General features: G+C 64.1%; 48 protein-coding genes, 2 tRNA genes and 1 pseudogene (2 of these 51 only partly in view). 16 read left to right on the forward strand and 35 right to left on the reverse strand.

The features are described 5' to 3' along the window. On the reverse strand, positions 1-61 hold the beginning of the coding sequence (locus HZZ13_RS05635; protein WP_197958656.1) for a hypothetical protein. 116 nt of this gene lie to the left of the window's left edge; 61 of the gene's 177 nt are visible here — the first part of the coding sequence; it begins with the start codon at positions 59-61; the stop codon falls past the left edge of the window. A 251-nt stretch (positions 62-312) separates the two neighbouring features. Then, a complete protein-coding gene (locus tag HZZ13_RS05640; protein ID WP_197958657.1) occupies positions 313-828 on the reverse strand; it encodes a 4-hydroxyphenylacetate 3-hydroxylase C-terminal domain-containing protein in 516 nt (171 codons plus the stop codon). Between HZZ13_RS05640 and HZZ13_RS05645 the strand changes: the two genes are divergently transcribed. Then, positions 822-1,340, forward strand: coding sequence for a hypothetical protein (locus HZZ13_RS05645; protein ID WP_197958658.1), 519 nt, complete (start codon positions 822-824; stop codon positions 1,338-1,340). The genes HZZ13_RS05640 and HZZ13_RS05645 overlap by 7 nt on opposite strands. 340 nt (positions 1,341-1,680) lie before the next feature. Here the strand turns inward: HZZ13_RS05645 and HZZ13_RS05650 are convergent, their stop codons facing one another. Next, positions 1,681-4,341 carry an AAA family ATPase gene (locus HZZ13_RS05650; RefSeq protein ID WP_197958659.1) on the reverse strand — a complete coding sequence of 887 codons (2,661 nt, stop codon included), beginning with the start codon at positions 4,339-4,341 and terminating at the stop codon, positions 1,681-1,683. A gap of 113 nt (positions 4,342-4,454) precedes the next feature. On the opposite strand from HZZ13_RS05650, the gene HZZ13_RS05655 reads away from it, so the two are divergent. Together HZZ13_RS05655 and HZZ13_RS37150 are read left to right on the forward strand one after the other, a co-directional pair. Further along, the gene (locus HZZ13_RS05655; RefSeq protein ID WP_197958660.1) at positions 4,455-5,201 is read left to right on the forward strand and encodes a DCL family protein; all 747 of its coding nucleotides are present in this window, start codon (positions 4,455-4,457) and stop codon (positions 5,199-5,201) included. 327 nt (positions 5,202-5,528) lie between these two features. Further along, positions 5,529-5,696, forward strand: a pseudogene (locus tag HZZ13_RS37150) (DUF433 domain-containing protein); the annotation flags it as partial. A gap of 29 nt (positions 5,697-5,725) precedes the next feature. Here HZZ13_RS37150 and tnpA read toward each other — a convergent pair. Next, on the reverse strand, positions 5,726-6,238 hold the full coding sequence (tnpA, locus tag HZZ13_RS05660) for an IS66-like element accessory protein TnpA (protein ID WP_197958882.1): 513 nt from the start codon (positions 6,236-6,238) through the stop codon (positions 5,726-5,728). Positions 6,239-6,744: 506 nt separating this feature from the next. Beyond that, positions 6,745-6,984, reverse strand: a complete 240-nt coding sequence (locus HZZ13_RS05665; RefSeq protein WP_197958661.1) for a hypothetical protein — start codon at positions 6,982-6,984, stop codon at positions 6,745-6,747. A gap of 140 nt (positions 6,985-7,124) precedes the next feature. Here HZZ13_RS05665 and HZZ13_RS05670 point away from each other — a divergent pair, with 140 nt between their 5' ends. After that, complete coding sequence (locus tag HZZ13_RS05670) at positions 7,125-7,307, forward strand: helix-turn-helix domain-containing transcriptional regulator (protein WP_197958662.1); 183 nt, start codon at positions 7,125-7,127, stop codon at positions 7,305-7,307. Between the two features lie 365 nt (positions 7,308-7,672). Here the strand turns inward: HZZ13_RS05670 and HZZ13_RS05675 are convergent, their stop codons facing one another. Further along, positions 7,673-9,406 carry a thiamine pyrophosphate-requiring protein gene (locus tag HZZ13_RS05675; protein ID WP_197958663.1) on the reverse strand — a complete coding sequence of 578 codons (1,734 nt, stop codon included), beginning with the start codon at positions 9,404-9,406 and terminating at the stop codon, positions 7,673-7,675. Positions 9,407-9,428: 22 nt separating this feature from the next. After that, positions 9,429-11,156: an alpha/beta hydrolase family protein gene (locus HZZ13_RS05680; RefSeq protein ID WP_197958664.1), complete on the reverse strand. Its 1,728-nt coding sequence runs from the start codon at positions 11,154-11,156 to the stop codon at positions 9,429-9,431. A gap of 170 nt (positions 11,157-11,326) precedes the next feature. Here HZZ13_RS05680 and HZZ13_RS05685 point away from each other — a divergent pair, with 170 nt between their 5' ends. From HZZ13_RS05685 to HZZ13_RS05695, 3 genes are all read left to right on the forward strand, one after another. After that, positions 11,327-12,277 carry a LysR family transcriptional regulator gene (locus HZZ13_RS05685; RefSeq protein WP_197958665.1) on the forward strand — a complete coding sequence of 317 codons (951 nt, stop codon included), beginning with the start codon at positions 11,327-11,329 and terminating at the stop codon, positions 12,275-12,277. Positions 12,278-12,568: 291 nt separating this feature from the next. Further along, positions 12,569-13,516, forward strand: a complete 948-nt coding sequence (locus tag HZZ13_RS05690) for a Bug family tripartite tricarboxylate transporter substrate binding protein (RefSeq protein WP_197958666.1) — start codon at positions 12,569-12,571, stop codon at positions 13,514-13,516. Positions 13,517-13,822: 306 nt separating this feature from the next. After that, complete coding sequence (locus HZZ13_RS05695; protein ID WP_197958667.1) at positions 13,823-17,638, forward strand: Dyp-type peroxidase; 3,816 nt, start codon at positions 13,823-13,825, stop codon at positions 17,636-17,638. Positions 17,639-17,713: 75 nt separating this feature from the next. Here the strand turns inward: HZZ13_RS05695 and HZZ13_RS05700 are convergent, their stop codons facing one another. The 4 genes from HZZ13_RS05700 to HZZ13_RS05715 all read right to left on the reverse strand — a co-directional run bounded on the left by HZZ13_RS05700 (position 17,714) and on the right by HZZ13_RS05715 (position 25,751). Next, on the reverse strand, positions 17,714-20,755 hold the full coding sequence (locus HZZ13_RS05700; protein ID WP_311972606.1) for an ATP-binding protein: 3,042 nt from the start codon (positions 20,753-20,755) through the stop codon (positions 17,714-17,716). Between the two features lie 293 nt (positions 20,756-21,048). Continuing rightward, positions 21,049-21,876 (reverse strand): hypothetical protein, encoded by an 828-nt coding sequence (locus HZZ13_RS05705; RefSeq protein WP_197958669.1) that lies wholly within the window; start codon positions 21,874-21,876, stop codon positions 21,049-21,051. An 88-nt stretch (positions 21,877-21,964) separates the two neighbouring features. Further along, on the reverse strand, positions 21,965-23,257 hold the full coding sequence (gene fsrB / locus HZZ13_RS05710) for a siderophore utilization protein FsrB (protein ID WP_197958670.1): 1,293 nt from the start codon (positions 23,255-23,257) through the stop codon (positions 21,965-21,967). A gap of 178 nt (positions 23,258-23,435) precedes the next feature. After that, entirely contained in the window at positions 23,436-25,751 is a 2,316-nt protein-coding gene (locus HZZ13_RS05715; RefSeq protein WP_197958671.1) for a TonB-dependent siderophore receptor, read from the reverse strand. Positions 25,752-26,176: 425 nt separating this feature from the next. Here HZZ13_RS05715 and nthA point away from each other — a divergent pair, with 425 nt between their 5' ends. The 3 genes from nthA to HZZ13_RS05730 are packed head-to-tail and all read left to right on the forward strand — an operon-like array spanning position 26,177 to position 27,833. Further along, positions 26,177-26,800 (forward strand): nitrile hydratase subunit alpha, encoded by a 624-nt coding sequence (nthA, locus tag HZZ13_RS05720; protein WP_197958672.1) that lies wholly within the window; start codon positions 26,177-26,179, stop codon positions 26,798-26,800. Further along, entirely contained in the window at positions 26,797-27,456 is a 660-nt protein-coding gene (nthB, locus tag HZZ13_RS05725) for a nitrile hydratase subunit beta (RefSeq protein WP_197958673.1), read from the forward strand. The genes nthA and nthB overlap by 4 nt, the downstream gene beginning before the upstream one ends. Beyond that, complete coding sequence (locus tag HZZ13_RS05730; RefSeq protein ID WP_197958674.1) at positions 27,456-27,833, forward strand: nitrile hydratase accessory protein; 378 nt, start codon at positions 27,456-27,458, stop codon at positions 27,831-27,833. The genes nthB and HZZ13_RS05730 overlap by 1 nt, the downstream gene beginning before the upstream one ends. A gap of 185 nt (positions 27,834-28,018) precedes the next feature. On the opposite strand, the gene queC is transcribed toward HZZ13_RS05730, so the two are convergent. Next, entirely contained in the window at positions 28,019-28,732 is a 714-nt protein-coding gene (gene queC / locus HZZ13_RS05735) for a 7-cyano-7-deazaguanine synthase QueC (RefSeq protein ID WP_197958675.1), read from the reverse strand. A gap of 125 nt (positions 28,733-28,857) precedes the next feature. Between queC and mazG the strand changes: the two genes are divergently transcribed. After that, positions 28,858-29,694, forward strand: coding sequence for a nucleoside triphosphate pyrophosphohydrolase (gene mazG, locus HZZ13_RS05740; protein WP_197958676.1), 837 nt, complete (start codon positions 28,858-28,860; stop codon positions 29,692-29,694). A gap of 48 nt (positions 29,695-29,742) precedes the next feature. Here the strand turns inward: mazG and HZZ13_RS05745 are convergent, their stop codons facing one another. From HZZ13_RS05745 to HZZ13_RS05765, 5 genes are all read right to left on the reverse strand, one after another. Beyond that, positions 29,743-29,964, reverse strand: coding sequence for a YodC family protein (locus tag HZZ13_RS05745; RefSeq protein ID WP_197958677.1), 222 nt, complete (start codon positions 29,962-29,964; stop codon positions 29,743-29,745). A gap of 153 nt (positions 29,965-30,117) precedes the next feature. Beyond that, on the reverse strand, positions 30,118-31,497 hold the full coding sequence (gene hflX, locus HZZ13_RS05750) for a GTPase HflX (protein ID WP_197958678.1): 1,380 nt from the start codon (positions 31,495-31,497) through the stop codon (positions 30,118-30,120). Between the two features lie 11 nt (positions 31,498-31,508). After that, a complete protein-coding gene (hfq, locus tag HZZ13_RS05755; protein WP_007591126.1) occupies positions 31,509-31,757 on the reverse strand; it encodes an RNA chaperone Hfq in 249 nt (82 codons plus the stop codon). A 249-nt stretch (positions 31,758-32,006) separates the two neighbouring features. Further along, a complete protein-coding gene (gene ntrX, locus HZZ13_RS05760) occupies positions 32,007-33,377 on the reverse strand; it encodes a nitrogen assimilation response regulator NtrX (protein ID WP_197952561.1) in 1,371 nt (456 codons plus the stop codon). A 17-nt stretch (positions 33,378-33,394) separates the two neighbouring features. Then, positions 33,395-35,761 (reverse strand): sensor histidine kinase, encoded by a 2,367-nt coding sequence (locus HZZ13_RS05765; protein ID WP_197958679.1) that lies wholly within the window; start codon positions 35,759-35,761, stop codon positions 33,395-33,397. A 177-nt stretch (positions 35,762-35,938) separates the two neighbouring features. Here HZZ13_RS05765 and HZZ13_RS05770 point away from each other — a divergent pair, with 177 nt between their 5' ends. After that, positions 35,939-36,085, forward strand: a complete 147-nt coding sequence (locus tag HZZ13_RS05770) for a hypothetical protein (RefSeq protein ID WP_167361662.1) — start codon at positions 35,939-35,941, stop codon at positions 36,083-36,085. 168 nt (positions 36,086-36,253) lie between these two features. On the opposite strand, the gene ntrC is transcribed toward HZZ13_RS05770, so the two are convergent. The 3 genes from ntrC to dusB are packed head-to-tail and all read right to left on the reverse strand — an operon-like array spanning position 36,254 to position 39,879. Beyond that, on the reverse strand, positions 36,254-37,696 hold the full coding sequence (gene ntrC / locus HZZ13_RS05775) for a nitrogen regulation protein NR(I) (protein ID WP_122403283.1): 1,443 nt from the start codon (positions 37,694-37,696) through the stop codon (positions 36,254-36,256). A 9-nt stretch (positions 37,697-37,705) separates the two neighbouring features. Then, a complete protein-coding gene (locus HZZ13_RS05780) occupies positions 37,706-38,881 on the reverse strand; it encodes a two-component system sensor histidine kinase NtrB (RefSeq protein WP_197958680.1) in 1,176 nt (391 codons plus the stop codon). After that, the gene (dusB, locus tag HZZ13_RS05785) at positions 38,878-39,879 is read right to left on the reverse strand and encodes a tRNA dihydrouridine synthase DusB (protein ID WP_197958883.1); all 1,002 of its coding nucleotides are present in this window, start codon (positions 39,877-39,879) and stop codon (positions 38,878-38,880) included. Before dusB ends, HZZ13_RS05780 begins: the two co-directional genes overlap by 4 nt. A gap of 277 nt (positions 39,880-40,156) precedes the next feature. Between dusB and HZZ13_RS05790 the strand changes: the two genes are divergently transcribed. After that, positions 40,157-41,353, forward strand: a complete 1,197-nt coding sequence (locus HZZ13_RS05790; RefSeq protein WP_197958681.1) for a bifunctional 2-C-methyl-D-erythritol 4-phosphate cytidylyltransferase/2-C-methyl-D-erythritol 2,4-cyclodiphosphate synthase — start codon at positions 40,157-40,159, stop codon at positions 41,351-41,353. Between the two features lie 6 nt (positions 41,354-41,359). Further along, the gene (locus HZZ13_RS05795; protein WP_197958884.1) at positions 41,360-41,968 is read left to right on the forward strand and encodes a CinA family protein; all 609 of its coding nucleotides are present in this window, start codon (positions 41,360-41,362) and stop codon (positions 41,966-41,968) included. A 145-nt stretch (positions 41,969-42,113) separates the two neighbouring features. Here the strand turns inward: HZZ13_RS05795 and HZZ13_RS05800 are convergent, their stop codons facing one another. Further along, positions 42,114-42,584 (reverse strand): type II toxin-antitoxin system RatA family toxin, encoded by a 471-nt coding sequence (locus HZZ13_RS05800; RefSeq protein ID WP_197952569.1) that lies wholly within the window; start codon positions 42,582-42,584, stop codon positions 42,114-42,116. A 6-nt stretch (positions 42,585-42,590) separates the two neighbouring features. Beyond that, positions 42,591-43,547: a lipoyl synthase gene (gene lipA / locus HZZ13_RS05805; protein WP_197958682.1), complete on the reverse strand. Its 957-nt coding sequence runs from the start codon at positions 43,545-43,547 to the stop codon at positions 42,591-42,593. A 130-nt stretch (positions 43,548-43,677) separates the two neighbouring features. On the opposite strand from lipA, the gene HZZ13_RS05810 reads away from it, so the two are divergent. Continuing rightward, a complete protein-coding gene (locus HZZ13_RS05810; RefSeq protein ID WP_197958683.1) occupies positions 43,678-44,280 on the forward strand; it encodes a DNA-3-methyladenine glycosylase in 603 nt (200 codons plus the stop codon). 2 nt (positions 44,281-44,282) lie between these two features. On the opposite strand, the gene HZZ13_RS05815 is transcribed toward HZZ13_RS05810, so the two are convergent. The 10 genes from HZZ13_RS05815 to HZZ13_RS05860 form a co-directional block, all read right to left on the reverse strand. Then, a complete protein-coding gene (locus HZZ13_RS05815) occupies positions 44,283-47,159 on the reverse strand; it encodes a valine--tRNA ligase (protein WP_197958684.1) in 2,877 nt (958 codons plus the stop codon). A 142-nt stretch (positions 47,160-47,301) separates the two neighbouring features. Then, entirely contained in the window at positions 47,302-48,060 is a 759-nt protein-coding gene (locus HZZ13_RS05820; RefSeq protein ID WP_197958685.1) for a PopZ family protein, read from the reverse strand. 302 nt (positions 48,061-48,362) lie between these two features. After that, positions 48,363-49,748, reverse strand: a complete 1,386-nt coding sequence (locus HZZ13_RS05825; protein ID WP_197958686.1) for a TolC family outer membrane protein — start codon at positions 49,746-49,748, stop codon at positions 48,363-48,365. A 203-nt stretch (positions 49,749-49,951) separates the two neighbouring features. Beyond that, positions 49,952-50,614, reverse strand: coding sequence for a protein-L-isoaspartate O-methyltransferase family protein (locus HZZ13_RS05830; RefSeq protein ID WP_197958687.1), 663 nt, complete (start codon positions 50,612-50,614; stop codon positions 49,952-49,954). A 119-nt stretch (positions 50,615-50,733) separates the two neighbouring features. Beyond that, the gene (locus HZZ13_RS05835) at positions 50,734-50,913 is read right to left on the reverse strand and encodes a hypothetical protein (protein ID WP_197958688.1); all 180 of its coding nucleotides are present in this window, start codon (positions 50,911-50,913) and stop codon (positions 50,734-50,736) included. A 214-nt stretch (positions 50,914-51,127) separates the two neighbouring features. Continuing rightward, positions 51,128-51,202, reverse strand: a tRNA-Asn gene (locus HZZ13_RS05840). A 104-nt stretch (positions 51,203-51,306) separates the two neighbouring features. Next, a complete protein-coding gene (locus tag HZZ13_RS05845; RefSeq protein ID WP_197958689.1) occupies positions 51,307-53,004 on the reverse strand; it encodes a flotillin family protein in 1,698 nt (565 codons plus the stop codon). A gap of 23 nt (positions 53,005-53,027) precedes the next feature. Further along, positions 53,028-53,687 (reverse strand): OB-fold-containig protein, encoded by a 660-nt coding sequence (locus HZZ13_RS05850; RefSeq protein WP_197958690.1) that lies wholly within the window; start codon positions 53,685-53,687, stop codon positions 53,028-53,030. A gap of 10 nt (positions 53,688-53,697) precedes the next feature. Further along, entirely contained in the window at positions 53,698-54,861 is a 1,164-nt protein-coding gene (locus tag HZZ13_RS05855; RefSeq protein WP_197958691.1) for a PspA/IM30 family protein, read from the reverse strand. A 383-nt stretch (positions 54,862-55,244) separates the two neighbouring features. Beyond that, positions 55,245-55,505, reverse strand: a complete 261-nt coding sequence (locus HZZ13_RS05860; RefSeq protein ID WP_197958692.1) for a hypothetical protein — start codon at positions 55,503-55,505, stop codon at positions 55,245-55,247. A gap of 262 nt (positions 55,506-55,767) precedes the next feature. On the opposite strand from HZZ13_RS05860, the gene HZZ13_RS05865 reads away from it, so the two are divergent. Next, positions 55,768-55,974, forward strand: a complete 207-nt coding sequence (locus HZZ13_RS05865; RefSeq protein WP_197958693.1) for a hypothetical protein — start codon at positions 55,768-55,770, stop codon at positions 55,972-55,974. An 80-nt stretch (positions 55,975-56,054) separates the two neighbouring features. Here HZZ13_RS05865 and HZZ13_RS05870 read toward each other — a convergent pair whose 3' ends face one another. From HZZ13_RS05870 to HZZ13_RS05880, 3 genes are all read right to left on the reverse strand, one after another. Beyond that, complete coding sequence (locus HZZ13_RS05870) at positions 56,055-56,201, reverse strand: hypothetical protein (RefSeq protein WP_197958694.1); 147 nt, start codon at positions 56,199-56,201, stop codon at positions 56,055-56,057. A gap of 180 nt (positions 56,202-56,381) precedes the next feature. Then, a tRNA-Cys gene (locus tag HZZ13_RS05875) sits at positions 56,382-56,455 on the reverse strand. An 84-nt stretch (positions 56,456-56,539) separates the two neighbouring features. Then, a protein-coding gene (locus HZZ13_RS05880; RefSeq protein WP_197958695.1) for a tRNA-uridine aminocarboxypropyltransferase crosses the window boundary here: on the reverse strand, positions 56,540-56,822 show its end. 458 nt of this gene lie beyond the right edge of the window; only the last 283 of its 741 coding nucleotides appear in the window; the start codon falls outside the window, past its right edge; it ends in the stop codon at positions 56,540-56,542.

Here is a 56,822-nt window from a genome sequence, read left to right on the forward strand (position 1 = left end):
TCAGCTCGCACTCCGCAGCGAGGTTTTCAAAACGCTCTAACTTGGCTTGGAAGCCACTCATTGCTTGCCCCACATGTTACTCAAGGGACGGCGACGATATCCGCCCAACTTGGTCAGCTCAAACATATTCAGTGCTGCATGTGCGAAGTCTGGTCCTTCCGTCTATCGGCAGTTGCAGATCGCGACGATTGCGACGCCAGTCGGAAAGGCGCCCATCAAGGAACGAAACAGCGTGGGATTGATGGTCTGCACGTTCATGTCACCACCGCCCCGCAGGAAGCAGGAGCGGGCATTGCCGGTCCGTCGGCAGAGTCACTTCTTCATCATGTGATAGCTGAGCTCGCCAAGGTCGGTGAGATCAGGCGCCTTCCAGCCGTCAAGGTCGTATTCGGCCATGCAGTCGTCGGCAAAGCCCTTAAAGCGGTCGGTATTGCCGGAAGCCTGCGCGCCGAACAGGCAATAGCGGCGGATTTCTTCGGTCGAGCCGCCATAGTTGATCTCGTAGAGCTCGTGACGGCCGCCGAATTCGCTGCCGATACAGTCCCACAATAATTTTAGCAGCTTGACGCGCTCCTCAGCCTTATAGCCATTGGAGCCGCGTAGATAGCGATCGAGACAAGGGCGGAGCTCGCCGTTCTTGAAATCGCTGGAATGGCTGTTGAGATAGATCAGGCCCGATGCGACCGTCTGTTCGATCAGATACTTCACCTTGGTGTAGGCCATGGTGGCGATGATCTGGTAGGCGACACCGCCTTGGCGGGGGCTTACACGATGGACAACGATCTGTTCTAGAATACCATCCCGTTCTTTCGGAGATTCGCATGGCATTCGGGCCCCGTGTTCTGGAGCTGCAGCAAGCTCTCAATTCTTACGGCGAAACGTCTGTTCGCAATTACCGTTTGCTCCATAAGTTCGGCGACGAAGTGGTCTATGGCCTCGCGGCCTATCTGGGCGAGGGCGCACGCGTACACGGTGTGCCGCCGGAGGGCGAGTGGAGACCCGAGGCAGGCGATTACCACGACGCGAAGTTCAGCACCTATCACCGCGGTATAATTGTGATCGAGCCCATCCTGATGGGTGTGGGTCTTCGCATTCCCCATTCCAAAGATTCTGGAGGCTTCTGGATGCGAGTGGTTGTGGAGATGGAGTTGGCTCGGGAAGTGATCGCAGTCCAAATCCACGACGGCAAGGGTGTCGGCGGAATCTCCATCGACTACACCACGCAGGATGTTGAGCGGGTGCAGGAAGCGATCTTCGAATGCGCGCGAGAGGTGCTGACAAACCCGGTACGGTCGGTGAGAGGCGCCAACCGTATAGGCTTCATCGACGAGAATACTTAAGCGTCGGCCTGGCCGAATTGGGTTCACTTAGAAGAGTTTGACGAAGCGGAGCACGGTCGCTGCGCCGCGGTGTAGCCGAATATACGATCGCCAACCTGGATGACGGCTCAATAGGTAAAGCGGACAAAGGTCCGGTAGAAATGAAAACCCCGCCGTCGTCGGCGGGATTTTGTTTGTCTCGGACTAGGTGACCAAAAGGCCTCACCGCCAGTTTTGATCGTATGATAGAGACGGGTCTGCCGCCAGAACCTGCTTCAGGTGAAGTAAATCGGTGCTTCGGATGACGCCGATGGGCGCATGTTTGCGACACGCCGTCTCGTCGCTGATCAGGCCCGAGCGATTATTCTACGCGAGCAACAGGCGGCTCCTCTAGCGCCTGCCGCCTGGCGCGAAGATCATTTTTCCTGCGCTGGAGTTCTGTTCGATACGCATCAATCGCTTCTAGATCTCGCCGCATCTCTGCGAGATCCGGTATCGGAATCTGGCGGCCAGCGGCCATGTCGTGTCCCGACATCTCAGACACTCGCTTCATGTTTGAGAATATCCGCTGATAGTCCCCGTCCTCCACAAGCACCTCCTTCAGGCTCTGCGTCTTTACGCCGGAGGAAAAGCGCTCGACCACACCGTTCAATAGAACCTCCTCGACAAGCCGCTCCCAAGTCTCGCGCAGGTCTGTGTAGAAGTCCTTGGCGATCCTTCGGAACTCGTCAGACTCGCGATTCATTGCGGCGGGGATTGCTCGCAGACGAGTGCGCAGAGCTTCGATACGCTTGACAACTTTCTTGGCTATCCAAGGCTCGTCGTCCTCGGATACGAGTCCGAAGCGCCCGTCTGATTTGCCGATAAGATTGACAATCTTCTTGACTTGCGGGACACGCGCGGCCGCTGCCGATAATATTTCCTGGTAGAAGATCAGGTGATGGGTAAAGACGATAACCTGGCGGCCAGCCGCAGCCTCTTCGACCAATCGCTCGGCAACCTTTCGCAGTCGCTGGTGATCCAGGGAAGTCACCGGATCATCGACAATAATCCCGTGATGGCCCGGAATGCGCGACATCTCGGCCAGGAAGCAAGCGATGCCCAGCGCGCGTTGTTCGCCCTCACTTAAAACCCTATTCTTTACGGCCGGTCTGTGGGCGTCCAACGCCACGTCGAATAGGTTTCGTCCACGTTCAGTCGCCTCGCCAAATCGAAACGGAACGTGACCCAAGTCGAGGCGCTGAATCTCGGCCATGATCCGCTCTCGCAGCTCTGGTGTGACGAGCTCGCCCCGACGGCGCGTTGCGAACTGTGAAATTCTGCGCGTGTCCAGAGCAGTTCGACAGCTTAGCAGGCGTTGGCGCAGCTCAAGGTCGGCCCGCCGGGCCAGAACCGCATCGATCTCTCCAGCCAAGCGCTCGGCATCCCGCAACTCTCCAGCTCGGGCCAACCGAGCTGGGTCCTGAGCCGGCCTTGCTTCAAGGGCCGCCGCCTCGTCCGACAGGCGCGCGATCTCAGCTCGAACCGCGTCGGCGGGAGAGGGGGGCAGTTCGGGGAGGGCGTCCAATTGCAGCGCTTGGCCAGCGGCCAATGTCGCTGTCCGACGCTGATCGGCTCCGGCCATAAACTCGCGAAGAGCGTCGGCTAACCCCGCCTCTCCTCCACCCAATGCCCGATATTCTGCGAGGTTTCTGTCGAGTTCGGCGGTCGTCGAGAGCCGAACTCGTCCCAACTCTTCCATGGTGGCTTCGAGTTCGGCGCTTGCCGCATCGGCGGCAGTGGCCGCGGCGTCCCGGACAAACGCATCAAAGCGCTTCAGCCGTTCGACCGCTTGGTCGTCAAGATCACGCTGGCAAACGGGGCAGGGATCGCCCTGCTGGAAGGCCTCATCGAGACCTCTAACGCCGGATTCAGCTGCGAATTGTCTGGCGATCCGGTACAGCTGTTCCCAAGCGCCTTCTCCTGTCTGTGGGATGGGTTCACCCGCAAACAGCTCTTGCGCGGCCAGACCTGCAGCCGCGGCGGCCTCGGCTGCGCCGGCCATTCGGGCCCTTAGCCGGCCTATAGCATCAGCGTCCAGGGCTCGCGTGATGCCATCGATCTCGGCGGCCAGCGCCTCAAGCACCGCAATGATGCGCCGGCGCGCAGCGGCCTGTGCGACGGGATCTTGCGCGAGTTCGAGGGTCAATTTGGCGAGCTCATCCTGGCGGGCGCCATCCCAGATAGCGGCATCGCGCAGTGCGGCCTCGTCTGGAAGCGCGCCCAGGAGCGTCTCGAGGCTGAGCCGCGCGACCAGGCGCCCCGCAAGTGTTGTTTGCGCGTAGCCCGCTCCGAAGGCTACACGAAGCCGCCTGGCTATCGCGTCCGCTTCAGTCTGCAGCTCCGCAGACAGCGAAGTGCAAAGCTCTCCAAGACGGGTCGCAATCTCAATTTCGCGAGGGAGGTAAGTAATCTCATTCTTCCCATCGATATAGACGCGGGCATTCGCGCTATCGAGCACCATCATCCGCGCCAGCGCTGCCGGCCGGGGTTGGCCATCCACCCAGTCCTCAGCTTGCGGTTCGGCAGCGCCCGGAAGCCGATACCGAACGCGCACCCGGGCGGGAGGGGAAGCCTGATCGGCGAACACATCGCCTTGAAGCGGGTCAATCACACGTGCAAGGCAAAGCTTCTTTGCGATCCGGGAGTAGCCGCTTTTCCCGGCGCCATTGTCGCCGTAGATCAAGGTAATTCCGTCAACCCCGAAACGGAGTTCTTGGCCGGCAGCAAGCCGGTCGACGTGCTCGACCGGACCAATGCCGCACAGGACCGTCGCTCCTTCGGCGTCCGCCTGGGCCGGCAAATGAGCTGCGTCCAAATGCACGCAACCGGTCTCGCACTCAACTGCAATGCCGTGCGCGTGTTTGAGCCTGGCACAGATGGCCGCCCGCTCAGCGTCGCTGAGGCTGTCGTTAATTGCAATCCGCCGCAGTGCGTCACGCTGCCAACTCGGCAGCTCCGTGCTCCAAGCAAGCAGCGTCATATTGCCCCCCGTATCGCCCAGAGACACCTTTTATCGCTGCACGACCGGAAGGTGAACGCTCACAGCCTGGCATCCACAAATTATCCTTGAATTTCAGCGAGACGGAGGAGGTAATGCCGACACGAATTGAAGGAGGCATTGACGAAATGGCGCGCGGTAACCCGGTCGTCTTGGCAACCCGCAGCTTCCCAAGCCAAGGGGCGGCGACGGACTTCTTCAAGGAGATGCTGGCTCGGTATCGCGCCGGGGATCGCATAAGCGATCTCGATGCGCTCGACCTTGCTGCACTCCTCGAGCGTCACGACGAGTTTGCGCAGAAAGTAGGCTCCGGGACGGACCATTTTTCGGTGATGATGGCGGAGCACGGCACACCATGCTTCCGCATCGAACGCAAGGACGGCACGGGCACGGATTTCTCCTACCGCCATTGCATCACCCAGCGTCCCCCGTCACGCAAACAGGAAGTGTCGCAGGCATTTCGCCGCGTCGTGCGCTTTGATCTATTCAAGGCCCGCGACAGCTTCTTTGCCGACCACAAGGACGCGGCCGGCACCGTCGTTTGCGCGGTCACTGGAGAGCCGATTTCGCTCGAACAAGGCCATATGGACCATCGCCCGCCGATGACCTTCGAGGTCATTGTCACAACATTCCTGGTGAGCCGCGGGCTGACGGTGGATGCCGTGCCCATCACGACAGGACAAGATGAGCAGGTGGCACCGGACATCAACGACCCGGCGCTCGGCGAGGATTTCCGCCACTACCACGCACAAGTGGCGGCCCTCGACTTCGTGAAGAGCAGCGCAAATCTCGCTCAGGCCTCGCAGCACAGGCTCCGTCCCACGCGGATCAAGCTAGGGTAGGAGCCCCTGCAGATCGATCGACAAAAGAGCGAGCTTTTGCAGTAAGTTATACTGGGCACTCGAAGTGCGGCGCTGCGCCGCTTGGCAGCGAATCCGAGTTTACATCAGGCTGAAACCGGCTTGTATCCAAAGCCTGGGTCATACCGACAAGCGGCACTAGAGCAAGGACATCTGGCCGAATGTGATAAAGAGGGTGTTGGAGAGGATCGCGGCGTCCGAACGTTCGGACGTCCTGACGAAGTTGAGCGCCTTGTCAGACCTCTGCGGCACGAGAGAATGCCATGCTGATTGCGGAAGCGTGCGGAAAGCCTCTTCGAGGGTAAGGTGGTGGCGACGATCCAGACGGAAGTCATTCGCGATCCGGCGATCATGAGCGGCGAGCCGACGGTCAGCGGCACCCGCATCCTCGCCGAGACGATACTGAGCTATCTGAAGGCCGGCTTCTCGGCCGAGGAGATATTCAGGGACTATCCGAGCCTTCCGGTCGACGGTATCGATGCCGTGAGCCGCTGGGCGGAAGCGACCTACGCGGCCGTTTTCGGCGACGAGGACAGGCTCCTCGTCGGCCGCCTGCAAGAGATCAGCATCACCGATGTCCTCAAATCTGATGATGCGCATCGGCTTTGCCTCGGGCTCTGTCGGGCGAGCGTCCTCGAACATCGAGCGACGCAAGGCGTCGCAGCATCGACCGCGCCCGTGATCCGCATCCGAGCTCCGGTCGCAAAATCGATCTCGATCGATCCGCCGCTGCTGGCGGGCGTGACTGGACAAGGCGTCGGCCCTGACCCCGCGACCACCATTGCCGGTACGAAGCCACATTGGGAGGCATCCTTCGGCTCAGGCCGAAACGACCGTCGCCATCGCAGCAGCAATGAGCGTGAAACGCCATACCGCCGCGCTGTTGCCGCGACTTGGCGCGGCGCCTGTAAGCTCTCCAGAACAATCCTGAGCTTCTCATCCTCGGACCAGCGCCGCCGCCGGCCCGTATCCACCACCTCAAGCCGATCGACTTGGGCACTGCGCCTATCACTGTCCATAAGGACAGTTCTCAACAACTCGCCTCATTCGGCAAGGCGGCCTTCACCGGACGCGTACTGTTCCGGCCGGTGGCCGCGGAATACTCCGGCAGGACGCATCTCAAAGGCCTCAAAGCGGGTCGAGCCACCTCATGCCGCGGCGGACCGGTGGGCGGTCGAAGGCATGGCGATGCGGGCGAGGGAACTGGAGGATGGGTGCCGCAAGGCGGGACGGCCTCGCTCCGCCATCCTGGCTTTCCGCAACGCCTGGCGATGGCTCTGCCGATGGGTTCGCGGAGGGCGATAGTCTTGCTGGCACCTGTTTACGGCGCGGCGTCTGGTCGCCCAATTCAGCGGTTGAACGGTCGACGCTTAGCCATTGGCACTCAACGAGATTTTGGTTGGCTGAACCCCCGAAACTCCCCGAGCCTTGGCTTAGATATCCGATAGCGGCAGCAATGAACGATGGATCATTGCTCTTGAGCGCAGCTTCTAGGTGGGCGGTTTAGAACCTTCACGCCAAATATTCAGGCGTCAGAACCGCGCTTCTGGGCAGCGAATTCCAGTTTACTTCCCATCACGCGCAACCGGCCTTGCATGCTGCTAACCGATCGACGCGGAGCGACGCCCGGACGAAGAAGGCGCGCCGTTTCTAGATAGGCTGTTGGATGGGCATCCGAAAATCCTGGGATCGGCTTGAGTGTTGCCTGCCCAGATCTTATTACCCAGTGCAGATCACTCATCGAGAAAATTTCTTTGAACACCATGCCTTAAGCGCCCAAAGTTCAACCGCTGATCGGCCTGACAGACGCGAAACGATACCGCCGTCATTCTGGTTTGCGGCGGCGACAAGCTGACCCAGAACCAGGACATCAGGACCGCCAAGCGGACGGCGAAGGAGTTTGATATGCCGCTTAAGACAACCAAGTTCGACGTTCAGGACTACCTGAAGACACCGGATCAGCAGATCGCCTATCTAGAAGCAGCGCTTGAGAGCAATGACCCTTCGTTCATCGCTGCCGCTATCGGCGATCTAGCTAAAGCCCGGAGCGACGCTGACAGGGTGAGCCCCAGGAAGGGCCGCCCGTAGAGTTTCATCAAGACGAGGAGGAAGGCACGCCGTTCCGCGCCGGATAGTGGGAAGGGACATCCGACGCTTGTGTATTGCTGGCTGCGCCTGTGTTTGTAGCTAGTGAAACAAGGACAAAATCTCTTGGAAAGCCATTGCTTAGGCGCTGAAAGTTCAGTCGTTAGATTGACGCGTCGAACGAACGATCAGACTCTGATTGAGCGCGAATGACTCAGATCGAACGCGAAACGACAAATATTTGATCCAATTGTACATAAGATATTCCATAATATACCTTATGCGAATCGTGGATATCTAGGCCGCGGTACTGTGATTTCATGATCTCCGTCGATCGGAACCGTCCTGGTGAACGAGGCACCTGGCAGCTAAAGCGGCGTGATGCGCACATGCAGGACGGCGGCGCGCCCGTCATCCACAGCAGCCAGGCAACGGTTGATCGCCGCATCAAGCTGGAGCGGGTCAACGACTTCCTCGCCGTAGCCGCCGAACGCGGATGCAACATCGGCAAAGCGCCGGCGCTCATCCTGCCGGCCGGACGCAAGCCGCGACTGGAATGAATTTGTCCCCTGCGCCACACCGTCGGGATAGACTCGCTGAACCGACGCTTTGACGGCTTGCCATCCACCATTGTCAAGGACGACGGTAAAGATCGGCAATTGATAGTGCTGGGCCGTTGCGTAGACGGAATCCGGTGCGCAGAAGTGGAAGGCGCCGTCGCCGACGACCTGCACCACCCGGCGGGATGGTTGCGCCAGCCTGAGGCCGAGTGCCATGCCGCCACTGAATCCCAGCCCGCCGCCGGCCAGACCGACATAGCTGCCCGCTTCTGTCCGCTGAATTTGCTGTTGCAGAAGCGGCCCGTTGCGGACCGCTTCATTGATGACGACGTCGCTCGGCGAAAGCGCTGCGCTCAGCCGGGCAAACAGGTAGGCGGGATTGATCGCACCCTGAATGCCCTCCACGGCCGCAGCTGCGCGATGCCGTGCCTCGGCCGCTTCGCGCGCAGGGGCCCAGCTCGCGATCCGCGCCTGGATCTTGCTCCGGTACGCCTCGTCTGCCCGTTGTTCCACAATATCCAGCACTTGCTGCAGAACGGTCGCGCAGTCGCCCTGCACGCGCATATCGGTGGCAAAACCCCACATCGGAAAATCTGCCTTCAGCGGATCGACATCGATCTGGATCCACCGCCCGGCTGCGGCTGCTTTCAACGATTGCGGCACGAAAGGCACATCGACGTCGAGCAATAGCCCGAGATCCGCCTGTGGCACGACCGCGGCCGGATCAAATCCCGCAAAGCATGGTGACTCCTGCGAGATACATAGATCGATCGAATTGAATTCAACGACCCGGATGCCGCAAGTCCTTGCCAGCCGGTCGAGCGCGGCGACCGCTTGCGGTTTGCGGCCAAGATAAGCGGTCACGGCAACCGGATTCTCCGCACTCATGAGGGCTTCGGCGATCGTGGCCGCGCGCGCCGGCTCGACGCCCCCTGCCCGAACGCTGCCGTAGCGCGCTGGCGGATACGCCGGCATTGCGGAATCGTCCCAGGTCTCGGCCAGCGTCTCACGCGGCAGCAGCATGTAGACGGGCCCGGGCGGATCGCTCTGCATGAAGGCCGCGGCGCGGGCCAACGCTTCCTTCACAACCACCCCGGACGGCAGCGAATAGTCCCACTTCACATACGGTCGCACGATGCTGGCGGGATCGAAGCTGTCCTGGACGAAGTGGACATAGGTGTCGCGCGATCCCAGCAGTTCGCCATGCAGAGTAAATGGCGCCCGTCCGGCGAACAGCATGACCGGCAGGCGGTAGCGAAAGACGTTCTGGATGGCCATGCAGGCGTTGGCGGTGCCTGCGTCGACATGGACGAACACGGCCTGCCCGCGCCCGGTCGCGAGGGCGTAGCCCGCCGCCATGTGAACTGCGACCACTTCGTGGGGACACAATATCACTTGCGGGTGCCGGCGCCCTTCGCTGTCCCGGCGCGCGATCTCCTCGATCAACGAGACGTGGTCGGTTCCGAGATTGGCAAAGATGTAGTCGACCCCGATATCCGTGAGGCCCTCGAGGAAGTAGTGCGCAGTGCTGCGCTTCGTCATCTCTGGATTTCTTTCCCGGACATCAGAATGCAGCCTGGGTCGCGGTGCCGGCAACGATGTACCAGGTAACGATCAGACCGCAAATCAGCGCGCCCGGCAGCGATGTGCCGGTGCGTCGCCAAGTGAACGTCGAGATGATGGCGACGATCGCAAGCAGCGGGATGAACTGGATGCCGACGATGGTGGACAACGGCACGACCGGCGAGCCTGGGACGGGATTGATCAGTTTTCCGCCCAGCCATAGGGCCAGATACTGGCCGCCGATAAGGATCATGAAGCCAAGCGAAAGCGACAGGATCATCGCGGCGTAATGACCGGGAGCCGAGGCGCCGAGGCGGCTGAAGTTGCGGTGCGCCGCATGCAACGCGACGACGAAGAACAGGGTGAACGGCGTCAGGTACAGCAGAATGATCAGCCATTGCGTCGCACTCGGCAACTTGAATGCCACGACCCAGAACCGGAAGTCGATCTTGAACAGGACATCGGCCAGCCACAGCGCAACGAAACAGATCGCGGCGGTTGCGACCGCAATCAGTATCGAGGGAGCCAGGACACCCTTTCGGGTCGCCCGCTTCGGCAACAGAGGAAACAACGCCAGCGTAATCGCCGTGTTGATCAGAGCCCAGACTGCGATCTGGGTGGTGAAGGATTGCGGCAGGAAACGGGATGCGGGAAGCCACGTAGCTCCAAGTGCAAAGGCCGGATAATATGTGATGGCCGGCAGCAGCGCCGTGATCCAAAACGCGATCCACCAGCGTCCGTTCTGCGTGGACGGCGCCGAGGTCGTCGCGCCAGCGCCGGACGGGACGACGCGGAGCGTCGAAAATGGCGCCGTGCCGAGCAGAATTTCGAACGCGCCGAGCAACAGAACGACAAGTCCGATAAAGGCGATCAGCGTCCCGATTTCCTTCCGGAGCCAGATCTGATCGGTCGATGGCAACGGTGTGCCCCCGGCCAGCGTTTTACCGAACCAGTCGAGACTATAGCCGATCGCCTCATGCGAGAAATGATCGGCGGGATGGGTGATTGCCGGCGTGTAAAGAACCCGTGCCGTGCCCTTGGCGATATCGCCATACACCCTGCCCGGTTCGATCGGTCCCGCAACACCGAATACCGCGCCAAGCTTTGCCGACTTGGGAATATCAGCAGCATACTCGCTGCCCCACATGATCAGTGAAAACTCGTCGTATTTCGAGAAAACGAGTGCGAGATTGCGTGGCCATGCAGGCGTTCCGTCGGCCGCGAACGGCTTTCCGGTCGAGGAGCCCTCGAGCACGATCGACCTGTATGCGTCGGGCATCGCCGTCGCCGCGGCCAGCACGGTCCAGCCGCCCATCGAATGCCCTTCAAGCCCGATGTTGTTCTTGTCGACATAGGGCAGGCTCCGCAAGTACGCGAGTCCGTCGGGGCCGCCAAAGCCGTTGGCGATCGCCGGCGGATCACTGTAGCCGTGACCGGTCTGGTCGAGCGCCACGACGACATAGCCGCGACGCGCGAACTCGATCGCAAAGCCGTCCTGCGTTTCGCGCGAATTAAGATAGCCGTGGACGGCAAGGATGCCCGGTGCAGGCGTCTTCTCGGTGGCGCCAGCTGGAATATAGACAAGGGCGCTCATGGTGTTGCCCTTGGCGCCTTTGAAACGCACGTCTTCGATGCGAATTCCATTCGCGGTCTGGGTGAAGTGGGCGAGCAACCCGCCGAGAAGGATCAGAACGGCGCCGATCGCTGCCAAAATCCCTTTTTGACTCATCAAGTCCCTCCCCCCCTGGTTGGCTTCCTGCCGCGGCAGGCTCAGGCCCGGTCTGGCTGCGCGCAGCGCGCCTGGATTTCGTTGCGGGCCCATTCCGCTACCGAAATATCTTGCAGGTTCCGACGCTTCAGATTAGTCACAAAATTCTTATCGATTCATAAGGTGAACTCATGATCCCGACGATGCGGCAACTCGAAGCCCTCGTTCTGGTCTATCGCCATGGCAGCCTCACCAAGGCCGCCGCCGAACTGCGCGTGAGCCAATCGGCGGTCAGCCTGCTGATCAAGCAAATCGAGGAGAACTTTCAGCTTAGATTGTTCGACCGTACGACCCGGGCGCTGCATCCGACGCTAGCTTGCAAGGATGCGGTGCCGATTGCGGAACGGATACTGGCCGGCGCCAACGGATTGGCCCGGTACATGAGCGATCTGGTCGAGGTCAAGGCGGGTCGGATTACCATTGCAGTGTCGGCCGGAGTTGCGTCCGCGTTGCTCCCCCGCGTGCTGGCCCGATTTCGAGCGGACTATCCCGACGTTCGCGTCGAGCTGTTCGATGTTGCGCCTGATGACTTGCTTCCGTTCGTCACCGCCGGCGAGGCTGAATTGGGCATCGGCAGTGTTGAAAACGTCGATACGCTCGACGCGAAGATCGAGACACTTACACATAGCTCGCTGTCGGCGATTGGGGTCAAGAACGGCCATTTTGAGAAAGCTTCCCGGCTCAGTTGGGACAGCCTCGAAAATTGCGACTTGATCACAATGCGTCGCGGAACACGGATCAGGTCGCAAATTGATGAGGCCCTTGCCAGGACCGGTCGTCAGCTAAAGCCGAAGCTCGAGGTCTCTCTCATCACGACCGCCCTGGCGCTGACGGCGGAAGGCGCCGGAATAAGTATCTTGCCTGCGCATATGCTTCCGGAGACGCAATTCCCGACTCTGACGGCCGTTCCCTTGTCTCGCCCCACGATCATCAGACACGTTTCTTTGGTAAGCCGGGCCGATTTCGTCCGCTCGCCGGCGGCCCAACGCTTCGTCGAGACAGCGAAGCAGGTCTTGTCAAATCGACGCACTGCCGACCGAAGAGGCGAGCTGCCTGCCCATTCTAAATCGAAAACAGGCTAGTCACCCGGCAAGTTCTGTAGCCCGGAGCTGCGGCCGCTGGCCGACTGGCCCGCCTCAACACAGACGTTATGAGCAGCTCAAGACGCCACCGTTTCCAATTGCTGCATTGCAGGATTCATAAGGCGACTTCATCAGTCGATGAGTATTTTGGGCCTAACGCGACACGTCGGGAACCAGCAATATAACCAGCAATATAATCTGCCGCGCGCGTCACCTGCGACGGGAGGCGAACGACTCGGGCCTGACAGGAAAGGCACCGGTAACACCATGAGAAGACTCTCAAGCGCAGTGATGGCCATCGTGCTCGTGTGCCAGTGGGCCGCGATAGGGAGCGGCAGGGCCGCGACCGCCTATCCTGAACGTGCGATTCGCCTCGTCGTCGGCTTTCCCGCCGGCGGCAGCTCCGATGCAATCGCCCGCATCGTGCAGCCGACCGTCGAAAAGCAATTGGGGCAGCCGCTGGTGATTGAAAACCGTCCGGGCGCAGGTGGCGCGATCGCGCTTGGCATGGTCGCCAAAGCGCCGCCGGACGGGTACCTGATCGGATTGGGCGGTGCGGCGGGGCTGGGCGTTAGCCTCGGGGTTCAGGACAACGTTACCTATGACGCGCACAGGGACCTTGCGCCGGTGACCGGTCTTGCGTCGGTGCCTTTCATTCTGGCGGCATCGAATTCCCTGCGAGGGAAGACGCTTCGCGACATCATCGCTCTGGCAAAGCAGCCGAACAAGCTTGCCATTGGTCATGGCGGCAACGGCACGCTGATGCATCTCACCAGCGAGATGTTCAATCAGATGGCGGATACCAGGCTCGAGCTAGTGCCCTATAGGGGCATGGCGCCGGTCGTTACCGACCTGATCGGCGGGCATATGCCACTCGGGATCGTCGATCCTCCGTCAGCGATGACCGCGATCGAGGGCGACCTGATCATCCCCGTGGCCGTCTCCTCGGCTCATCGCTATCCACGTCTTCCGGAAACGCCAACCTTTGCCGAACAGGGCCTCACCGGTTTTGAGGCGACCGGCTGGTTCGGCATCGTCGCACCGGCGGGAACACCCGGCGAGATCGTCGAGAAAATCAACTCGGCGTTCGTGACGGCGCTCAGCGATCCGGCGATCGTGGAGCGAATCCGCGAGCTGGGCTCTGACCCGATGCCGATGACGCCGGCGGACTTTTCGCGGTTCATCGGCGGTGAGGTGAAGAAATGGGAGGCTGTTACCGCAAGGGCAAAGAAAAAATAGAGATCGGCCCGGCCTTTGATCCCCGACCGGCGCCCAACATTTGACGGCGCCTGATTGCTGTAAGCTCCTGCGGCCCCCTTCCCGTGTTCAATCCTTCGGTTAGGGCCCCCGTGGTTGGATTGCTCCGGCGAACCTTCCGCTTGCGGTGGGCAACGGAAAATTCGGAGAGTGTGGGCCAGTTCATAGAATTGAACGCCCGAGAGCCGCACAATTCGCAAATAGCGTTGCATAACGAAACACGTTTCGGTTGCCGGGCCCTGGCGCACAGACGCGTTGGGCCCGCGCGCGACCCGGGGGGCCAAAGACATGCGTCGCGATTTGACCATCAAGACCGGCAACATGGCCGGTACGTCCGATTTCAGGGTGATGGCTCCGATCAAGAAGGGGTTCGTGCCGTCCCTGGATGCGACCACGTACAAGACGCGCGTCAAGTACGTGTTGCGGGCGCTGAACAGCGGACGCGCCAATGCGTATGAATACGAGCTCGCCCGCGTGCTGTCCGATTCCGTGGACCGCGTCGGTCGGATCCACTCGGTGGGCATTGCCGTGCTCGAGCCTGAGGACGAATCCGTCGATGCCACGGACTACGTGCTGCTGACGGCGACGTTCGACGGTTCGTGGGAGGCCTATGTCCGCGTCATCTGGCAGAAGGCTGCCCGGCTGCTCGATCTCATTTTCTGCAATACCGAGGGTTATTGGCTCGGTCACGAGAACACCTACGAAGACTGGGGTATCTGGCTCAAGAGCAGGCAGACCGAGGCCTATTTCCTCTATGCCACCCCCGACCTGACCGTGGATGACACGCGCTTCCTGCGGATGGAGGAGCGCGTCTATCGGCGCGCCTCGGGCGCCGGCGCCGATCAGATCGTCACGCGGATCAGGATTCCGTCGCCGGAAGAGATCGCGCGGCGCTCGGTTTTCCAGGGCGTCGATCCGACCAATGCCGGCTTCAGCGAACCGCTGACGCCCGAAGCGGCCGGCAGGCCGGCCTTCCGCCACGGCATACTTGCGCTGGCGGGGCTCTACCGCCTGGCCGACTTCTATCCTCCGGGGACGCATGATGGCGTGGTTCTACATCGGGCCGCCCACGAGCTGCTGCCGGAATTCGTCACCATGATCAACAACCCCGCCTATGCGGAAGGCGTCAAGCGCGCCAGCCGGCGCTATGAGGAAGCCCTGCGCTGGTTGATGACCCCGCCCGACGTGGCGCCGGTACGGCGTAACCTGCCCCTCGCCTTGCCGGCCAAACCGCCGTTGGACGATCCCGGCAACGTGCAAGGCGGGATCGTCACCGCCTACCCCGATTCGGATCACGGCTGCCTGTTGCTGTTGCAGTTCGCCAATCCGGCCGCACTGGCCGCGTTTCTCGACGTCCTCAAGGTGACGTCCGAAGCCGACGTTCCGACGCCCGGGCAGATCGTCACCAACATCGCATTCACGGTCGAGGGACTGCGTCAGGCCGGCCTGTCCGACGAAGAGGTGCGCACTCTGCCGGAAGAGTTTGTGCAGGGCATGGAACGACGCGCCGGCCTGCTCGGCGACGTGCGCTGGAATCATCCCCAGCGCTGGCGCCTTCCGGCCAGCAATTGGGCGCTCGGGATCAACGCGCCGGACCTGCCCGAAGGCGACCCGGCGCCGCGCATCAGCATGAGCTCGGTCCATGCCGTCCTGCAGCTCCGCCTGTTGCTGTCCAAGGATGCGCAGACGACGGCCGATGCGAGAAATGCGTTGATGGCGGAAATGACTCGGCTGGTCGAGGTTGATGCGGGTGTCAGACCCCTTTCGATTCAGTGGATGCAGCGCCAGCGCGATAAGCGATCCGGCACCATGCAGGACCATTTCGGGTTCACCGACGGCAGCTCGAACCCGGTGCTGCACGAGCGCCAGGCCGGCAGGTCCTATTCCAATCAGGTGCATCTCGGCGAGATTCTGTGCGGCTACCCGAATCTCGCCGACGAGACGGCGCCGTTCGGCAACGCGACCAATCGTGCTCACGCGATGCTCCGAGACGGCAGCTTTATGGCATTGCGTAAGCTCCGACAGGACGTCGAGCAGCTCGAGGAGGTCCTCGCCCGCGCGACGCGACAGGCCACCGAGACGGCTGGACCGGACACACCTGCCCTGACGCGCGAGACGCTGATGGCCAAGATGATGGGACGCTGGCCGACCGGCCATCCCCAGGCCGGCCAACCCCTGACCCCTACTCCGCCGCCCGACGGGCAGTGCAACGACTTCAACTACATCCCCGATCCGCAGGGACAATTCTGCCCGTTTCACGCGCATATTCGGCGCGCCAATCCGCGCGTCGCGATCACCAAGGCGGATGCCGGCGCCCGGCCACCACGGATCGTCAGGCGCGGCATGTCCTATGGTCCGCCCGTCCGGCGTGATGACCCGCAAGCCGCCAAATCCACCCTGCAACAGGAGCGCGGCCTGGTTTTCATGGCCTACAATGCCAGCCTCGGCGAGCAGTTCGAGGTGGTGCAGAGCTGGCTCTCTGGCGGTAACAGCTCGGGTTCGACCTCGGGCGTAAGCGATCCTTTCCTTGGCCTCGCCGAGCCTGGCCGGCTCCGCCATTTCCGTTTCGAGCATGGCGGCCAGACCATGCGCGTGGCGCTGGACGGCTCGGACCGGCTCCACGACGAACCCCGTCCGTTCGTTCGTCTGGAATGGGGAGCGTATTTCTTTGCACCATCGAAGAAGGCGCTTGCCGATCTGCAGCGATGGGCGGCTGGCCAGGGACATAAACCGGCGGTGACCTGGAGCGCGGATCAGGGGGAAAAGGAGATCGCGCGTCTGCGCCTGATCGAGCGCCAGCAGGGCGAGGCCGCGGCGATGGCCGCGTGGAAGACAGCGCTAGAAGATCCGGATTCAGCCTCGCATTTCGTCAATGCGTCGATCTGGGCTGCGATCCGCGAGCGCCACGGCGGCGCGCTCCGCACGCCCTTCGGGGTCTTGGTGGCCGACCGCGACATGGTCTACCAGGTGTTCGCCGATTCCGACACCAAGCTGACCATCACCGGCTATCTTCCCCGCATGCTGCGGTCGTTCGGCATCCTCTATCTTGGCCGCGACGCCGGACAGCCAGACCAGGTCTACGAGCAGGAATCCGAGGCCTGCAACGCTGCGATCATGGCCCTCGACCAGCCCGCCGCATTCGAGCTGGCGCGCGCGGTCACGCAGAAGGTGCTGGGCTTCATGGTCAAGCAGACGATCGACTATGCCGCCAGCGACGGCGAAGCGAGCTGGGAACTGACCGTCGACGTGCATGAATTGGTGGATCCGCTGCTCGCCGCCTTCTGCGAAGCGTGGTTCGGGATGAGCGAAGAAGGGGGGCATTTCCGCCGCGTCGGCTATCGCTGGGATTGGAAGCCAGGCGAGCCGCCCGGTTATCCCGGCCATTTCCTCTCCCCTTCGCGCTACATCTTCCAGCCGCACCCGAACGCGACAGTGGAGGCGATCGGCGCGGCACATGGTGAGGCTGCGCGCCGTGCCATGGAAGGCTTCCTCACGCAGTTCGGGCCGACGAACGGGCCGGTGACAAAGGCGGTCTATAACTCGCCGCGGGGCACCGGCGACATTCCGTTCGTGGCGCGCACGGTCGCCGGCGCCATGATGGGATTCATTCCGACCGTCGACGGCAACCTGCGACGGATATTGAACGAATGGCTGCGCGAAGGAACGCTATGGGCGTTGCGCGCTCGCTATGCCGGCACGGTGGCAAAGAACTACATGGATGCCCTCAACCGGCTGAGGGACGACTTCATCCCGGCGATGCAGCTTCGCGCGGTGCCCGAACTGATCTGGCGGACGGCCGTCGTTTCGCAAACCATCGGAGGTGTCGAGGTCAGGCCCGGAGACGTCATCGTCGCCGGCGCGGTCTCCGCCACCCAGCAGAGTCTCGCCGAAGGTCGTCAGGACATCTATCACGCCTTCGGCGGCAACCGCAGGGTCACCGGGCATCCCACGCATTCATGTCCCGGAGCAGACCCGGCACTGGCGGTGATGCTGGGCTTCTTCAGCGCATTGGTGGAGACGGCGCTACCCTTGCGGGCCGGGCCCATTCCAATGAGCCTGACGATGGACGGACGAGTTCCCGCGCCGAGCCCACCTCCATCCTAATGCTCAAACCTAAAGTGCGATGACGATTGATCCTAATCGCATCGCGCTTTGGAGCCGTGGACAGGTGCGCAGCGACTAGACGGCACAATGCTGAGCGAGCTGATCGTTCGCGTAGATGATGGGCGTGCCGATGACGAGCCTGATCGTCTGCTCCGCATGCCAGTTCATGCCGAGCGCACGCAGTTTCTCCGCGGCTTCCATCATGGTCTGGCGAGCCGCCTCGCCCCGGCCCTGCCCTGCGAGAAGCTCGCCGCGCAGGGCCAGGTTCAGGGCCGCATCGCGCAGCGAACCGCGCCAGCCTGCGGAGGTTTCGGCCCGTCGCAACCAGCGCTCGCTAAGGCCGAAATCCTGGCGCAGGGCTGCGAGTTTCGCCAGCGAGCGGCATGCCGCCGCCTCGCCCAGTCGCTCGCCTTCGCGCGCGCGGCGCAGGACATGGGCGGCATACCGCCGCGCCGTCTCGACATCGCCTTCGGCCGTCGCCGCCTCGACCAGCCAGCTATATTGAACCGACGTGTAGAATTGAAAGTCGCGCCGCTCCATCCATTCCGCGGCATTCCGCAACTGCAGCAAGCCATCGGCGTCGCCGGTCGCCGACCAGCGGGCAAATCCCGAGGCGGCCCGGCAATCGGCCAGAAGCAGCAGGCTGCGCGTGTTCTCGGCGATGCGCGCCCCTTCCACGGCAAGCTGCTCCGCCTCCTGCCAGCGGCCCTGCCAGATCAGCGCGACGGCAATCCAGTTGCGCACGGAGTTGACGACCGGGTGGGTCGAGCCTTCGACCAGAGCCATGCCTTCACCGAAACAGGCGTGGGCGCCCTCGAAATCGCCGCGATCCGCGAGGATGCCGCCCTTGCATGCCAGCGCATAAGCCGCCCCGAAGGATATCGCACCATGACGCCGGCTGCGTTGCTGCTTGGTCGAAATGGCGGCGTCGATCAAGGCGATGGCTTCGTCGTACTGACAGCTTGCAGCCAGAATCTGCCCGAGCGTCGCTTCGATCTGGGCGATCAGGCGACGATCTTCGAGCTTGCGTGCCAATTCCAGTGCCGTCCGCGTGTGCGTCACGGCCTCGCGGAAGCGGCCGAACCCGTAGCACATCCAGCCGAGCCATTCGTAGGCGCTGGCCATCGCGGCGGTCTCGCCGAGGGAGGACGCGATCGCAACCGCGCGTTCGAACACGGAGGTATCGTCGGTCAGCGACAGCGGGTCGAAGATGTTGGCCATACCCAGCTTGTTGGCCAGCAAGCACCAGCGCAGCGATTGCTCGCGCGAGCGATCCGGCACGCGGTCCAGTGCTTCCATGGCAACCTGGTACTGCGCACTGGCACGATCGAGCGCAAATGCAGCCATGGCCTTGTCGCCGGCGCGTTCGGCATAATGGGCTGCGCTCTCCCAATGACCTGCGCCTCGCGAATGGTAGGCCAGGGCTTCCATCGCATCCTCGCGATCTGCCTGCTCGGACCGTGCCAGCAAGGTGGCTTCGATACGCTTGTGCAATGCCTGACGCTCGTGCAGGCCAATGCTGTCGTATACCGCATCGCGCGTGATGCCGTGCTTGAAGCGAAGGACGCCGCCCGCTGGATCGGCATAGAGAAAGTCGGCGTCGGCCAATGCCCGCACGATGGCCGGGTCGGGTTCGCTGCCGCAGGCCGACACCAGCAACCCGTGCGGCACGGTGTTGCCAATGACGGCCGCGGCGCGGACCACCTTCGCCTCATCGGGCGGCAGACGTGCCAGGCGTGAGGCGACCAGGGTTGCGATCCAGCCCTGTTTGCTGCGCACTTCGAACGAGAAAGGATCGTTGGCGGCGATGGAATGGCAGAGCTCTTCGATGAACAACGGCACCCCGCCCGCGTAGGCATGGATGCGGGCCACGAGGAAAGGATCGGCCTGCGGCACCCAGCGTCGAACGGCAAGGTCGGTTTCCTGCCCCTGAAACGGTTCGAGAAGCAGGTGCGGCGCGCCGGAAATCCAATCGGTGCCGTCCTCGCGCGGCCGGCTGGCGAGGATGACGCGAGGTCCATTGGGCAATTCCAGCAACGCCTGAAGCAATTGGCGGCTCGCGTCGTCGGACCATTGCCAGTCGTCGACCACCAGCACCAGCGGGCCCTGTGCCGACAGGCCGGCGAAGAACGCGAGCAGATCGCCGACGATGCCGTCGACGGTGATGCGGCCGCCGCGCGCATCGGCGCCCGCCGACGCCAGTGCGAGGATCGATTCTGCGTTCGGACCGAGCTCGGCCGCCCATGGCTCCAGCGCCGCGCGCGCCGTTTCCTTGGCCTCGACGATCGAGGCGTCCGGTCGAATTCCCAAGGCAGCGCGTAGCATCTGCAGAAATGGTTGCAGAACCTCGGCACCGACGTAACTCTCGCAACTGCCTCGCAGCAGCCTGAAGCGCTCGGTGCCGACGTGCCCCAGCACTTCTTCCAGCAGGCGCGTCTTGCCGAGTCCCGGTCCGCCGACGACCACCGTGCAGCGTTGCGCGGGCGCAGCTGCCTCGCTCAGAAAGCGGGTCAGGAAGCCGAATATCTCGTTGCGGCCGATGAAGGGCGTCAGGCCGCGGCGCGAGGTTGCCTCGAAGCGCCGGGTCGCCGTGCTTCGGCCCAACACCAGCCTCGCCTGCGGCATTCCGGAAGCCGCCGGGAGGTGGGCGGCGAGCTCGAAGAAGTTGCCATGCGGCCCAAGGGCATCCAGGCTGGCCAGGATCTCATCCGGACCGGCGTGGCGCGACAGGTGCGCTGCCGTGTTCACGACATCGCCGATCAGGTCATACCGGCCGGACTCGATGTCGCCCTGGGTCAGAAGCACGGTGCCGGCATGGATACCCGAATGCATTCGAAGCGGCATCAGCGCCGGCGACACGCCGTCGTGGCGCAGCTGCCCGACCCATTCGTGAATGTCGAGTGCTGCCTCCGCAGCACGACGCCCGTCGTCTTCGCCGGACTTTGGAAAACCGAAAATAGCGAGGGCACCGTCTCCCTGGGTTCGGATGATGCGACCGCCGTGCTTCGCCACCGCGCGATGCCAGATCTGCCGCAATTGGCCGAGGAGTTCGGAAAGATGCTCGGACTCGATATCCCGGCCCAGGGCCGTTGATCCGACAAGGTCAGAGAACAGCACCGTCAATCGATGCCGTTCGCCTCTTGGGTCGCGGGTCTGCGTAATCATCGCCAATCGCAGCCAACTCGTTGACGAAATACAAAAACGGTCTCCAGCTGGTGCCGGAGCGGATGCAGCAAGTATTGCAAAAGGCCATAGTAACTCGCCTAACCCCCAAGTGGAAGCTCGCGCGATTGCATCGGCCTAACCTGTTCAAAAAGCTCATGTCTTGCCCTTGCCGGACGGCGCGTCGCCGCCTCGCCTGCACAGGCCAAGGCGGTGGATCAAAGCCGGAGGATATCGAGCTGGCGTTGCTAGCGGAGCGGCAGCCGCTCCAACTGGCTCTGCGCCTTCTTGACCGCGGCCGCATACCAGCTCTGGCTCGGGGCTTCCTTGGCGAAGCACGAAGTGAAGGCGGTCATAGCCTTGTCTTCGCGGGTCATCTCGCCGCGCGGGTCTTTCTTGTCGACGGGCTTTGCCATCATCTGCTTCCAGACCTTCTCGCAGGCCGGGATCGGGGTGGTCTTCACGACCTCCCTTGCCGCGAGGAAATAGACGTTGTCGCCCTGGATGGCGACAACGTCGATTTCGTCCGGCGGACCCTTGAGGTCGCCATTGCCGCGCACGCCGAGCACAGCGGCCGCGACGCTCGCCCTTGCCGGCTTGGCGATCGGCAGCTCCGCATAGATCGCGAAGGCGGCGTCCTGGATGGCGTAATAATAGAAGCGGTCGGATTTCAACGCGGCGCCGCTCTCCTGCGGCATGCCGTCGTCGCGATGCTCGCCCAGCCAGTGCTTGAGCAGCCCGGTCGTGGTCACCACGGCCTGCATCTTGTCGCCTTCGGAAGCGAAGCTCAGCCCGTCGAGATGGCCGAAGCCGCTGTCGCTCCTGAACAGCGTATCGACGTTCGACTTGCCCTCGGCCGGGAGCCCCTTGATTGCGACCGGACCGATCAGACCACGCAGCACGCCAGTCAGCTCATTCACGGCCGCATCGTGTTGCCTATAGATCTCGTCGCTCTCCTTGGCGTTCGAGAATTTCGCGATGTAGCGGTCGCGCAGGTCGAGATAGTGTTGCTCGGGCGCAGCCGCCTTGGCGGGCGCGGCCAGGACGAGCAGGCAGAGCAAGGCAAGCAATCTCATTTGCAATTCCGGAAGACTGGAGATCGATCTCCGATCTTTGTGCCAACGCCGGGTGCGAAGGTTCATCCGTTCGCGGAATGCGGGCGCCCTACTCTGCCGGCGTGAGTTGCTCCCGGTTCAGCCGCAGGGCCGCGGTCTCGCGCACGCGAACGCGCGCGCGGCGCTTGCGCCACCAGATCACGACGCCGGTGACCGACAGCGCGGCCACCACGAGGCCCATCACCGAGATCAGGATGCGCCCGAACAGTCCAACGATGCGGCCCGAATGCAGCGGAAACTGCGCCTGCACGAAGATGTCGGCGGCGGTACCGACCCAGGGCAGTCGCTCGCCAATGGGGCGGCCGTCCTCGCTGTCGTAATAGAGCTGCGCCGGGCCGACGCCGCCGGCGCCGTGATCGTCGCCGGGGTGGAAGAAGGCCGCGGCATAGACGCCATGGGCTGGACCGTAATTGATCGAGCCGACGGGGACCGTCCATCCACGCGCCTTGCCGTCGGCCGCGGCGCGCGCGGCGATGTCGGCGAAGGTGACCTTGGGCTCGATGGGATCGTCAAGATCGCGATACGGCCGCTGCTCATAGGGCGTCGGGGTGTAGTTCGAGACCATCTTCATGAGCGGCGAGAACACCTCGAAATAGAGGTTCAGCGAAAACGCGGTGAAGGCGATGATGAACAGCACGCCCCACGTCCAGAGGCTGAAAGCGCGGTGGATGTCGAAATTGATCCGGTAGGCGCTGCCCGAGGTCTTGATGGTCCAGGCCGGCGCCCAACGCGCCCAGAAGCCACGCTCGAGCTGGCGCGCGACTTCGGGCGCCCGCGCGGCCTTGGCGCGCCGGCGCGAGGGCAGCGTCAGGTAGAAGCCGACGAAGCAATCGATGGTCCAGATGATGGCGATGATGCCGAGCACGCGCATGCCCCAGCGGTCGCTGCCCCAGAATTCCGGGATGTGCATCGTGTAGTGCAGCTTGTACAGAAACGAGACGAAATTCTCGCGCGTGACGGGCCACACCGCGCCCCAATAGCGCCGGCCGAGCTCCGCGCCGGTGTTGGGATCGAGGAAGACCTGATTGTAGTCGAGCGGGTAACGCTTGCCCGTCGCGGGATCGATCCGCGGCATGACGAAGAACCACAGCGAGTGGCCCTGCTCCGGCGTCATGAAGAGGTAGACGACGCGTGCGCGGGGATCGCGCTGCTCGATCATCTTGGCGAGCTCGATCGACGGAATGGCCGGGCCCTTCGTTGAGACATCGAACAGATGGCTGTTCAGGACGTCGTCGATCTCGTGGTCCCAGGAGATGATCGCGCCGGTAATGCCGGAGAAGAACAGGAATCCGGCCGTGAGCAGTCCCGCCCAGCGATGCAGCCTGCCGAATATCGCTCTCATGGTTCGCCTCTCATCAAGAGGTCTATCGCATATTTGGGCGCTAAAGCCCCCACAGCGTCATGGCCGGGCCTGTCCCGGCCATCCACGTCTTTTCCCCTGCACAAGAGAACGTGGATGCCCGGGACAAGCCCGGGCATGACGACCTTCTGTGAGAGTTCGAATGCGATCGCCATCAATTTCACCAACGATAAGTCAGCTTGCCGATCGCCTTGCGCCCCTCGGCGTAGAAGCAGCCCGCGAGGCTGTAGCACGCAGCGACGTAGCGCGTGTCTGCAAGGTTGGTCACGTTCAGCGACAGCCGCCAATTGTCATGGGTATAGGCCAGGAGCGCGTCCAGCACGGTCGAGGCGCCCACCTTGAAGGTGTTGGCGTCGTCGCCCCAGGTCGCGCCGACATGGCGGATGCCGCCGCCGAACTGCAGGCCGGCGAGCGGCCCGTTCTGCAGCGTATAGTCGCTCCACAGCGAAGCGCGATTGAGCGGCACGGTGGTCGGCGCCTTGCCGACATTCACCGGATCGTGCGTGACGATAGCATCGACATAGGCATAGGCCGCACGCAGGTTCCAGCCGTCGGCGAGCGACATGGTGCCTTCGAGCTCGATGCCGCGCGACTTCACCTGCCCGATCTGCTCGTAAAAGGTGGCTGCAGGCACGTACACAGCGACGTTGTCGCGCGTCAGGTCGAACGCGGCGAAGGTGAATAGCGCGTTCCAGCCGATCGGCTGGTACTTGACGCCGACCTCGTATTGGACACCGGTCTCGGGATTGAGCATCCGTCCGCCAAAGCCGGTCGCGAGCAGCGGCAGGAACGATTCCGAGTAGCTGAAATAGGGCGCGATGCCGTTGTCGAAATTGTACATGACGGCGGCACGGCCGGTGAAGGCCGAAGCGTCCTTCGCGACCGTCGTGTTGGCGATGCCGTTGTCGACCTGCGTCGTCACGAAATCCTGACGTCCGCCGAGCTGGAACGAGAGCCGGCCGAGCTTGATCTGATCCTGCGCATAGAGGCCCACCTGCGACTGTCTAACACCAGTCTTGTCGCTCGGCAGCCCGTCCACAGCATAATCGTAGCTGTACACCGGGTTGAAGACGTTGATCGTCGGAGACGAGGTCGTCACGCCATAGGCGGTGTCGCGGAAAGAGGTGTTGCGGTAGTCGACGCCGACCAGCATGGTGTGGCCGAGAATGCCGGTGTTGAACTTGCCCTGGAGCTGATTATCGACGGCGAAGGAGTTGATGTAGGTGTTGCTGTAGCTGCCATAGCGCGCGAGCTGCCCTGCGGCTTCGTCGGTATAGCCGCCGCCGTAAAACACCTTCTCCTCGTTGTGCTGGTAGGCGTAGCGCAGGTTCTGGCGAAACGTGAGGTAATCGCTGAAATCGTGCGAGAGCTGGTAGCCGATCGTTGCGATCTCGGTGTTGAACGCATCGAAGCTCGGCACGCCCGCGAAGAACGAGACCGGGATGGTGCGGCCGTTGTTCGGCCAGACCGTGCCCGAGGCCGGCAGGAACTGGAGGCCCCACCCTGCCCGGTCCTTCTGGTAGTTGGCGAGCAAGGTGATGGTGGTGTCCTCGCTCGGCTTGAAGGTGACGGCGGGCGCGATGAAGACGCGATTGTCCTTGCTGAAGTCGACCTGGGTCTCGCCGTCGCGCACGACGCCGGTCAGGCGCCACAGCACCGTGCCTTCCTTGTTCGCGGGGCCGCCCATGTCGAACTGACCCTGATAGCGGTTGAAGCTGCCGCCGGAGATCGAGACCTCGCCGAACTGCTGCGCCGTCGGCAGCTTGGTCACGTAGTTGAGAATGCCGCCGGTGCCGCTGCCGCCATACATGGCGGAGGACGGGCCCTTGAGCACCTCGATGCGCTCGGCCCCATAGGGGTCGAGGCCATTGAAGTGCACGTAATTGCTGGAGGGAATCCGCAGGCCGTCGACAAAGAGGCCCGGCATCGTCATGTCGAAGCCGCGGATCTGGAGGCCGCCGAAGCGGGTGTCCGAGCCGCCATTGACGTCGCCGCTGACGCCGGCGGTGTAGCGCAAGGCTTCGCCGATCGACACCGCGCCCTGGTTTCTGATCTGATCGGTGGTGATGACCGACACCGACTGCGGCGTTTCGATCAAGAGCGTATCGGTCTTGGTTGCGGTGCCGCTGCGCGTCGCGACGAAACCGCGTACCGGGCCATTGGCGCGTTCGCCCGTTGCACCGTTCGATGCGGCCGACTGGGTTGGTGCAGCCTGCTGCGCCGGAGCGCGGCGATTGGCGCGTGCGGTGCGCGTCGCCGCCGCCCGTCGCGACGACGCAATCGCCGAAGGAAGCGCGCGCTGCGCCGGCGCTTCGACGGTGACCGGAGGAATCTGCGTCTGCGCCTCCACGGCAGCGAAGGGAACGAGAGAGAATGTACTGACAGCCCCGAGCAAAAGCACCTGAATCTGTCGACGACGCGTGCCGCCACGCGAAGAAAGTTGAAAGTCGCTCACGTATTTCGAGGCCCCACGCACTGCCGGCTTCGCCGGTACCGTTCTTGATGCCTCGCCCTAACTCAGGCGGTTTTCGAGCGCGAGAGGAACCGGGTTAGAATTTCTCCAGACGTGTGCGCAGCATGTGCGGCGAATGCGCTCAGGCATGCTTCGCAGTTTGGAATGTTTCCAAGGCAGAAACAGAATCGGCTTGTCAGCAACATCAGGAAACGATTCAGCGATGCCGCAGCCGTCGTTTGAAGGCGCTGGGTGCGTCTCCGACTCTCGCTGAGCGGTCCGACGTCCACGTGGCTAGCGAGACTTTTCGATCTTCACGTCGTGCGTCACGAACGTCTCCAAATCCACTTTGCGGCGATGCTAGCCTATTCGGCCTCACAAATATGGGACCCGGTTGCGCTGCAACGCGTACTCGACAGGCGGGGACCATTGCGCCTATCTTCCGCCCCATGAGCTACGATCACGACCACCATCACGATCATTCCGAGCTGTCCGAGACCGAGCTGCGCGTCCGCGCGCTCGAGACGATCCTGACGGAAAAGGGCTACATCGAGCCCGCTGCGCTCGACGCCATCATCCAGGCCTACGAGACCAAGATCGGCCCGCACAATGGCGCGCGCGTGGTCGCCAAGGCCTGGACCGATCCGGCGTTCAAGACGGCGCTGCTGCAGGACGGCTCCAAGGCCATCGGCACCCTCGGCCATATCAGCCGCGTCGGCGATCATCTCGTCGTGGTCGAGAACACGCCCGAGCGGCACAACATGGTCGTGTGCACGCTGTGCTCCTGCTACCCCTGGGAAATGCTCGGGCTGCCGCCGGTCTGGTACAAGGCCGCGCCCTACCGCTCCCGCGCGGTCAAGGACCCGCGCGGCGTGCTCGCCGATTTCGGGATCGCGCTGCCCAAGGACGTCGAAATCCGGGTGTGGGATTCCACCGCCGAGACGCGCTTCCTGGTGCTGCCGATGCGCCCCGCCGGCACGGAAGGCTGGAGCGAGGAGCAGCTCGCCGAGCTCGTGACGCGCGATTCCATGATCGGCACTGGTTTCCCCAGAACGCCGGGAGCACCGTCGTGAACGGCGTGCACGACATGGGCGGCATGGACGGGTTCGGCAAGGTCGAGCCCGAGCCGAACGAGCCGATGTTTCACGCGGAATGGGAGTCGCGCGTGCTGGCCATGGTGCGCGCGATGGGCGCGGCCGGCGCCTTCAACATCGACACCTCGCGCTTCTATCGCGAGACCTTGCCGCCGCATGTGTACCTGTCGAGCTCCTATTATAAGAAGTGGTTTCTCGGGCTCGAGGAGATGCTGATCGACAAGGGCTATCTCACCCGCGAGGAGGTCGCTGCCGGCCATGCGATGCAGCCTGCAAAGGCGCTCAAGCACGGCAAGTTCGACCGCGCCAATGTCGAGCGCGTGATGGTGCGCGGCAAGTTCGATCGCCCTGCCCCGGCGCCGGCGAAATTCAAGATCGGCGATCGCGTGCGCGCCAGGAATATTCATCCAGCCACGCACACGCGGCTGCCGCGCTATGTGCGCGGCCATGTCGGCGTGGTCGAGCTGAACCACGGCTGCCACGTGTTTCCGGACACGGCGGCGATGGAGCGCGGCGAGAACCCGCAATGGCTCTACACCGTCGTGTTCGAGGGCCGCGATCTCTGGGGCGAGGACGGCGATCCCACGCTGAAGGTCTCGATCGACGCATTCGAGCCCTATCTGGAGCCGGCGTGATGAGCAGCGCGCTTGCGGCCGCGGCGACGGCGGCGATCCCGAGCATTCCGCGCGACGACGACGGCCCGGTGTTCCGCGCGCCCTGGGAGGCGCATGCCTTCGCGATGGCCTTGAGCCTGCACGAGCGTGGCGTATTCACCTGGCCGGAATGGGCCGCAAGCCTCGCCGACGAGATCAAGCGCGCCCAGGCCGCCGGCGACCCTGATACCGGCGAGACCTACTATCTGCACTGGCTCGCCACGCTGGAGGGCCTCGTCGCGCGGAAAGGCGTCGCCTCATTGGAGACGCTGCACCGCTACCGCGACGCTTGGGACCACGCCGCGGATCGCACCCCGCACGGCAAGCCGATCGAGCTCAGGCCGGAGGATTTTGGCTAGCCGTCGCTGAGTTCGTCATTGCGAATCTCGTGGCCCGGACAAGCTGCAACGCGCCAGCGTTGCGGCGCAGAGCCGGGACCCAGACGGCGACACCATGCGTTACGGAAACATGGGCCCCGGCTCTGCAGCGCACCGCTGAAGGAGCGCTGCGCTGCGTCCTGGGCACGAGAGGAATATGACGCGGCCTAGCCGCCTGCCACAAACTCCCGCCACCCCTTCGCCCGCAAACTGCACGCCGGGCACTCACCGCAGCCATAGCCCCAATCGTGCGGCGCACCGCGTTCGCCGAGATAGCAGGTGTGGGACTGCTCGCGGATGAGATCGACCAGCCCATCACCGCCGAGGTCGTGCGCCAGCTTCCAGGTCGCGGCCTTGTCGATCCACATCAACGGGGTATGCAATTCGAACGTCTTGGCCATGCCGAGCGAGAGTGCGAACTGCATGGCGCGGATGGTCTCGTCGCGGCAGTCGGGATAGCCGGAATAGTCGGTCTCGCACATGCCGCCGACGATGTGGCTGATGCCGCGCCGGTAGGCCAGCGCCGCGGCAAAGGTGAGGAACACGAGGTTGCGGCCCGGCACGAAGGTGTTGGGCAGGCCGTCCGCGCCCATCGCGATCGCGACGTCGCGCGTCAGCGCCGTCTCGGAGACGGCCGCAAGCGTCGGGATCGACAGCGTGTGGCTCTCGCCCAGCCTTGCGGCCCAATCGGCGCGCAGGGCCTTGATGCCGTCGAGCAGCCGGTCGCGGCAGGCAAGCTCGATGGCGTGGCGCTGGCCGTAGTCGAACCCCAGCGTCTCCACGCGGGCGAAGCGGCTCAGCGCCCAGGCGAGGCAGGTGGTGGAATCCTGACCGCCGGAGAACAGCACCAGCGCGGTTTCGGAGGAAAGTGCATCACTCATGGCCCGCTTTAGCACCGCGCGACGTGCCCGCCAATCGGTGGAAATCGGCCTGTTCCGCCGCCTTGCGCTGGGATCGGGAGCCCGCTTTTGGCATAAGGCTCTGTATCCCAGGAGACTGCCCGACAATGACCCCTTCCCGCGACATTTCCCGCCTGATCGAGATCATGGCGGCGCTGCGCACCCCGGTGACCGGGTGCCCCTGGGATCTCGAGCAGGACTTTGCGACGATTGCGCCTTACACGATCGAGGAAGCCTATGAGGTGGTCGACGCCATCACCCGCGGCGATCTCGACGATTTGCGCGAGGAGCTCGGCGATCTCCTGCTCCAGGTCGTGTTCCACGCCCAGATGGCCTCGGAGCAGAACGCGTTCGATTTTGGCGACGTGGTCGAGGCCATCACCCGCAAGATGATCCGGCGCCATCCTCACGTCTTCGCCGACAAGGACGGCAATCTCGCCCCGCATCACGTCAAGGAAGTCTGGGACCGCATCAAGGCCGAGGAGAAGGCCGAGCGCGCCGCCCGCCGGCCGCCAGAGGACGTGCCAGCGCACAGGTCGCTGCTATCGAGCGTGAAGGCCGGCCAGCCGGCGCTGACGCGTGCGATGGAGCTGCAGCGCAAGGCCTCCACCGTCGGCTTCGACTGGAACGACCCGCGCGCGGTCTTGCAAAAAATTCGCGAGGAAGCCGACGAGATCGAAGCGGCATTGGACCGCAACGACCGCGCGGGCCTGGCGGAAGAGACCGGCGACCTGATGTTCGCCCTCGTCAACCTCGCCCGCCATGTCGACGCCGATCCGGAAAGCGCCCTGCGTGCGACCAACGCGAAATTCGAGCGGCGCTTTGCCTATATCGAGCGGGCGCTGGAGGCGCAGGGCCGGACGCTGGAGCAGGCTTCGCTGGCGGAGATGGACGCGCTGTGGAATGCGGCGAAGGGCGAGAAGGAACGCGGGGACGAGCGATGATGCTCGCCCCTTGCCTGGGCCTCAACGACGAAGGCAACGTCGGTCGTCTCAGTCGACAGCGCTCTTCTTTCCCTTGCCCTTTCCTTGCGCGTCGTCCGCAGCTCCCTCAATGATTGTCAGCATGTAGAGCGGAAAGGTAGCGGCCTGAAGCTCACCCTGAACGGTGAACCATTGGCAATCGATGTTGTTGCCATTGATCGAATGAACCGTCATCAAAGGTCCGCCGCCACGAAGACGGACACGATCTCCGAGATTCAACTGAGCGGCCATGGAAAACCTCGCAAATAAATCTATGGGATGCAAAAGCTGGTAAACCGAGATCGGAAGCCTCCGATACGGAACGTCCAGAGTAGAGGTTCTGGCGGCCAACGCAACTACAGATAGATCAAATCCATCGAGATTTCCGTGCGCGCATTGCGTCCGTCACGCCACGCGGGGCACGGCATCGAACCTGCTCACCACGATATCCCGCTTGGTCTCGTCCACCCGCACGGTCATGTCGAAGCGGCCGTCGTGCAGCTCCTTCGACAGCACCTCGGCATTGCGGTGCAGCCAGCTGATGCCGGCGCCGTCGCCGGCGTCGATGGAGAGATCGAGCGTGGTGCGCTTGGCGGCGAGCCGCTGCTCGATCGCGGCGAGCAGAGCATCGATGCCCTCGCCCGACACGGCTGAGACCAGCATCGCCGGATGATCCTCCGGCCTGCGCGCGGCGATGTTGAGCAGCTCTTCGCGTTGCTCGGGGTCGAAACGGTCGATCTTGTTCCAGACCTCGATGATGCGGCCGGAATCGTCCGGGTTGATGCCGAGCTGGCGCAGCACGGCGTCGACGTCGCTCTGCTGCGCCTCGGCGTCTTCATGCGAGATGTCGCGGACATGCAGGATGACGTCGGCCTCCAGCACCTCCTCCAGCGTGGCGCGGAAGGCGGCGACGAGCTGCGTCGGCAGGTTGGAGATGAAGCCGACGGTGTCCGACAGCATCGCCTTGCCGCCATGCGCCAGGTTGAGCGCCCGCAAGGTGGGATCGAGCGTCGCAAACAGCATGTCGGCCGCCTGCACGTCGGCACGGGTCAGGCGATTGAACAGCGTCGACTTGCCGGCATTGGTGTAACCGACCAGCGCGACGACACGATACGGCACGCGTTGACGGCCGGCGCGATGCAGACGCCGCGTCGCCTGCACCTTTTTGAGCTCGCTCTCCAGCTTGGAGATACGTTCCTGGATCAGGCGCCGGTCGGCCTCGATCTGGGTCTCGCCGGGGCCGCCCATGAAGCCGAAACCGCCGCGCTGCCGTTCGAGATGGGTCCAGGACCGCACCAGGCGCGAGCGCTGGTAATTGAGATGCGCAAGCTCGACCTGCAGCGAGCCTTCCCTGGTCTTGGCGCGGCGGCCGAAGATTTCGAGAATGAGCCCGGTGCGGTCGAGCACCTTGGCGTGCCATTCCTTTTCGAGATTGCGCTGCTGGATCGGCGACAATGCGCAATCCATCACCACGAGCTCGACCTCGAGGGTTTTGATCAGCCCGGCGATCTCCTCGACCTTGCCCTTGCCGATATAGGTCGCGGGCCGGATCTGGGAGACCGGAGCGACGATCGCATCGGCAATGACGAGATCGATCGCACGCGCGAGGCCGGCGGCTTCATCGAGCCGGGCCTCGGTGTCTCGCAGGGCATGAGTCTCCGATTGCGCGTCGGCGCTGCCCGCGCGCACGCGCAAGTAGGGGCCGATGACAAGCACCCGCCCCGTCTGCGTAGCCCCTGCCGACCGCGGACGGTCGGCATCCCCGTCGAAATTCCGGGGTTCCAATCAGATCACTCTCAAGCCGGCTGGTCCTCGCCGCCTTCGAACAGCTGAATCGGAGCGCCCGGCATGATGGTCGAGATCGCATGCTTGTAGACGAGCTGCGAATGACCGTCGCGCCGAAGCAGCAAACAGAAATTGTCGAACCAGGTCACGATGCCCTGGAGCTTCACTCCGTTGACCAGAAAGATCGTCAGTGGCGTCTTGGTTTTGCGAACGTGATTAAGGAAGGTGTCCTGTAGGTTTTGCGCGCGGTCTGCCGCCATTGTTTTTGTCTCGCTTTGAGTTTCTTTTTATTGCGCCGGATGCGGCCCTCTTTGTGGAGTTCGGGGCCTCCTCCGGTTGCCGTCCTTCATGAGATCCCCCTCGGAAGGAACAGCGGTTCGATTAGAGGACAGGTCGGGATATTAGGCAAGCCGCTTCAAGCGGCAGGCCCGGCCCTATTGCCCCGAAAAATTACGGAAATCGATGATTTTCTTCGCCTATCTCCAAGATGCCACTGCAACGTCGCAGCATCAGCCGACGCCGAGCGCCTTCAACTTCCGGTGCAAGGCCGAACGTTCCATGCCAACGAACTCGGCCGTTCGAGAAATATTTCCTGAGAAACGGCTGATCTGTGCAATCAAATAGTCACGCTCGAAGACCTCGCGGGCCTCGCGCAACGGCAAGCCCATGATGTGCTCGCCATTGTTGCTGGTCGGCATCGCCGGCACCATCGAGCCGACGTCCTGCGGCAGCATGTCGGCGGTGATGATGACCTCCGGCCCGCCAGCGGCCAGAATCATGACTCTTTCAACGTTGTTGCGGAGCTGACGCACATTGCCGGGCCAGACGTGCGATTGCAGCACCGCCATCGCGTCCTGACCGATCTGGCGCTTGGGCAAGCCGCTGCCGGCCGAGATCTGCTCCATGAAATAGTCGATCAATTCCGGAATGTCCTCGCGCCGCTCCGACAGTGCGGGCACGCGGATCGGCACCACCGAGAGCCGGTGGTAAAGATCCTCGCGGAAACGGCCGGCCGCGATCTCCTCTTCGAGATTGCGTGCGGTCGATGAGATGATGCGCACGTCGACCTGGACCTTGGCGGTGCCGCCGACGCGCTGGAACGACTGCTCCACCAGCACGCGCAGGATCTTGTTCTGGGTCTCGCGCGGCATGTCCGCGATCTCGTCGATGAACAGCGTGCCGCCATGCGCCTCTTCGAGCGCGCCGGGCTTGCGCGGCTGCTCGCCGTTGGACTGCTCGACCCCGAACAGCTCATGCTCCATTCGCTCGGGCGTGATTGCGGCGGCGTTGATGACGACGAACGGACCGTCGGCGCGGCCCGAGGCGGCATGCAGCGTGCGCGCGGTCAGCTCCTTGCCGGCGCCGGCGGGGCCGACGATCAGGATGCGGCTGTTGGCCTTGGCCGCACGCTCGATGGTCTGGCGCAGCTGGTTCATGCTGGGCGAGCGGCCGACCAGCTGGCTGGCGCTCGGGGCGAGCTGCTTCAGCTCCTTGACCTCGCGCTTCAGCCGCGAGTTCTCCAGCGCTCTGGTCGCGACCAGGATGAGACGGTCGGCCTTGAACGGCTTCTCGATGAAGTCGTAGGCGCCGCGCTTGATCGCGGCGACCGCGGTCTCGATGTTGCCGTGGCCGGAAATCATGACGACGGGCAGATCGGCATTGTCCTTCTTGACCTGCTCCAGAAGCTGCAGGCCGTCGAGCTTGGAGCCTTGCAGCCAGATGTCGAGAAACACCAGATGCGGCCTGCGATTGGCAATCTCGGCGAGCGCCGTATCGCTGTCGCGTGCGGTCCTCGTGACGAACCCCTCGTCTTCGAGAATGCCCGCAACGAGATCGCGAATATCGGCCTCATCATCGACAATCAGAATTTCACTTGCCATGGATCGCGCCTGTCTTGTCAGCTGCCTGTTGAGGCTTCGATTTTGGTTGAATCATTGGTCTTTTCAGCCGGCTCTTTGGTTCCGGCGGCCGGCTCTTTTGTTTCCTGGTTCTTGACGGATTCCGTAAGCGTTTGCTCGGCTGTCGCGGACTTTGCGGGTTGCCCTGAGACGGCAAAGCGCATCCGCATCCAGGCGCCGCGCTGGCCTTCCCGGAAGTCGGAGGCGTCCTTCAGCTCGATCCGCCCGCCATGGTCTTCCAGCACGCGGCCGACGATCGCGAGCCCCAGCCCGGTGCCCTTGGCGCGCGTGGTGACGTAGGGCTCGAGCAGACGCGAGCGCGCGACCTTGGGCAGGCCGATGCCGTTGTCGATGACATCGATCAGCACGTCGTCGCCCTCGCGCGACACCACGACGTCGATACGGCCTTTTCCGTTTTCCTGGCCGAGTTCCTCGGGCGGGACCTGCTCGATCGCCTCGGTGGCGTTCTTGACGATGTTGGTGACCGCCTGCGAGATCAGGCGCCGGTCGAACTGGGCGCGCAACGGATCCTGCTTGAACTCGGCCTCGATGTCGATTTCGGGATGGGCGACCTTCATCAGGAACACCGCCTGACGCACCGTGTCGGCGACGTCCTCGCCCTCCATCACCGGCTTGGGCATCCGCGCAAAGCGCGAGAACTCGTCGACCATGCGCCTGATGTCGTCGACCTGACGAACGATGGTGTCGGTGCACTGGTCGAAGATCTGCTTGTCCTTGTCCTCTGTGATGGTCTTGCCGAACTTGCGGCGGATGCGCTCGGCCGAGAGCTGGATCGGCGTCAGCGGGTTCTTGATCTCGTGGGCGATGCGGCGCGCCACGTCGCCCCAGGCCGAGGTGCGCTGCGCCGAGACCAGTTCGGTGATGTCGTCGAGCGTGATGATGTAGCTGTCGTGCGGCTGGTTCTTCTCGGCGCTGACGCGGACCGACAGGTTGCGCTCGGTGCCGTCGCGGGTGATCGTGATCTGGCCCTGCACCAGGCGCTGGGTTCCTTCCCGCGCCGTCTTCATCATCTCGTCGAGCTCGGGCAGCACGTCGGAGAGCGGGTGGCCGAGCGTTTCGGCTTCGGAGTGTCCGATCAGCTTCTCGGCGGAGCGATTGAGGATGCCGACGCTGCCGGACTCGTCGACGCCGATGATGCCGGCGCTCGCCGATGACAGCACCGCCTCGATGAAGCGGCGACGGCTGTCGATGAGGTCGCTGGCATTGACCAGCTCGTCGCGCTGGCTGCGCAATTCCTGCGTCATCTTGTTGAAGGTCTCGCCCAGCTGGGCGAGGTCACCTTCCGACTGATGCACCGGCACCTGGACATGCAGGTCGCCGGTCGAAACGGTGTGTGCCGCGTTCATCAGCCGCCGGATCGGCGCCACCAGCGAGTTGGCGAAGTTCAGCCCGATCAGCACCGAAGCCATGAGGATCGTCAGCGCGATCACCGCGAACATCAGCGCGAAGGCGACCTGGATGCCCAGCCTGCGCGACTCGATCTGGGCGTATTCGGCAACGCTGACCTCGGTCTGCTTGAGCTGATTGACGACATTCGGATCGAGCGGCCTGGCGACATAGAGGAAGGTGTCGCTGAAGGCGCGCAGGCGGATCACCGCCGCGACGAAGCTCGCATCGGGGAGCACCGCGATCTCGGGCTCGTTCTCGTTGACGTTGCTGAGAAAGTCCGGCGCCGGCGGCGAATAAGCGAGCCGCATGCCGGTGTCGGCGGATTCCAGGATGTTGGTGTTCTTGTCGATGATCATCGCGCCCGGCAGGTTGCGGGACGCGGCGCTCGCCGTCAGCATCTCGCGAAACGAGCGGCGGTCCTGGTCGTAGAGCGGCCGGGCATGGGCGATATCGTTGGCCATGCCGAGAATGTCGCCGCGGATCAGCTGCGCGTGGTCCTGCATGTAGGCCCGCGCGATCGTCAGCGAGTTCTGGATCACCTCCTTGGTCGGCCCCGAGAACAACCGGTCCAGGCCGCGCTCGATGGTGACGTTGGCGACGACGGCGACCAGCACCGCCGGCAGCACCGCCACGATCGAGAACAGGCTGACGATCTGAACATGAAGGCGCGCCGCCGCCCTGCCCCGCCGCCGCGCCAGGATCAGCTGCCAGAGCTCCCGGATGATGATCCCGACCAGCAGCAGGATCGTCGCGGCATTGATCAGATAGAATGTGCGGACCACCGCGGGCGTCGGCTCGATCGTGCTCAGACCCGTCAGGACCAGGAAGGTCAGCAAGGCCGACAGCAGCGCCAGCGCCACGGCAAAGGGCGCCAGCCAGCGTCGCACCGACCAACGCCGGGGCTCTTCCGCTGGGGCCGTGTCAAAGTGTGCGGCCGAGGTCTCTGCGCTGGTCATTCCGGCAATGGCGGTGCTGAAAACGGGTCCGCGGACGCGCGGATACTGATGTATTCGTACCACATTGTTGCCGAATTGCGACAATTCCGCGGCGTCACCCCCGCGGCCGGCTAGCGCTATCCACAGGCACATGCCGGTGAGACGGAACGGATTCCCACCATCCCGGCTTGATCCTTCATGGATAGGATCTTTCTCGCGACGATGGTTTCAGCCGTTCTGCTGCTGATCGTGGCCGCCGACCTCCTGGTCAACGGCCTCGGCCTTCAGCAGCCGCCCCTGAACGTCGCAAGCGTGGTGCCGGCATCCGGCGGACTGGTCAGATAGATGTGATGGCCGCGTTGCGGCCGAAATGACCAATTTGAATGTGCGGGTGGAACATTACAGTCCCGTCAGGACTTCTGCTCACCGCGTCAGCCACAACGGCCAGCGCGATCCGGACAGGCTCAGCTCTGCCTTGGTAGGAGGAGCTGAGCCACCGGCCGCTTCGAGAGACTAGCCCCCGCTCCGATACACCTGGATGTCGAGGTCGCGGATCTTCTTCCGCAGCGTGTTGCGGTTGAGGCCGAGCAGGTCCGCGGCGCGGATCTGGTTGCCGCGGGTAGCGGCGAGCGCGGCCGTGAGCAGCGGCACCTCGATCTCCTTGAGAATGCGGTGATAGAGGCCGGGCGGCGGCACGCCGTTCGGAAAACCCTGGAAGTGCGAGGACAGATATGCCTCCACGGCGCCGCCGAGATTGTCGACGCCCTGCTGGACCGCAGCGCCCGGGCTGACCGAGGGCGGCGCGAGCTCGCCGTCGATGACGGAGGCCGTGATCACGTCCTGCGGATAGAGCGCGGCGAGGCGCCGGGCGAGGTTCTCGAGCTCGCGCACATTGCCGGGCCAGCGGTGCTGCTTCAGCCGCTCCAGCGCCAGCGCATCGAGCTTCTTCGGCGGCAAGCCATCCTTCTCGGCCAGCGTGAAGAAGTGCCGCACGAGATCCGGCAGATCCTCGATGCGCTCGCGCAGCGGCGGCAGTCGCAGCGGGACGACGTTGAGGCGGAAGAACAGGTCTTCCCGGAACAGACCCTGCTGGATCAGCACGCGCAGGTCCTTGTTGGACGCCGCGACGATGCGCACGTCGGTCTTGATCGGGGTGCGGCCGCCGACCGTGGTGTATTCGCCCTGCTGCAACACGCGCAGCAATCGCGTCTGCGCCTCCATCGGCATGTCGCCGATCTCATCCAGGAACAGCGTGCCGCCTTCGGCCTGCTCGAACCGGCCGGAGGCACGGGTGTTGGCGCCGGTGAAGGCGCCGCGCTCGTGGCCGAACAATTCGGACTCGATGAGATCGCGCGGGATCGCCGCCATGTTGACCGCGACGAACGGCCCGTTGCGGCGCTTGCCGTAATCGTGCAGCGCCCGCGCCACCAGCTCCTTGCCGGTGCCGGACTCGCCCGTGATCATCACGGTAAGGTCGGTCTGCATCAGGCGCGCCAGCACGCGGTAGATTTCCTGCATGGCCGGCGAGCGGCCGACCAGCGGGATCGCCTCCATCTCGGCATCCTCGTCCGGCGTCGAGGTCCGCTCCTTCGGCTCGGCGAGTGCGCGGCCGACAATCGCGATCAGCTCCTTGAGGTCGAACGGTTTCGGCAGATATTCGTAAGCCCCGCGCTCGGAGGCGCGGATCGCCGTCATGAAGGTGTTCTGCGCGCTCATGACGATGACGGGCAGGTTCGGCCGCATCTTCTTGATCCGCGGCAACAGGTCGAAGGCGTTTTCGTCCGGCATCACGACGTCGGTGATGACGAGATCGCCCTCGCCCTGGCTGACCCAGCGCCACAGCGTTGCGGCATTGCCGGTCAGCCGCACTTCGTAACCGGCGCGGGACAGTGCCTGATTGAGAACGGTGCGGATGGCGGTATCGTCATCGGCTACGAGAATGCTACCTGCGGGCATTGTTAATCCTCATTTTGCCCCCTGTGACGCAGGCGACGACTTCCCGGCAGAGCCGTCGCGACTGCTTTGATCGGAGTGTTTCACCGACGTGGAGTACATCGGCATCAGCACGCGGAAGGTGGTCTTGCGCGGCTGAGATTCGCATTCGATGATGCCCCCGTGATCGCCGACGATCTTGGCCACCAGCGCAAGGCCGAGACCCGAGCCGGTCTGCTTGGTGGTCACGAAGGGATCGAACAGGTTGGGCAGAAGATCGTCGGGCACGCCGGGTCCGTTGTCCTTCACGCAGAATTCGAGCGGAAGGGATACCCGGGATTTTTGACCGGGGACTGACAGGCGCACGCCGGGGCGGAACGCGGTGGTCAGCTGAATCTCAGAGTCGGGCACGTCGATCAGCGCTTCGGCGGCGTTCTTCACGAGATTGAGGAACACCTGGATCAGCTGGTCCTGGTTCGCCAGCACCGGCGGCAGCGAGGGATCGTAGTCCTCGATGAAGCGGATGTTGCGGGCAAAGCCCGATTGCGCCAGCCGCTTCACGTGATCGAGCACCGAATGGATGTTGACGGGACCGCGCACCACGGGGCGCTCGTCGCCGAACACTTCCATGCGGTCGACCAGCGTCACGATGCGGTCGGCCTCGTCGCAGATCAGCCGCGTCAGCATGCGGTCCTCGGACGAGGCCTGCTGCTCCAGCAGCTGTGCCGCGCCGCGAATGCCCGAAAGCGGATTCTTGATTTCGTGCGCGAGCATTGCTGCTAGCGCTATCACCGAGCGCGCTGCGCTGCGGTGGGTGAGCTGCCGGTCCATCTTGTCGGCGATGGTGCGCTCCTGCAGCATCACGACGATATGGCCGGGCCGCTCGGTGAGCGGCGCGACGTGCAGGTCGACCTGGCGGTCGCCGCCCATGCGCGGCGTGCCGAGATCGACCTTGTATTCGTTGACCGGCGAGTTCGAGGAGCGCACCTGGTCGATCAGCGCCAGCAAGGGGCTGCCGAACGGCACCAGCTCCTTCAGCGACTGCCGCTTCAGGAATTGCGTGGAGATCTCGAAGAAGGCTTCGGTCGCGATGTTGGCGGCGACGATCTTGCCGTCCGGCCCGATCAGGAGCACGGGATTGGGAAGCGCGTCCAGGATCGCATCGCTGTCGGACAGAACGGGCCGACGATGTTCAGCGGCTGAGCTCATGCAGCAGCGCTCCATGCGAAGTCGTCGAAGGCGTCTTGCAGTGAACCGTGAACGAGGCGCGGATCCTCCGAGACCAGGATCTTCTGCCGCCAGGATCTCAGCTTCTCGGCCGGCGCACGGCTCGCCTGCGCTGCGACGTCGAGCGCCCAGCCCAGATGCTTGCGGGCATGCCGCAGCCCGATGCGCAGACCATAGAGCGCACAAACGCCATCATAGAGCGTGCGGACATAATGCAGCTGGGTCTCCAGCGAGGGCGCGGCTTCCGCGGCTCCGCCTTTCAGGCGGCGGCCGATCTGGCCCGGCAGCCAGGGCTGGCCCTGCGCGCCGCGGCCGATCATCACGGCGTCGGCGCCCGAGGCGTCCAATGCCGCGAGCGCCTTCTCGTAGGAGGTGATGTCGCCGTTGACGACGAGCGGAATGGAGATGGCCTCGCGCACGGCGCGGATCGCATCCCAATCGGCCTCGCCCTTGTAGAACTGGCAGCGGGTGCGGCCGTGCACGGTGACGAGCTTGACCCCGGCGGCCTCCGCGCGCCGTGCCAGCTCCGGCGCGTTGCGGCTGCGGTCGTCCCAGCCGAGGCGCATCTTCAGCGTCACCGGCACCTTCACCGCCGCGATCGTCGCCTCGATCAGGCTGACCGCATGGTCGAGGTCGCGCATCAAGGCCGAGCCGGACTGCCCGCCGGTCACGTGGCGGGCGGGACAGCCCATGTTGATGTCGATGATATCGGCGCCTTCGGCTTCGGCGATCCGGGCGCCCTCCGCCATCCAGTGCGCCTCGCAGCCGGCGAGCTGCACCACATGCGGGCCGATTCCCGTGGCTTCGCAACGCAACCGGGACATCCGGTGGCCATTGGCGAGCTCATCGCTCGCGGTCATTTCAGACACGACGAGACCAGCCCCAAGCTCGGCGGCCAGCCGGCGGACGGGCGAGTCAGTCACACCCGACATCGGCGCCAGGAAGACCGGGGTGGCGACTTCAATATCGCCTATTTTCAACGGCTTAGAGCCTGATACTGCCGAGCCGGTCACGGGGGTCTCGTTGACTGGGCAGGGCCTCATCGCGCCTGCCATGATCTATCTTGCGCACAATTCTTGTGCAGTCAAGCGTCATGCCTACAGTTTAGACAGTTCTGCAGATCTTTCAAGTGCAGTGCAGCAAAATGCTGTTTCCCACAATCCGGGGAAACCCCCTTTTTTTGCGGGCCTGCCGTGCTAGAGGCATGCCGGCAAATCACCCCCTGCTCTTTCATTGGCAATTGAGTATTTGAGTCCTATGGCGAAATCACAGCGCACCGCGGTCGTCCTTGTCGCAGCCGGACGCGGATTGCGCGCCGGCGCCGGCGGGCCGAAGCAATATCGCGAGATCGGTGGCGTGCCCGTGATCCACCGCGCGATGGAAGCGTTCAGCCGTCACGCTGACGTGTTCGCGGTGCAGCCGGTGGTGAACCCCGACGACGGCGCCATGTTCACTGCCGCGGTCGCAGGGCTCAGGCACGAGCCGCCGACCAATGGGGGCGCGACGCGGCAGGCATCGGTACTCGCCGGCCTTGAAGCGCTGGCGAAGCACAAGCCGGACATCGTGCTGATCCACGACGCCGCGCGGCCGTTCGTCTCGGAAGGCGTGATCTCGCGTGCGATCGAGGCGGCGAGCCGCACCGGTGCTGCGATCCCCACCGTTCCGGTCACCGACACCATCAAGGTCACCGGCGAAAGCGGCAACGTCGAGGCCACACCGGAGCGCGCCTCCTTGCGAATCGCACAGACGCCGCAATCCTTTCGCTTCGACGTCATCCTCGAGGCGCATCGTCGCGCGGCAAGGGATGGACGCTCGGATTTCACCGACGATGCCGCGATTGCCGAATGGGCGGGATTGACGGTTGCAACCTTTGAAGGCGATGTTGCCAACATGAAGCTCACAACTCCCGAGGATTTCGTGCGCGAGGAAGCGCGCCTGGCCGCGCAGCTCGGCGACATCAGGACCGGCACCGGCTATGACGTGCACGCCTTCGGCGAAGGCGACCACGTCATGATCTGCGGCGTCCGCGTGCCACACGCCAAGGGCTTCCTGGCTCATTCCGACGGCGATGTCGGCCTGCATGCGCTGGTCGACGCCATTCTCGGCGCGCTCGCCGACGGCGACATCGGCTCGCATTTCCCGCCGAGCGATCCGAAGTGGAAGGGCGCCTCCTCCGACCAGTTCCTCAAATACGCCATCGAGCGCGTCACGGCGCGTGGCGGCCGCGTCGCCAATCTCGAGGTGACGCTGATCTGCGAGCGGCCCAAGATCGGTCCGTTGCGCGACACCATGCGGGCGCGCATTGCCGAGATCTCGGGCGTCGACATCTCGCGCGTCGCGGTGAAGGCGACCACCAGCGAGCGGCTCGGCTTCACCGGCCGTGAGGAAGGCATCGCGGCGACCGCGAGCGCCACCATCCGCCTGCCCTTTAACGAAAAGACTTGGAGCGTGTAAGCCATGGTGGGCGGCAGCGACGCACGCGCCCTTTCCCGCTCGCTGCTCGATTTATGCCGGATGCGCAAGCTGACGATCGCGACCGCCGAATCCTGCACCGGCGGCCTCGTTGCGGGCGCGCTGACCGACATCCCCGGCTCCTCCGATGTGATCGACCGCGGCTTCGTCACCTATTCCAACGAGGCCAAGCGCGCGATGCTTGGCGTCGAGGCGAGCACGCTGGCCAATTTCGGCGCCGTCAGCAAGGAGACCGCGACCGCGATGGCGATCGGTGCGCTGGAGCGCGCCGATGTCGATCTCGCCGTCGCCATCACCGGCATCGCCGGCCCGGGCGGCGCCACGCCCGGCAAGCCGGTCGGTCTCGTGCACTTCGCGGCCGCCGCGCGCGATGGCCGGATCATCCACCGCGAGCACCGCTTCGGCGCCATCGGTCGCAGCGCCGTGCGCGCCCGCTCCGTGGTCGAGGCTCTGCGCATGCTGATGGACCTCGCCCGCGGCCCGCAAGTCACGGCCAAGCCGCAACGTGCCGTCGCAAGCCGCCTGCGCCCGCGCGTGACCCGCTCGCCGCGCCGGCATGCGGTGAAGCGCAGGCCGCCACGTTCGCCGCGGGGATAAAGCAGCTCAGGCCGCCGACGCGAGCAACGCGCTCGCATGATCGAGCACGCACTGCTTGACCGCGTTGGCTTCAGACGGTTTCGCCTTTGCGCTGACGGTCAATATGCCGAAGGTGGCCCGGGTCGACGCGCAAGATGCAGCGAAGTTACGTCGACGCCAGCTTCGGCCGGCCGTAGATCGCGTCCGCCCGCTTCTCGAACGCAGTCGAGAACCGCGCGAATGCAGCATCGAACATCGAGCCCATCAGCATCGCCAGCATGCGGCTCTTGAATTCGTAGGCGAGGAAGAAACCGACGTCGCAGACGCCCTCACCTTTGGGCTCGAACGTCCAACGGTTTTCCAGATTCCTGAACGGACCTTGCAGATATTCGACCAGGATCTTCAGATTGGCGCGGTCGAGCGTCACGCGGCTGGTGAAGGACTCCCTCACCAGCTTGAACGACACCGTCATGTCCGCGATCAGCACCTCGGTGCCGTCGGGCTTCGCCATGCGCTGCCGGACCTTGAGGGCGCTGCACAGCGGCACGAATTCCGGGTAGCGCTCGACATCGGCGACCAGATCAAACATCTCGGACGCACTGTGGTTGACGCGGTGCTTGCTCGAAACTCGATGCATGGTACGTCAGCGGGCGTGAGCTGCCCGCGCAGCCTTCAGTCTCGCGAAATCCTCGCCGGCATGATGCGACGAGCGGGTGAGCGGGCTAGCCGACACCATCAGGAATCCCTTGGTGTAGGCGATCTTTTCATAGGACGAGAACTCGTCCGGCGGCACGTAGCGCATCACCGCGTGATGTTTGCGGGTCGGCTGCAGATATTGGCCGATGGTCAGGAAGTCGACGTCGGCCGAGCGCAGATCGTCCATCACCTGCTGCACCTCATGGCGCTCCTCGCCGAGGCCGACCATGATACCGGACTTGGTGAAGATGGTGGGATCGAGCTCCTTGACCCGCTGCAGCAGCCGGATCGAATGGAAATAGCGCGCGCCCGGCCGCACCGTGAGATAGCGCGACGGCACGGTCTCGAGATTGTGGTTGAACACGTCGGGCCTCGCCGCGACGACGATTTCGAGCGCGCCTTCCTTGCGCAGGAAGTCGGGTGTCAGGATCTCGATCGTGGTCGAAGGGCACGCGGTCCGGATCGCGCGGATGGTCTGGGCGAAATGCTCGGCGCCGCCGTCAGCGAGGTCGTCGCGGTCGACCGAGGTGATGACGACGTGGGCCAGGCCCAGCTTGGCGGTCGCTTCGGCGACGTGCTGCGGCTCGGCCGCATCCAGCGCATTCGGCAGGCCGGTCTTGACGTTGCAGAAGGCGCAGGCCCGGGTGCAGGTGTCCCCCATGATCATGAAGGTCGCGTGTTTCTTGTCCCAGCACTCGCCGATGTTCGGGCAACCCGCCTCCTCGCACACCGTGTGCAGGCCGTTCGACCGGACGATGTTGCGGGTGTCGGCATAGCCGCGGGTGTTGGGCGCGCGCACGCGGATCCAGTCCGGCTTCGGCGGCGAAGCGGAATCAGGCCGATTCACCTTTTCAGGGTGGCGCGGGCGCAGCGGGTTCGAGATGGTATCGACAATAACGACCATGGGGTGTCCGGTCTGTTCAGGCCCTACCTAGTCGGTCTGGCCTGGCATCGCAACCCGGCTCGCCCCGCTTCAGGGAACATGGCAGATATGGGCAATATCCTGCTCTGTTTTCAGGCGATTCTCACCTCGAATGGCTCCAATCTCGAACACTTCACCGCCGCGGCTCGGCAAGCAGCTGAAGCGCGCCTTCTTCGGACGCAGCGTGCACGAGGTCGCACACGATCTCATCGGTGCCACCATGCTGGTCGACGGCGTCGGCGGGATCATTGTCGAGGTCGAGGCCTATCATCATACCGACCCAGCCGCGCACTCCTATCGCGGACCGACGCCGCGGAACCAGGTCATGTTCGGTCCGCCGGGCTTTGCCTATGTCTACCGCTCCTACGGCATCCACTGGTGCGTGAACTTCGTCTGCGAGGAAGAAGGCTCGGCCAGCGCCGTGCTGATCCGCGCGCTGGAGCCGACGCACGGCTTAGCTGCGATGCGCCGACGCCGGCATCTGCAGGACGCGCACGCGCTGTGCTCGGGCCCAGGCAAGTTGACCGAAGCGCTCGGCATCACCATCGCGCACAACGCCCTGCCGCTGGATCGGCCTCCCATCGCGCTGCATGCGCGGACCGAGGATGTCGAGGTCGCAACCGGCATCCGCATCGGCATCACCAAGGCAGTCGAGCTGCCCTGGCGCTATGGCGTCAGGGACTCGAAATTCTTGAGCAAGCCGTTTCCGAAGTAAGCCTAAGACGCCTGCTTCAGCCGCTCCAGCGCCTCGAGCAGCTTGGCCTTGCGGGCCAGCGCCGCCTCACGCTTTTCGCGCTCCTCCTCGACCACCTCCTCGGCCGCGTTGGCGACGAACTTCTCGTTCGCCAGCTTGGATTCGGCGCGCTTGATGTCGGCCTCGGCCTTGGCGATCTCCTTGTCGAGACGCGCGCGCTCGGCGGCGACGTCGATCACGCCCTTGAGCGGCAGCGCGGCGACTTCACCGCGCACCAGCAGCTGGACAGCGCCGTCAGGCGCGCGGTCGGCGAACGACATGTCCGACAGCCGCGCCATGCGCTTGATGACATCGGTCCAGCGCGGCGCGCGCTCCTTCGTCTCCGCGGAGGCGCCTGCGAGCACCAGCGCCGTCAGCGTTGCCGGCGCGATGTTCATCTCGGCGCGCACCGAGCGGATCTGCGTGACGAGGTCGATGACCCAGCCGATCTCGGCCTCGGCAGCCGGGTCGGTGAAGTCGGCATGATCGAAGATCGGCAGGACCCAGGCCGGCGAGACGAGCGCATCGGTCGGTCCCGTGGTCACCGCGAGCATCGCGAGCTGCTCCGGCGTCGGCTCGACCGGCCTCAGCGGCCACGGCGCCAGCGCGAGCAGGCCCTCGCGCTTGGCCGTCACTTCCCACAGCTCCTCGGTGATGAAGGGCATGAAGGGATGCAGCAGCTTCAGGATCTCGTCGCGCGCCCAGGCGACCATGGCGCGGGTCTCGTCCTTGGCCGAGCTGTCCGGACCGAGCAGCACGGGCTTGGCGAGCTCGACATACCAGTCGCAATAGACGTTCCAGACGAAGCGGTAGATGCTGCCGGCGGCATCGTTGAAGCGATAGGCTTCGATCGCCTCGGTCACCTCGCGCGTGGTGTGGGCTGTCTCATGCGCGATCCAGCGGTTCAGCGTCTCCTTCGCCTTCGCCGGCTCGAAGCCTTCCGGCACGGCACAATGGTTCATCTCCGCGAACCGGCACGCGTTCCAGAGCTTGGTCGCGAAATTGCGGTAGCCTTCGACGCGACTGGTGGCGAGCTTGATGTCGCGGCCCTGCGCTGCCATCGCCGCCAGCGTGAAGCGCAGCGCGTCCGCGCCGTATTCGTCGATCAGGTGGAGCGGATCGATGACGTTGCCCTTCGACTTCGACATCTTGGCGCCCTTCTCGTCGCGAACGAGGGCGTGGATGTAGACGGTCGAGAACGGCACCTCCTTCATGAAGTGCAGGCCCATCATCATCATGCGGGCGACCCAGAAGAAGATGATGTCGAAGCCGGTCACCAGCGCATTGGTCGGGTAGTAGCGCTGCACCTCGGGCGTCTCGTCTGGCCAGCCGAGCGTCGAGAACGGCCACAGCGCCGAGGAGAACCAGGTGTCGAGCACATCCTCGTCGCGCGTGATGAAGCCTTCGCGCTTGTTGCGGTCGAGCGCCATCTCGCGGCCCTGCTCGGGCGTGATGACTTCCTGCTCGACGTAATAGCCGAGCGCGTGGCTGACGGCCTCCTCCTCGGTCTCGGCGACGAAGACCTTGCCGTCAGGCCCGTACCAGGCCGGGATCTGGTGACCCCACCAGAGCTGACGCGAGATGCACCAGGGCTGGATGTTCTCCATCCAGTCGAAATAGGTCTTTTCCCAGTTCTTCGGCACGAACGTCGTTTCGCCCGAACGCACCGCCGCGATCGCAGGCTTCGCCAGCGTCTTCGCGTCGACATACCACTGGTCGGTCAGATACGGCTCGATCACGCTGCCAGAGCGATCGCCGTGCGGCACCGTGTGGGTGTGCGGCTCGATCCGCTCGACGAAGCCGAACGATTCCAGCCGCTCGACGATGCGCTTGCGCGCGGCGAAGCGGTCGACCTTGTGGAACTCCTCGGCGAATTGCGCGGCGCCTTCGGGCAGGTCGTGCAGATAATCCTCGTTGTTGAGGAGATCGAGACAGCCTTCCCTGTCGAGCACGCTGATCCGGCGCAGGCCGTGGCGGTTGCCGACCTCGAAATCGTTGAAGTCGTGCGCCGGCGTCACCTTCACGGCGCCCGATCCCTTCTCCGGATCGGAATATTCGTCGGCGACGATCTGGATCTTGCGGCCGACCAGCGGCAGGATGACGTTCTTGCCGATCAGCTTCTGATAGCGCTCATCCTCCGGATGCACGGCCACGCCGGTGTCGCCGAGCATGGTCTCGGGGCGCGTGGTAGCGACGACGATGAAGCTCGAGGGATCCTCGGGGCTGAACGTCTTGCCCTCGATCGGATAGCGCAGATACCAGAGGTGGCCCTTGACCTCGGTCTGCTGCACCTCGAGATCCGAAATCGCGGTGAGCAGCTTGGTGTCCCAGTTCACCAGCCGCTTGTCCTTGTAGATCAGGCCCTCGCGGTGCAGCTCGACGAACACCTTGACGACGGCCTTCGACAGGCCCTCGTCCATGGTGAAGCGCTCGCGCGACCAGTCGCAGGACGCACCGAGACGCTTGAGCTGGTTGATGATGGTGTCGCCGCTCTCGGCCTTCCACTGCCAGACCCGCTCCAGAAACTTCTCGCGGCCCATCTCGCGGCGGCCGGGCTGCTGGCGCTCCATCAGCTGCCGCTCGACCACCATCTGGGTGGCGATGCCGGCATGGTCGGTGCCGGGCTGCCACAGCACGTCGCGGCCGCGCATGCGCTCGAACCGGCACAGGATGTCCTGCAGCGTATTGTTGAGGGCGTGGCCCATGTGCAGCGAGCCCGTCACGTTCGGCGGCGGGATCACGATGGTGAAAGGCACGGCATCACGGCGGTCGGGCCGGCCAGCCTTGAACGCAAGGCTGTCCTCCCACACCACGGACATGCGGGTTTCGATATCGGCGGGCTGGTAATTTTTCTCGATCATGGGGCTGCTAGAAAGCCGCGCGAGGGGGCCAAGTCAACGAAAAGCTCAGGGAAAACGCGGCGGCAACAGCGCTTTCCGGCCCGGGGGCCGGGGCTCGAAAATGACACCCTATCCGGGCTTTATGAGGGCCCTTCGGCCGCGCTCAGCGGCCCCCGCGCGAGACCCGCTCGATTTCGGCCTTCACGATGCGTTCAACGAGGCCGGGCAGGTTGTCGTCGAGCCAGGACTTCAGCATCGGCCGCAGCATCTCCTTGACCAGATCCTCCAGCGTCCGCGCGTTGCTGCTGAGCACCGTATGGGCCAGGGAGTTGAAGGCGGATTCGACCGCGGAGACCGTCGATTGCGCCAGGATCGGCTGCTGCGGGGGCAGCGGCGGCGCGTCGAAGTCCACCGGCGCGTAGGACGGCGGCGGAGCGGGCCGCGGCTGCGGCGGCTCGGCGAATTCGAGATCGTCGCGTGGCTCGACCTTGCGGAAGCTCGGCGGCGGTGGAGGCGGCGTCGGGTCCATCGCCATGTCGTCGGTGAGTTCGAGCACGTCCGGCTCGGGCTCTGGCTCGGGCGCGCGGACCTCAGGCGCCGGTGTGGCCGCATCGAGACCCGCCAGCAGCGCGTCGATATCGTCCTGGCTGTTGGATGCGTCCGCCGCGGGCGCAGGTGGCGACGCCGGCTTTGCAGCCGGCGGCGGTACGGGCTTCTCGGCGGCGGGTTTGGGCGGAGCGACCTTGGATGGCGGAATGTCGTTCATCGCCTGCGGCTTCGGCGGCGCGGCGGGCGCAGCAGCCTTCTCGGGTTTGGCGGCCTCGGCCGGCGGAGGCTTTGCCTCATCGTCGGCAATGATGCGCCGGATCGAGGCCAGAATCTCCTCCATCGAGGGTTCTGTGACCTTTGCAGGCTGCGTCATCTCCGACTCCACATCATCAACGCCCTCGCATGCGTTGTTTTACACCAAGCACGGCAGGATTGGCCGGTTCCGCAACGACAGGTCCCCATTTTCGTCGCCGCAGCCCGACTTGTCCCCAGATCACGGCTCGACGTGCAGCGGTGCGCCCTGCCCCCGCACTGAAGCGTTACGCACATGACATCAATGCGGGGCGAATCGACCCGCATCATCTTGGCAAGGCTATGTCAGGGATTTTGACGATTGCAAGCAAAGCACCGGTCGACCTCGGCTGTTCGCGGAGATCGACCGGACGATTACGGGAATCAGCGGCCGTCCGGCGTGCGCACACCCGCCCAGCTGTCGCGGACCTGATGGTAGTGAACGCTGGGGTCGTAGGTCGTGGTCGCAAGGCCGAGGACTTGCGGCGACAGACGCCCGACCGCCGCGAGGACGTTATAGGATGCGACGACGCGATCGTGCTGCGCGGTCACCAACGCAACGCGCGCATTCACCAGCGCCTGCTGCGCATTGAGTACGTCCAGCGTGGTGCGCTGGCCGGCCTTGGCCTCCTCACGTACGCCGTTCAGGGCGATCTCGGACGCGGCCACCTGCGCCTGGGCCGACTGCACCTGCGCCTTGGTGGCCTGCAGCGAGCCCCACCATTGCACAACGGTCGCACGGGTCTGGTCGCGAGTCGTTTCGAGGTTGAGGCGCTGCTGCGCCAGGTTCTCCTTGGACTGGCGGATCAGCGCGTATTCGCTACCGCCCTGATAAATCGGCACCGAGAGCTGCGCGATCGCGGATGCGCTGAACGAGCGCAACGAAATCAAGGACTGTTCGTTGGCCTGCGTGGCCGATGCCTGGATGGTCATCGTCGGCAGCAACGCACCTTCGGCGACCTTGACCTGCAGGTAATTGACGTCGATGCCGAACATCGCGGCCGTGACGTTGGGATGCTCGATGAGGCCAAGCTCGATCGCTGCGGCAAGGGTCGCGGGCAGGAAACGATCGACGGGTGAACCGGGTGCAAGATTCGTCGGCTCGTTGCCGATGATGCGGCGGAAGTTTGCGCGCGTGGTGGTGAGATTTGCCTCCGCGGTAAGGGCCTGGGTCCTGCCGGCGGCCAGCTGTGCTTCCGATTGCGCAACGTCGGTGCGCGTCACCTCGCCGACATTGAAGCGATCGCGGGTCTGCTTCAATGTCTGCTCGAGCACGCGTACGTTGCTGCGCTGGACTTCCAGCGTTGCGGCATCGCGCAAATAGTCCATGTAGGTCGTTGCCGCCTGAAGCAGCACAGTTTGATCGAGGCTGCGCAGCGCTTCGCGGGCCCCGGACACCTGGCTCTCCGCCGCCCGCGTTCTGTTGGCGGTCTGATTGCCATTGTAGAGCGTCTGCGAAGCGGTAATTCCAGCGCTGCGAGGTAACGTGGTTCCGTGGATCGAGTTGGTGCCGACGCCGCTCTGCAGATCCTGATATTGATAGCCACCGCTTGCCGTCATCGAGACCCGCGGACGATAGCCAGACAAGGCCTGCGGCACGTTTTCGTCGGTCGAGCGCACCTGGGCACGCTGCGCGTTGAGCTGCGGATTGTTCTGATAGGCGCGCACCAGTGCAGCGTCGATCGTATCCGCCAAGGCAGGCGTCGGCCCGGCAAGCGCCAGCAGCAGGACCGAAACCGCAGCTCCGGTGAAGAGCTTCACCCCATGCATCCGTGAAATTCCGTTCATTCTAACGCCCGGCTCGTGCCCGCGAGCCGGGTTACCGTATCAATGGAGTCGTTGCCCCGTCGCAACATAGGACGCGGTCAAGCGCGACGGAACCACCCGAGGGTGGTTCTCAGTGGAAACTCTTCACGTGCAGCATCCCGGCCACACTTCTGATTCAGAACGGGATTTGGGGCGGTTTTGGGCCATCAGAAGACGAAGGCAGCCGCCCGTTCCAGCCCGGGAAGGACCGGGGCGGCGGCCTCGAACAGGGCCCGATGGCCGAATTCGCCGTGGGTACGGGTCACGATCAGCGCGCGCGGCGGCCTCGATTCGGCCGACACCCCCACCAGACGCCCCCCCTCCTTCAGCTGCCCGAGCAGAGCTTCCGGCATCACCTCGGCCGCGCCGTTGAGAACAATTACATCATAGGGGGCGGCAGCAGGGTCCCCGTCGGTGCAAGCCGCCGCCTTGCAGGCGACGTTAGAAAGCCCCTGGGCCGTGACGGCGTCTCTGGCCTTGGCGGCCAACGCCGAATCGCACTCGGTCGCCGTGACCTGACGCGCCAGCTTGGCGGCCAGTGCGGCGAGGTAGCCGGTGGCGCAGCCGACGACCAGAACGTTGTCGCCCTCGCCGATTTCGGCGGCCTGGAGCAGCTTGCCGGTCAGCGCCGGCTTGATCAGGAACCGCTTGGCGGGGCCTTCGCTCACGTCGAGGTCGAGATCGAGGTAAGCCAGCGCCTGCCTGCCGGCCGGCACGAACGCCTCGCGCGGCACCGTGAGCATGGCATCGAGAACACGACGGTCGGTGACGTCATTGGTGCGCACCTGGCCATCGACCATTTTTTGGCGCGCGGTCGAAAAACCGGACATTTGCGGACCCTGCAATGCGGACGATGCCGCGGAGAAAAATCGCGGCATCTTTTGGAGCATGCTCGGTCAAAACGCAACATGGCGGTTCGAGGGCCGGCAAGGCTGCCGCACCTGGCGGATTACTCGATGGCGACCGCGAGGCGACCGATCAGAGCGGCGACCTCGTCCAGCCGCGCCGAATCGGGCGTCTCGACCGCGCGCGCCAGACAGGCGAGGCATTCGTCGTCGCTCAAATTGGGGACGTCGGCAGGCAGAATCGAGGGGGCCATATGCGAATGGTCGATGTGGGTGTCTCGCATGAAATCAGCTCCGTGAAGATCCGGCAGCCGCGAGGCTCGGAATCAATTGAGCCGATTTGACGCCGCCCCGATGGCGCGATGGCGTCCATGCACACATCTGTTTTGAAGGCGATTCCGGCCAGGGATCCGCCGACGTACCGCTCAGACGGCAACGCAACGGCATCGCGCATCACATCAAGACACGATCGCAACCAATTGAAGTTATGGAAAGATTTGGCTCCCCGGGCTGGATTCGAACCAGCGACCATCCGATTAACAGTCGGATGCTCTACCGCTGAGCTACCGAGGAAAAGGGCGAACCGTTCGTTCGCGCGCGGCTGCGTATAACAAAGCCGCTTGCGCTTGCAAAGGACGAATTCACCGTCCTCTGCAAACGCAAGCCTGTCACCAGGATTACTCGGCGGCCTCGGTCTTTTCGAGGACCGCGGCCGGCGCAGGCACGGCCGCGCCGTTGCTCTTTCCTGTCACGGCGCCGACCAGCGCCTTTACCGGATCGTCGCCGGGCGCAAAGCCGCTCTGGCGCAGGATCTCGTCGATCATCGGACGCAGCGCATGGACCTTGAGCAGCTCGCCGGCCAGACCTTCGCCGAAGCCGACATTGCCGCCGCTCGCGCCGTTGCCGCCGAACGCGCCGCCGGTGTGCAGGATGCGGACGTCCTTGAGGTTCGCAATCGGCTTCACCATCTCGGCCAGGGCCGAGGGCATGGTCTCGATCCGCTTCTTGGCGATCTCGAAATCAATCACGTTGCTGCCGAGCTTGTTCTGCGCCTCGTTCTTCATGGTGATGACGGCAGCTTCCGCCTCGCCGATGTTGCGCACGCCGACCGCCTTGATCTTGTTGGATTCGGCTTCCGCCGTGGCCAGCGTCTTGACGGCCTCGGCGCGGTCGAGCGAGGCCTTCTTCTCGGCTTCGGCCGCGACGATCAGCTCGGTCGACTTGCGCTCGGCCTCGGTCCGGGCGGCGAGCACCTGGGTGAGACGGGCGCGATCGGCGACCTCGACCGCGCGTGCGGTCACGACCTTTTCTTCGGCCGAGACGGCCAGCGCTTCGGCGGCCTTGGCCTCGGCGACGGCTTCCGAGGTCTGCTTGCTCTTCGCCGCGATCTGGATCTCGTTCTCCTGCGTCGCGATCTGGATCTCGCGCTGGGCGTCGGTCTTGCGCTTGTTGATTGCGAGGTCCGACTCGATCACCGCGGTTTCCTTGACCTGCTTGGCGCCGGCCTCCTTCTCGGCAACCGCCCTGTCAGTATCGATGCGGGCATTCTCCTCGGTCAGGCGCGCGGTCTGCGTCGCGGTTGCGACCTCGGCGCGGGTGCTCGCCGTCTTGTTGGCGATGTCGCGCTCTTGCGACAGCTCCGCCTCTTTCTTGGTGCGTTCGATGGTCAGGGTCTGCTGCCGCGCCTCGAGGTCCTTCTGCGCGATCGCCACCTCGTTGTCGCGCACGATGGCGTTGCGGTCGCGGCGACGGGTCTCGGTGATGGTCTTCAGCTGCGTGAGGCCTTCGGCGTCGAAGAAGTTCTCGGGGTTGAAGAACTTGACGTCGGTCTGGTCGAGCTTGGTCAGCGACACCGATTCCAGCTCGAGGCCGTTCGACTTGACGTCGGACTCGACCGTGGACTGCACGTGCTTGACGAAATCCGAGCGCTTCTCCTGAAGCTCCAGGATGGTCATGGTCGCCGCGACCGAGCGCAGGCCGTCGACGAATTTCGCCTCGACCTGGTTGCGCAGCGCCTCGGCGTCATTGGTCAATGCGCCGAGCGTCTGGCTCGCGAGCGCGATGCTCTCCTCGTCGGGACGGACGCGGACGTAGAACTCGGCGACGATGTCGACGCGCAGGCGGTCCTTGGTGATCAGGGATTCCCGCTCCTTGCGCTCGACGGTGAGGCGCAACGTCTTCAAATTGACGCTGGCATAGGAGTGGAAGATCGGCAGGATCATGGCGCCGCCATCGAGCACGACCTTCTTGCCGCCGAGCCCGGTGCGCACGAAGGCCTCGTCGCGGGTGGCGCGCTTGTAGAGAATCGTGAAGACGATCCCCAGGACGACGATCAGCGCGACGCCGATCACGGCCGGGACTGCGATGTCGAACATGACTTTCTCCGCTGTGGGACTTGCTAATTGCTTAGAGTGGGCTTGGACGGCTTGAGTTCATCGTCGGCCTTCACCGCGACGAAGCGTGTGCCATCGCGATCTACCAGGAGGACCATGGTTCCCTGCGGCAAAGGTCCCGATGACGGCGCCGCGACCGCCGAGACGAAATGGCGGTTACCGTGGACGTCGGCGACGCTGACGCGGCCGGGCGGCCCCTGGTCGAGCGGGCCGACGACGACCTCCCCGATCCGGCCGACGAGATCCCCAAGGCCCACGACGTAGCTTTCGTCCTTGGGTATGACCCGCGCGATGGCCCTGCTGGCGCCGCGCACCAGCGGAACCGACGCCACGACGGCCCCGACGGAGGCGACCGTGGCCGGCAAGGGACCCGCAACCATTCGCGCGAGGTCCTGGATCAGGAAGCCGGTGATGGAGAAGGCGCCGAGCAGCAGCAGCAGGAAGATCAAGAGCGGCACGCCGCCGACATTGATCCAGGAGATGGCGTTGAGCACGCCGTTGTCGCTGGGATGAGCAAAATCGATGTTGGTGCCGAGCATCTCGCTCAAGGAGGCCCCGACCAGCATCGAGATCACCTCGACCGAGCCGACGATGACGATCATGGCCGCTGCAATCGCGAACGGCCTGACCTCAGGCGACATGACGTGTTCGAGCAGAGCGCTCATGGCACGGCACTCAGGAGCCCGACTTCAGCCGGGCCAGCCTCGCTGCGATCTCTTTGTCGCGATGGAGCGTGCTCAGCTCGTCGATGTCGCTCGAATAAGGAATTCCCGGCGGCACGCCGGTGGTCCGTGCCACCGCCCTGCCCGCTCGCAGCGCCTTGGCGGCAGCGGAGGTGCCGCCGGATTTCCGTGACGACATCGACGCCTGTGGCCTGGCGGCCGCCTCGCTCTTTTCGAGATCGGCGCGGCGCTGCTCGGCATCCTGGAGCGCCGACAGCACCGCACGCAGCGAGGTGACGCACTGTTCGATCTTCTCGTTGTTCTCGTCGACGGCGCGGGAGAGCACCTCGAACTGCGCCTCCAGATCCATTTGCCGCGCGATGCCGGCGCGGGCGAGATCATCGCGCCCGTCCACGACCGCGGCCTCGATCTTGGCGGTAAGATCGGTCATCGCCCGCTCGATCTCGCTGCGGCGCGCGTTGAGACGATATTCCTCGGCGCGCGCGGCGGCGAGCGCATCGCGCGCTTCCGTCTCGGCGCGCTCGATCTCGCGGATGGCTTGACCGACCACCTTCAGCTTGTTCTTGCCTTCCGCCTGCTCGATCGCGTCGTACGCGATCCCGGCAATGAGACGTCCCACCCGGGACAGGAGGTTGTCGGGAGCGGCAGCGATGGTATCCATGGCGTTCTCCTCCTCTGGCAGGCTGTTCGGCGTGACGCCGTAGTGAACTTCGAAACCGTCGTCGGTGCGGATGAGGCGCGCCGGCACGCTCTGCCCCCAGCCCTCGGCATAGCCGGCGTAGTCGAAGGGCACGCTGAAGCGCCCTTGCACGGTCGCGATCGAAATGGTGGCGGGCCCCTTGATCTTGGCGAGCTTGTCGTCGAGCGGCAGGCGGCGCCCTGGCGAGGCGCGATACTCGTTGCGGTCGCGCAGGCCCAGAGTCACCAGCCGCGAGGGCAGCGCGGTCTGTTTGCGGATCGGCTCATAGGCATGGGCGTGGAGCAGGACCACGTTGGAACCCACATTGTGAGTCCGCGCCACCTCCTCGAGGATCTCCATCATGCGGTCATAGGCCTGAAACGTCGCCTCGATGGCGGCCTTGGCGGCCGGGTCAGGGGCAAGCCTGTAACGCAGCGCGGACGGCGTGTTTCGGGGCGACTGGCTCATGGAAAGCACTAAAGCACCATTTTGGTGCTTTAGTGAGAGGAAGCTCGATCACGTTCTGCTGATCCATATGCACTCTGTCGGTTAGTCGCGACGGTCCGGGCCCACGTTCAAAGCGGCCGATCACTCCTAGCTCACGACCAATCAAGACATCTTGCACGCGCCGGTTGCAATTTGAGTCGAAATGCGGGGAGCGTTCTGTAGGCCGTCACTCGCTCTGCGCCTAGAGCGAAATCGATTTCTCCATCTCGCCAAGGCCCCCGAATGTCATCGGCCTCCGCCGACGCAACTCCACGGTCGTCCACAGTCTGTCCGCAGCATATCCACAGGCTGACCAGCGCGAATCGTGAGGGTGCGCGAGGCACTTGCTGCGCACAAACCCACAAGCTCGGCGTTCAACCGCCGGCCTGATCGAATACGCTGCGGCAGGCCTCGCTGAGGCTGCCGCGGTTGCGGCGCAGGCAGGCGGTGATGGCGCGGACGTTGGGGATCTCGCCGGCGCAGAGCCGGTAGACGTCAGGGGTACAGGCCCGCCGCTGCTCCGCCGTTCCCTGTGCATGAGCCGCGGAGGCAAACAGCGTCAGGAACAGCCCGACTGTTGAGGCGCCCCGCGCCCGGCTTTTCACGCCCGCAAACCGCAAGAACCTCGCCTTCATGACCAGTCTCCCGCTCGGCCCTGCCCGCTCCGGCCTGCATTGGCCGGCACGGGGCAAAGGGGTAGGAGAAATAAACCGCCGGGAATGTGATCTCCTCCACACCCGCTGCGCGGCGGCGGCTCGTAGGGTTGCTCCGGGGATTTTCAGGAATCGCTAACCATTCGGGGCCCAATCGCCGCATCGTTAAAATGCGAACGATCGGGTCAATCCGGAAACAAACGTGCTTTGCGACATTGCGCCATCCGCGTTCTGCGAGGGTGTGATGAGCGAAGCCGAATTCAATTTGCTGCTGGATGCTGTCCGGGACGCCATGGCCTTTGAGGATTTCGCGCCCGTGCCGGTGGAGGAATACGTGCCCCGCTCATGGAGCTTCGACACAACGCCCAAGGTTGCCAATAAGGCCGCCAATGACAACGAGGGCGCCTGGCCCCTCCTGCCCTTTCCCGACGGCTGGTACGCGGCCTGCTGAGGCCGACTTCTCGTAAGCGGATGCGGCTCGCCGTGCGGGCGGCCCGGCCTCACGAGCCCCCACGCCCCGTGCAACGACGATCAATTCTTGAGTCGCTCTTCACCGTCCCGCGGTGCCCGCTCGGGTACGGCCGGCGGGAAGATGCTGTCGTAGATCGCGCGCGCCTCACGAATGAGACGAGCCTTCTCCAGCTCGGATTTCGAGACAAATCGGACGATTTCGCCCACGTGCTCTCCAGCGCTCGTTGATGGGACATGCATCACTTCGCAGATGCGAAGTCTGTGCCATCCGAACTGAATCGCGGGTTTCCGCCAAGCCCCGGACAAATCCGGTGGGCGCGGCTCGTCAGGCCTTGCTCGAAAGCCAAGACAAACTCGCATTTCTGCTGGAAAATCAGAAGCTTGTGATGGAGGCCACGACCAGAATTGAACTGGTGTACACGGTTTTGCAGACCGTTGCGTAACCACTCCGCCACGTGGCCCCGTAAGGGCGGACCAATATAGGGGATCAATGGCTTAGGCAACCCCACGGCCCGCGGGTAGCGCAGCGAAATGTCCAGCCGAAATCAGGCGCGCTTGCCGCGTCGGAAGTCGCGCCGGCGGCCCTTGGGCGCGGGCTTGGGTGCCAGTTCCGGCATCTCGTCCTGGACCTCGCGGTAGCGAGCCAGCATCCGTTCGAAACTGGCATGAAGCGTCTCGGCGATATCAGGGCGCCGCTCGAGGCCGGCGAGGATGGTCGCGGCGGCTTCGATCGTCGAGAGGCCGTCGCGGCGCGGCTCCTTGCGCAAGCGCCCGTAGCGAGAGGGATGTGCCGGATTGAGGATCACGCGCTGGCATTTCAGCATCCAG

Source organism: Bradyrhizobium agreste (assembly GCF_016031625.1).
Taxonomy (GTDB): Bacteria; Pseudomonadota; Alphaproteobacteria; order Rhizobiales; family Xanthobacteraceae; genus Bradyrhizobium; species Bradyrhizobium agreste.

Excerpts from the sequence above, each read along its gene's own strand:
- HZZ13_RS05665 (WP_197958661.1), bottom strand. The coding sequence starts at position 6,984 with ATGGTGTTCAAAGAAATTTTCTCGATGAGTGATCTGCACTGGGTAATA.
- HZZ13_RS05860 (WP_197958692.1), bottom strand. The coding sequence starts at position 55,505 with ATGAAGGCGAGGTTCTTGCGGTTTGCGGGCGTGAAAAGCCGGGCGCGG.
- ntrX (WP_197952561.1), bottom strand. The coding sequence starts at position 33,377 with ATGGCAAGTGAAATTCTGATTGTCGATGATGAGGCCGATATTCGCGAT.
- HZZ13_RS05815 (WP_197958684.1), bottom strand. The coding sequence starts at position 47,159 with ATGATCGAGAAAAATTACCAGCCCGCCGATATCGAAACCCGCATGTCC.
- HZZ13_RS05680 (WP_197958664.1), bottom strand. The coding sequence starts at position 11,156 with ATGAGTCAAAAAGGGATTTTGGCAGCGATCGGCGCCGTTCTGATCCTT.
- ntrC (WP_122403283.1), bottom strand. The coding sequence starts at position 37,696 with ATGCCCGCAGGTAGCATTCTCGTAGCCGATGACGATACCGCCATCCGC.
- HZZ13_RS05825 (WP_197958686.1), bottom strand. The coding sequence starts at position 49,748 with ATGCATGGGGTGAAGCTCTTCACCGGAGCTGCGGTTTCGGTCCTGCTG.
- HZZ13_RS05745 (WP_197958677.1), bottom strand. The coding sequence starts at position 29,964 with ATGGCCGCTCAGTTGAATCTCGGAGATCGTGTCCGTCTTCGTGGCGGC.
- hfq (WP_007591126.1), bottom strand. The coding sequence starts at position 31,757 with ATGGCGGCAGACCGCGCGCAAAACCTACAGGACACCTTCCTTAATCAC.
- HZZ13_RS05780 (WP_197958680.1), bottom strand. The coding sequence starts at position 38,881 with ATGAGCTCAGCCGCTGAACATCGTCGGCCCGTTCTGTCCGACAGCGAT.
- lipA (WP_197958682.1), bottom strand. The coding sequence starts at position 43,547 with ATGGTCGTTATTGTCGATACCATCTCGAACCCGCTGCGCCCGCGCCAC.
- HZZ13_RS05850 (WP_197958690.1), bottom strand. The coding sequence starts at position 53,687 with ATGAGCGCTCTGCTCGAACACGTCATGTCGCCTGAGGTCAGGCCGTTC.
- HZZ13_RS05650 (WP_197958659.1), bottom strand. The coding sequence starts at position 4,341 with ATGACGCTGCTTGCTTGGAGCACGGAGCTGCCGAGTTGGCAGCGTGAC.
- HZZ13_RS05675 (WP_197958663.1), bottom strand. The coding sequence starts at position 9,406 with ATGACGAAGCGCAGCACTGCGCACTACTTCCTCGAGGGCCTCACGGAT.
- HZZ13_RS05765 (WP_197958679.1), bottom strand. The coding sequence starts at position 35,761 with ATGACCAGCGCAGAGACCTCGGCCGCACACTTTGACACGGCCCCAGCG.
- fsrB (WP_197958670.1), bottom strand. The coding sequence starts at position 23,257 with ATGAGAGCGATATTCGGCAGGCTGCATCGCTGGGCGGGACTGCTCACG.
- tnpA (WP_197958882.1), bottom strand. The coding sequence starts at position 6,238 with ATGGACAGTGATAGGCGCAGTGCCCAAGTCGATCGGCTTGAGGTGGTG.
- HZZ13_RS05845 (WP_197958689.1), bottom strand. The coding sequence starts at position 53,004 with ATGTTCGACATCGCAGTCCCGGCCGTGATCGGCGTCGCGCTGATCGTC.
- HZZ13_RS05645 (WP_197958658.1), top strand. The coding sequence starts at position 822 with ATGGCATTCGGGCCCCGTGTTCTGGAGCTGCAGCAAGCTCTCAATTCT.
- HZZ13_RS05820 (WP_197958685.1), bottom strand. The coding sequence starts at position 48,060 with ATGACGCAGCCTGCAAAGGTCACAGAACCCTCGATGGAGGAGATTCTG.
- HZZ13_RS05730 (WP_197958674.1), top strand. The coding sequence starts at position 27,456 with ATGAGCAGCGCGCTTGCGGCCGCGGCGACGGCGGCGATCCCGAGCATT.
- HZZ13_RS05790 (WP_197958681.1), top strand. The coding sequence starts at position 40,157 with ATGGCGAAATCACAGCGCACCGCGGTCGTCCTTGTCGCAGCCGGACGC.
- HZZ13_RS05835 (WP_197958688.1), bottom strand. The coding sequence starts at position 50,913 with ATGCGAGACACCCACATCGACCATTCGCATATGGCCCCCTCGATTCTG.
- HZZ13_RS05685 (WP_197958665.1), top strand. The coding sequence starts at position 11,327 with ATGATCCCGACGATGCGGCAACTCGAAGCCCTCGTTCTGGTCTATCGC.
- HZZ13_RS05670 (WP_197958662.1), top strand. The coding sequence starts at position 7,125 with ATGCCGCTTAAGACAACCAAGTTCGACGTTCAGGACTACCTGAAGACA.
- HZZ13_RS05770 (WP_167361662.1), top strand. The coding sequence starts at position 35,939 with ATGGATAGGATCTTTCTCGCGACGATGGTTTCAGCCGTTCTGCTGCTG.
- queC (WP_197958675.1), bottom strand. The coding sequence starts at position 28,732 with ATGAGTGATGCACTTTCCTCCGAAACCGCGCTGGTGCTGTTCTCCGGC.
- HZZ13_RS05810 (WP_197958683.1), top strand. The coding sequence starts at position 43,678 with ATGGCTCCAATCTCGAACACTTCACCGCCGCGGCTCGGCAAGCAGCTG.
- HZZ13_RS05655 (WP_197958660.1), top strand. The coding sequence starts at position 4,455 with ATGCCGACACGAATTGAAGGAGGCATTGACGAAATGGCGCGCGGTAAC.
- HZZ13_RS05690 (WP_197958666.1), top strand. The coding sequence starts at position 12,569 with ATGGCCATCGTGCTCGTGTGCCAGTGGGCCGCGATAGGGAGCGGCAGG.
- HZZ13_RS05640 (WP_197958657.1), bottom strand. The coding sequence starts at position 828 with ATGCCATGCGAATCTCCGAAAGAACGGGATGGTATTCTAGAACAGATC.
- HZZ13_RS05830 (WP_197958687.1), bottom strand. The coding sequence starts at position 50,614 with ATGTCCGGTTTTTCGACCGCGCGCCAAAAAATGGTCGATGGCCAGGTG.
- nthA (WP_197958672.1), top strand. The coding sequence starts at position 26,177 with ATGAGCTACGATCACGACCACCATCACGATCATTCCGAGCTGTCCGAG.
- mazG (WP_197958676.1), top strand. The coding sequence starts at position 28,858 with ATGACCCCTTCCCGCGACATTTCCCGCCTGATCGAGATCATGGCGGCG.
- HZZ13_RS05695 (WP_197958667.1), top strand. The coding sequence starts at position 13,823 with ATGCGTCGCGATTTGACCATCAAGACCGGCAACATGGCCGGTACGTCC.
- HZZ13_RS05800 (WP_197952569.1), bottom strand. The coding sequence starts at position 42,584 with ATGCATCGAGTTTCGAGCAAGCACCGCGTCAACCACAGTGCGTCCGAG.
- HZZ13_RS05705 (WP_197958669.1), bottom strand. The coding sequence starts at position 21,876 with ATGAGATTGCTTGCCTTGCTCTGCCTGCTCGTCCTGGCCGCGCCCGCC.
- HZZ13_RS05865 (WP_197958693.1), top strand. The coding sequence starts at position 55,768 with ATGAGCGAAGCCGAATTCAATTTGCTGCTGGATGCTGTCCGGGACGCC.